The 57,671-nt window shown below is 36.3% G+C and carries 48 protein-coding genes and 1 riboswitch (2 of these 49 cut by a window edge); of the genes, 24 read left to right on the forward strand and 24 right to left on the reverse strand.

All coding sequences use genetic code 11. The features are described from left to right. Window positions 1–3,213 carry the 5' portion of a transcription-repair coupling factor gene (gene mfd / locus KO02_RS01840; protein WP_038695335.1) on the reverse strand. It extends 123 nt beyond the left edge of the window, so 3,213 of the gene's 3,336 nt are visible here — the first part of the coding sequence; the start codon lies at window positions 3,211–3,213; its stop codon lies beyond the left edge, outside the window. Window positions 3,214–3,416: 203 nt separating this feature from the next. After that, window positions 3,417–3,998, reverse strand: coding sequence for a hypothetical protein (locus KO02_RS01845; protein ID WP_038695337.1), 582 nt, complete (start codon window positions 3,996–3,998; stop codon window positions 3,417–3,419). 366 nt (window positions 3,999–4,364) lie between these two features. Here KO02_RS01845 and KO02_RS01850 point away from each other — a divergent pair, with 366 nt between their 5' ends. Continuing rightward, window positions 4,365–5,996 (forward strand): hypothetical protein, encoded by a 1,632-nt coding sequence (locus KO02_RS01850; protein ID WP_051959729.1) that lies wholly within the window; start codon window positions 4,365–4,367, stop codon window positions 5,994–5,996. Between the two features lie 63 nt (window positions 5,997–6,059). Here the strand turns inward: KO02_RS01850 and galE are convergent, their stop codons facing one another. Both galE and KO02_RS01860 read right to left on the reverse strand, forming a co-directional pair. Continuing rightward, window positions 6,060–7,088: a UDP-glucose 4-epimerase GalE gene (galE, locus tag KO02_RS01855; RefSeq protein ID WP_038695340.1), complete on the reverse strand. Its 1,029-nt coding sequence runs from the start codon at window positions 7,086–7,088 to the stop codon at window positions 6,060–6,062. After that, window positions 7,085–8,080 carry a GDP-mannose 4,6-dehydratase gene (locus KO02_RS01860; RefSeq protein WP_038695342.1) on the reverse strand — a complete coding sequence of 332 codons (996 nt, stop codon included), beginning with the start codon at window positions 8,078–8,080 and terminating at the stop codon, window positions 7,085–7,087. Before KO02_RS01860 ends, galE begins: the two co-directional genes overlap by 4 nt. Window positions 8,081–8,141: 61 nt before the next feature. On the opposite strand from KO02_RS01860, the gene KO02_RS01865 reads away from it, so the two are divergent. Continuing rightward, window positions 8,142–9,386, forward strand: a complete 1,245-nt coding sequence (locus tag KO02_RS01865) for a 3-deoxy-D-manno-octulosonic acid transferase (protein WP_038695344.1) — start codon at window positions 8,142–8,144, stop codon at window positions 9,384–9,386. A gap of 75 nt (window positions 9,387–9,461) precedes the next feature. Here KO02_RS01865 and KO02_RS01870 read toward each other — a convergent pair whose 3' ends face one another. Genes KO02_RS01870 through KO02_RS01880 form a run of 3 tightly spaced genes read right to left on the reverse strand, consistent with a single transcriptional unit; the run spans window position 9,462 to window position 12,160 of the window. Further along, window positions 9,462–9,920 (reverse strand): hypothetical protein, encoded by a 459-nt coding sequence (locus KO02_RS01870; protein WP_038695346.1) that lies wholly within the window; start codon window positions 9,918–9,920, stop codon window positions 9,462–9,464. A gap of 37 nt (window positions 9,921–9,957) precedes the next feature. After that, window positions 9,958–11,082, reverse strand: a complete 1,125-nt coding sequence (gene hemW / locus KO02_RS01875; protein ID WP_081918286.1) for a radical SAM family heme chaperone HemW — start codon at window positions 11,080–11,082, stop codon at window positions 9,958–9,960. A 52-nt stretch (window positions 11,083–11,134) separates the two neighbouring features. Next, window positions 11,135–12,160, reverse strand: coding sequence for a helix-turn-helix transcriptional regulator (locus KO02_RS01880; protein ID WP_038695350.1), 1,026 nt, complete (start codon window positions 12,158–12,160; stop codon window positions 11,135–11,137). 907 nt (window positions 12,161–13,067) lie between these two features. Here KO02_RS01880 and KO02_RS01890 point away from each other — a divergent pair. Beyond that, window positions 13,068–14,162: a slipin family protein gene (locus KO02_RS01890; protein ID WP_038695355.1), complete on the forward strand. Its 1,095-nt coding sequence runs from the start codon at window positions 13,068–13,070 to the stop codon at window positions 14,160–14,162. A 145-nt stretch (window positions 14,163–14,307) separates the two neighbouring features. Continuing rightward, on the forward strand, window positions 14,308–15,729 hold the full coding sequence (locus KO02_RS01895; RefSeq protein ID WP_038695357.1) for an RtcB family protein: 1,422 nt from the start codon (window positions 14,308–14,310) through the stop codon (window positions 15,727–15,729). Between the two features lie 46 nt (window positions 15,730–15,775). Here KO02_RS01895 and KO02_RS01900 read toward each other — a convergent pair whose 3' ends face one another. The 7 genes from KO02_RS01900 to KO02_RS01930 all read right to left on the reverse strand — a co-directional run bounded on the left by KO02_RS01900 (window position 15,776) and on the right by KO02_RS01930 (window position 21,947). Then, a complete protein-coding gene (locus KO02_RS01900) occupies window positions 15,776–17,647 on the reverse strand; it encodes a M1 family metallopeptidase (protein ID WP_038695359.1) in 1,872 nt (623 codons plus the stop codon). A 178-nt stretch (window positions 17,648–17,825) separates the two neighbouring features. Beyond that, window positions 17,826–19,223 carry an MBL fold metallo-hydrolase gene (locus KO02_RS01905; RefSeq protein ID WP_038695361.1) on the reverse strand — a complete coding sequence of 466 codons (1,398 nt, stop codon included), beginning with the start codon at window positions 19,221–19,223 and terminating at the stop codon, window positions 17,826–17,828. Window positions 19,224–19,233: 10 nt separating this feature from the next. Continuing rightward, the gene (locus tag KO02_RS01910) at window positions 19,234–19,659 is read right to left on the reverse strand and encodes a sulfite exporter TauE/SafE family protein (protein ID WP_051959730.1); all 426 of its coding nucleotides are present in this window, start codon (window positions 19,657–19,659) and stop codon (window positions 19,234–19,236) included. Between the two features lie 151 nt (window positions 19,660–19,810). Then, window positions 19,811–20,434 carry a Crp/Fnr family transcriptional regulator gene (locus tag KO02_RS01915; RefSeq protein WP_038695363.1) on the reverse strand — a complete coding sequence of 208 codons (624 nt, stop codon included), beginning with the start codon at window positions 20,432–20,434 and terminating at the stop codon, window positions 19,811–19,813. Between the two features lie 11 nt (window positions 20,435–20,445). Next, window positions 20,446–20,859, reverse strand: coding sequence for a DUF6691 family protein (locus KO02_RS01920; RefSeq protein ID WP_038695365.1), 414 nt, complete (start codon window positions 20,857–20,859; stop codon window positions 20,446–20,448). Between the two features lie 7 nt (window positions 20,860–20,866). Next, entirely contained in the window at window positions 20,867–21,358 is a 492-nt protein-coding gene (locus tag KO02_RS01925; protein ID WP_235212326.1) for a YeeE/YedE family protein, read from the reverse strand. A 154-nt stretch (window positions 21,359–21,512) separates the two neighbouring features. Beyond that, window positions 21,513–21,947, reverse strand: coding sequence for a hypothetical protein (locus tag KO02_RS01930; protein WP_051959731.1), 435 nt, complete (start codon window positions 21,945–21,947; stop codon window positions 21,513–21,515). A gap of 281 nt (window positions 21,948–22,228) precedes the next feature. Here KO02_RS01930 and KO02_RS01935 point away from each other — a divergent pair, with 281 nt between their 5' ends. The 17 genes from KO02_RS01935 (at window position 22,229) to groL (ending at window position 39,401) form a co-directional block, all read left to right on the forward strand. Further along, window positions 22,229–23,749, forward strand: a complete 1,521-nt coding sequence (locus tag KO02_RS01935; protein WP_038695366.1) for a sulfatase — start codon at window positions 22,229–22,231, stop codon at window positions 23,747–23,749. Continuing rightward, entirely contained in the window at window positions 23,749–25,266 is a 1,518-nt protein-coding gene (locus KO02_RS01940) for a sulfatase family protein (protein WP_038695369.1), read from the forward strand. Before KO02_RS01935 ends, KO02_RS01940 begins: the two co-directional genes overlap by 1 nt. A gap of 49 nt (window positions 25,267–25,315) precedes the next feature. Next, entirely contained in the window at window positions 25,316–26,365 is a 1,050-nt protein-coding gene (gene mutY, locus KO02_RS01945; RefSeq protein WP_038695370.1) for an A/G-specific adenine glycosylase, read from the forward strand. Window positions 26,366–26,383: 18 nt separating this feature from the next. After that, a complete protein-coding gene (locus KO02_RS01950) occupies window positions 26,384–26,830 on the forward strand; it encodes a single-stranded DNA-binding protein (RefSeq protein WP_038695372.1) in 447 nt (148 codons plus the stop codon). A gap of 145 nt (window positions 26,831–26,975) precedes the next feature. Continuing rightward, a complete protein-coding gene (pheS, locus tag KO02_RS01955; RefSeq protein ID WP_038695374.1) occupies window positions 26,976–28,013 on the forward strand; it encodes a phenylalanine--tRNA ligase subunit alpha in 1,038 nt (345 codons plus the stop codon). Between the two features lie 203 nt (window positions 28,014–28,216). Beyond that, window positions 28,217–28,792, forward strand: coding sequence for a TetR/AcrR family transcriptional regulator (locus tag KO02_RS01960; protein WP_038695376.1), 576 nt, complete (start codon window positions 28,217–28,219; stop codon window positions 28,790–28,792). A gap of 34 nt (window positions 28,793–28,826) precedes the next feature. After that, window positions 28,827–30,236 (forward strand): 23S rRNA (uracil(1939)-C(5))-methyltransferase RlmD, encoded by a 1,410-nt coding sequence (gene rlmD, locus KO02_RS01965; protein ID WP_038695378.1) that lies wholly within the window; start codon window positions 28,827–28,829, stop codon window positions 30,234–30,236. Window positions 30,237–30,239: 3 nt separating this feature from the next. After that, window positions 30,240–30,635 (forward strand): hypothetical protein, encoded by a 396-nt coding sequence (locus KO02_RS01970; protein WP_038695380.1) that lies wholly within the window; start codon window positions 30,240–30,242, stop codon window positions 30,633–30,635. 67 nt (window positions 30,636–30,702) lie between these two features. Next, window positions 30,703–31,467: a hypothetical protein gene (locus tag KO02_RS01975; RefSeq protein ID WP_038695382.1), complete on the forward strand. Its 765-nt coding sequence runs from the start codon at window positions 30,703–30,705 to the stop codon at window positions 31,465–31,467. Window positions 31,468–31,612: 145 nt separating this feature from the next. Then, window positions 31,613–32,299, forward strand: a complete 687-nt coding sequence (locus KO02_RS01980; RefSeq protein ID WP_235212327.1) for an OmpA family protein — start codon at window positions 31,613–31,615, stop codon at window positions 32,297–32,299. A gap of 155 nt (window positions 32,300–32,454) precedes the next feature. After that, window positions 32,455–33,891, forward strand: coding sequence for a tRNA (N6-isopentenyl adenosine(37)-C2)-methylthiotransferase MiaB (gene miaB / locus KO02_RS01985; protein WP_038695384.1), 1,437 nt, complete (start codon window positions 32,455–32,457; stop codon window positions 33,889–33,891). 40 nt (window positions 33,892–33,931) lie between these two features. Further along, entirely contained in the window at window positions 33,932–35,206 is a 1,275-nt protein-coding gene (locus KO02_RS01990) for a sigma-54 interaction domain-containing protein (RefSeq protein ID WP_038695386.1), read from the forward strand. A gap of 10 nt (window positions 35,207–35,216) precedes the next feature. After that, complete coding sequence (locus tag KO02_RS01995) at window positions 35,217–35,738, forward strand: LptE family protein (protein WP_038695388.1); 522 nt, start codon at window positions 35,217–35,219, stop codon at window positions 35,736–35,738. Window positions 35,739–35,748: 10 nt separating this feature from the next. Beyond that, complete coding sequence (locus KO02_RS02000) at window positions 35,749–36,804, forward strand: tetratricopeptide repeat protein (protein WP_038701995.1); 1,056 nt, start codon at window positions 35,749–35,751, stop codon at window positions 36,802–36,804. 13 nt (window positions 36,805–36,817) lie between these two features. Then, window positions 36,818–37,186 (forward strand): preprotein translocase subunit SecG, encoded by a 369-nt coding sequence (gene secG, locus KO02_RS02005; protein WP_038695390.1) that lies wholly within the window; start codon window positions 36,818–36,820, stop codon window positions 37,184–37,186. Window positions 37,187–37,402: 216 nt separating this feature from the next. Further along, window positions 37,403–37,678, forward strand: coding sequence for a co-chaperone GroES (gene groES, locus KO02_RS02010; protein ID WP_021192191.1), 276 nt, complete (start codon window positions 37,403–37,405; stop codon window positions 37,676–37,678). Between the two features lie 85 nt (window positions 37,679–37,763). Next, on the forward strand, window positions 37,764–39,401 hold the full coding sequence (gene groL, locus KO02_RS02015) for a chaperonin GroEL (protein WP_200878648.1): 1,638 nt from the start codon (window positions 37,764–37,766) through the stop codon (window positions 39,399–39,401). A 101-nt stretch (window positions 39,402–39,502) separates the two neighbouring features. Here the strand turns inward: groL and ggt are convergent, their stop codons facing one another. The 5 genes from ggt to KO02_RS02040 all read right to left on the reverse strand — a co-directional run bounded on the left by ggt (window position 39,503) and on the right by KO02_RS02040 (window position 45,789). After that, on the reverse strand, window positions 39,503–41,203 hold the full coding sequence (gene ggt / locus KO02_RS02020) for a gamma-glutamyltransferase (RefSeq protein WP_144243245.1): 1,701 nt from the start codon (window positions 41,201–41,203) through the stop codon (window positions 39,503–39,505). A gap of 2 nt (window positions 41,204–41,205) precedes the next feature. Then, on the reverse strand, window positions 41,206–42,258 hold the full coding sequence (locus KO02_RS02025) for a hypothetical protein (protein ID WP_144243246.1): 1,053 nt from the start codon (window positions 42,256–42,258) through the stop codon (window positions 41,206–41,208). Window positions 42,259–42,429: 171 nt separating this feature from the next. Beyond that, complete coding sequence (locus tag KO02_RS02030) at window positions 42,430–42,756, reverse strand: nucleotide pyrophosphohydrolase (RefSeq protein WP_038695397.1); 327 nt, start codon at window positions 42,754–42,756, stop codon at window positions 42,430–42,432. 4 nt (window positions 42,757–42,760) lie between these two features. Beyond that, window positions 42,761–43,219: a D-aminoacyl-tRNA deacylase gene (gene dtd, locus KO02_RS02035; RefSeq protein WP_038695399.1), complete on the reverse strand. Its 459-nt coding sequence runs from the start codon at window positions 43,217–43,219 to the stop codon at window positions 42,761–42,763. Window positions 43,220–43,368: 149 nt separating this feature from the next. Next, window positions 43,369–45,789, reverse strand: a complete 2,421-nt coding sequence (locus KO02_RS02040) for a TonB-dependent receptor (RefSeq protein WP_038695401.1) — start codon at window positions 45,787–45,789, stop codon at window positions 43,369–43,371. Between the two features lie 59 nt (window positions 45,790–45,848). Beyond that, window positions 45,849–45,973, reverse strand: a riboswitch (TPP riboswitch). 604 nt (window positions 45,974–46,577) lie between these two features. Here KO02_RS02040 and KO02_RS02045 point away from each other — a divergent pair. The 3 genes from KO02_RS02045 to KO02_RS02055 are packed head-to-tail and all read left to right on the forward strand — an operon-like array spanning window position 46,578 to window position 49,598. Further along, window positions 46,578–47,747 (forward strand): amidohydrolase family protein, encoded by a 1,170-nt coding sequence (locus tag KO02_RS02045; RefSeq protein ID WP_235212328.1) that lies wholly within the window; start codon window positions 46,578–46,580, stop codon window positions 47,745–47,747. A 34-nt stretch (window positions 47,748–47,781) separates the two neighbouring features. Then, window positions 47,782–48,063: an acylphosphatase gene (locus KO02_RS02050; RefSeq protein WP_038695403.1), complete on the forward strand. Its 282-nt coding sequence runs from the start codon at window positions 47,782–47,784 to the stop codon at window positions 48,061–48,063. A gap of 11 nt (window positions 48,064–48,074) precedes the next feature. After that, window positions 48,075–49,598 carry an oligosaccharide flippase family protein gene (locus tag KO02_RS02055; RefSeq protein ID WP_081918287.1) on the forward strand — a complete coding sequence of 508 codons (1,524 nt, stop codon included), beginning with the start codon at window positions 48,075–48,077 and terminating at the stop codon, window positions 49,596–49,598. Here KO02_RS02055 and dusB read toward each other — a convergent pair. From dusB to KO02_RS02080, 5 genes are all read right to left on the reverse strand, one after another. Further along, window positions 49,595–50,593 carry a tRNA dihydrouridine synthase DusB gene (gene dusB / locus KO02_RS02060; protein ID WP_038695405.1) on the reverse strand — a complete coding sequence of 333 codons (999 nt, stop codon included), beginning with the start codon at window positions 50,591–50,593 and terminating at the stop codon, window positions 49,595–49,597. The two genes, KO02_RS02055 and dusB, sit on opposite strands and share 4 nt — an antisense overlap. Before the next feature lie 310 nt (window positions 50,594–50,903). Continuing rightward, on the reverse strand, window positions 50,904–53,348 hold the full coding sequence (locus KO02_RS02065) for an outer membrane beta-barrel family protein (protein WP_051959733.1): 2,445 nt from the start codon (window positions 53,346–53,348) through the stop codon (window positions 50,904–50,906). 10 nt (window positions 53,349–53,358) lie between these two features. Next, window positions 53,359–54,492, reverse strand: coding sequence for a PepSY-associated TM helix domain-containing protein (locus KO02_RS02070; RefSeq protein ID WP_038695407.1), 1,134 nt, complete (start codon window positions 54,490–54,492; stop codon window positions 53,359–53,361). A gap of 83 nt (window positions 54,493–54,575) precedes the next feature. Further along, a complete protein-coding gene (locus tag KO02_RS02075; protein WP_158500258.1) occupies window positions 54,576–55,832 on the reverse strand; it encodes a DUF4374 domain-containing protein in 1,257 nt (418 codons plus the stop codon). A 26-nt stretch (window positions 55,833–55,858) separates the two neighbouring features. Further along, on the reverse strand, window positions 55,859–57,671 hold the 3' portion of the coding sequence (locus tag KO02_RS02080) for a TonB-dependent receptor (protein ID WP_038695411.1). Its footprint extends 578 nt past the window's final position; only the last 1,813 of its 2,391 coding nucleotides appear in the window; its start codon lies off the right edge, out of view; it ends in the stop codon at window positions 55,859–55,861.

Consider the following 57,671-nt stretch of genomic DNA (forward strand, 5'->3'; position numbering starts at 1 on the left):
CAGCACCTTTCCAAATTGATCTGACTCAAAGTAAGATGATTTTGGATTGTTGACAAAATAACCTTTTAAGGTGTTCTTCTTGTAGGATATTTTCTCAAATCCAATCTGCTTTCCGAACCATTGTAAGCGTAATGTATTAAATAATTCAAAGACTTCATGTGGTACAGGGCCGAATCGGTCTTCTAATGATACTGCAAAATCAGTCAGTTGTTCTTCATTCTCAAGTTTCGATATTTCTGTGTATAAATTATAACGTTCACTGATATTGGTTACATATTCATCTGGGATCAATACTTCCATATCGGTGTCGATCTGTGTAAATGAAACGTACTTGTGGTCTTTGTCATCGGCAAAAACTTCTGAGAACTCATCTTCTTTTAACTCTTGGATAGCTTCATCAAGAATCTTATGATACATTTCAAAACCAATTTCAGCAATAAATCCAGATTGCTCACCGCCTAATAAGTTACCAGAACCGCGAATATCTAGATCGCGCATAGCGACGTTAAATCCTGCTCCCAATTCTGAAAACTCCTCTATTGCAGAAAGTCGTTTATAGGCTTCAGAAGTAAGTGTGGATAGGGGAGGGCTTAACAGATAACAGAACGATTTTTTATTGGAACGTCCCACACGTCCACGCATTTGGTGAAGATCGCTCAGACCGAACATATGTGCATGATTGATGATGATGGTGTTGGCATTGGGAATATCTAGACCAGCTTCAATGATGGTTGTGGCAACCAATACATCAAAATCATGATTGATAAATTTAAGCATGACATCTTCCAGATCATCACCTTCTAATTGACCGTGAGCGATACCTACTCGTGCGTTAGGGACTAGTTTCTGAATCATAGCGCCTAATTGTTTTAAATCGGCAACACGATTATGGATAAAGAATACTTGACCTGCACGTTCCAGTTCAAATGACACCGCCTCTTGTATCAATGTTTCATTGAATACATGTAATTCTGTTTGTACGGGTTGACGATTGGGTGGCGGCGTGTTTATGAGACTTAAATCTCTTGCTCCCATGAGCGAGAAATGTAAGGTTCTGGGAATTGGTGTAGCGGTCAATGTCAGTGAATCGACATTGGCACGTAATAATTTTAATTTTTCTTTGACAGAGACACCAAATTTTTGTTCTTCATCAATGATCATTAATCCCAGATCTTTGAATTTAACATCCTTACTGACCAAACGATGCGTACCAATGATAATATCGATTTTACCTTCGGCCAATTTGGCTAGTGTTTCTTTAATTTGTTTTGCTGTTTTAAACCTATTGATGTAATCAATGGTACAGGGTAAATCTTTAAGACGTTCGTTAAAAGTTCTAAAATGTTGATGTGCAAGAATGGTTGTGGGGACTAAAATGGCTACTTGTTTACTGTCTGCGACAGCTTTAAATGCTGCGCGAATAGCAATTTCTGTTTTTCCAAATCCGACATCACCACAGATCAACCGATCCATTGGGTGTGGCGATTCCATATCGCGTTTAACATCTGCTGTAGCTTTTTCCTGATCTGGAGTATCTTCATACATAAAGGATGCCTCCAATTCATTTTGAAGATAGCTATCTGGACTAAAAGCTGTACCCGTCTGTGCTTTACGTTTGGCATAGAGCATGATCAAATCTCGGGCAATATCTTTAACTTTCTTTTTTGTTGTTTTCTTCAGCTTGTCCCAAACATCGGTACCCAATTTGTTCATTTTTGGGATAGATCCTTCTTTACCGGAGTATTTAGATATTCGATTTAGCGAGTTGATGTTGACATAAAGGAGGTCGTTGTCGGCATAACTCAATCGAATCATTTCCTGAGATTTTCCGTTGACTTCTATTTTTTCAAGTCCCGCATATTTTCCTACACCATGATCGATATGGGTGATGTAGTCACCAGGTTTGAGATCGCGTAGGTCTTTTAAAGTAATCGCTTGGCTTTTTTCATAGCCTTTTTTTCTTTTGTATTTATAGTATCGATCAAAAATTTGATGATCCGTATAGCATGCTAATTTGACGTCATCGTCGCGAAAACCTTCCCTGAACCCTTTGTGTATCGGGATAAAAGTGACTGTTTTGTCGAGGTCTTCTAAGATTTTGTATATTCTTTCAATCTGTTTGGGAGAATCTGAAAAGATTAAATTTTCAATTTTATTTTTCTCATTCTCTTTGAAATTATGGATTAACAGGTTAAAATCTTTATTGAATGAAGGTTGTGGATGGATATCAAATTTGATTGTGGTATCGGGCTTATAAAAGAATTGTTTCCCGAATTCGATAATTGGAAAATCAAAAAGTAAAGCATTGAAATTCTTTTCATCAGAAAATCCATATGCAGGATTTATCCACTCTGAATTGTCTTTCTTTTCTTTTTCTGTTAAAGCATTCCAAAATTCTGTTGCTTTTCTATTTCCATCTTTTATGGTATCCAATGTAAACTGTACATCCTTTATCCAAACAACAGCATCCCTGTCAATATACTCCAATAGGGAGATGTTTTGTGCGGTTAAAAATTTAGCTTGTACGTTGGGAACAATTGTTACTTTATGGATTTTTGATACAGATAATTGAGATTCAATTTCAAATGTTCGAATACTTTCAATGTCGTCACCAAAAAATTCTATCCGATATGGTAGGTCATTAGAGAAGGAGAATATATCTACAATTCCACCTCTGATGGCATATTGCCCTGGTTCGTAAACAAAATCTACGCGGTCGAATTCGTATTCAAATAAAAACTCATTGATAAAGTCTATACTTAATTTTGTGTTTTCCGTTATCTCTAAGGTGTTTTTTTCGAGATCACTTCTATTAATGACTTTTTCCGCAATCGCTTCCGGATATGTAACGACCATTTTTGGCAACTCGGATGCGTGGTTTAACACGTTTAACGTTTCTGCACGTTGTAAAACGTGGGTTGCATCCAGCTGGGTAAAATCAAAAGGCTTACGGTAGGAGGTCGGGAAAAATAAAACTTGTTTATCAAGGAGGCTTTCGAGATCACTTAGGAAATAGGATGCATCTTCATGTGTTGGTAGGATAAAGAGATAAGGTCGTTCTTGTAAGGTATAACTCGCTACAGCAATGACGGCATCAGATGAACCGATAAGACCTTTTAATTGGACCTTTGGATTTTTAGCTTGTATCGCTTTTGTCAAAGTTTGTGTTAACTCACTTTGACCGTATTTTTCTATAATTTCTTTAATTCCCACGCGTTCACTAATTTGGAATACTGCGAATTTAATGAAAATGATGGGTTGTTACAAAATTAGCTTTACCTATCTGGTACTTTGATAAATAAATGAGATGAATCTTGTCGATTTTAACTCATCTCAACTGGTGTAACTACGTATTCGAGTATTGGTATGTATCGTTATTTAATTTCCTTAATCTTGAGCGGATTCGTAACAAAGCATCATAAGTCCGTATTGATTTGTAAGACCTGTATATAATCCTTCAATGCGCTCTTATTGGCTGTATCTAGAATGTTTTGGAAATTCTCTCTAAAATCAAACTGATGGTCTTCGTGAATCTTTGCATATTTTCCCACGGCATGTTTTATTCTTCCTGCGATGTATTTTTGAAGTTTATGAGCTGCTGATTGATAGGATGAACTTAAAAGAGCTGGGTAATTGATAATAGCTCTTTCTAGGACATAAATCCGAAATTCTACTTCACTAACTTTATCTTTGGTGACTTTCTCATGCTCATTGATCATGCCACTTGCTTGCTTCACCAATTTATTTAATCCCACAAAATTACTCAAGCTTGGGGAGTTGAATACTTGCGATTCTCCTAAGTCAAAAAGTTGTTTAAGCTGGTTCCTTAAGTTTTCGATACGTTGCTCTAAGTCAGATTCATCTTCTAACAGTTGAAAATGAAGTTGCTTGATTAACATTTTATCTTTACTAATCAATCTTAGCAATAACTTATCTTTTTCTTTTACAGGAAGGTTTAGCACTGCTTTTTTTAATTCTGGATCTTGATGGATTGACATGATTTAAAGATAGGAGAAAATTTACAGTTTAAAAAATTTAGTGGGAATTTGGAATTTTTCGTATATATTCAAGATGATAGAAAAACTTTTCTGTACGTTTATCTTCAATATATGGAAAGTTCACTTCTTTTATGATTTTTATAAAATCAGCTATTTTTAGTTACATTTTTTTAATGAAGCTTCTATCTAAACTACATCTAAAATTATTTATATTTGTAGATAAATACCCACAAATTTTAATAAGAACCTATTGATTTGAAATTTCTTAGTTTATTCTTCTTTACGTTAGTTTTTTTTAACACTGCCTTTGCTGAATCAATCAGATTGGAAGATTTATTTTCTAGCAAGAGTAGGATTGAATATTTAATGAAACAAGAGAAGGAGTTTGGGAAAGATACTCTTGCTTTGAAAAATTACTTAAAACCTATTATCACCTTTGCCAAAGTATACAATGATGCTTCGCTATTAATCGCTTACGATAATATGCTGGCAAATGGGATGGCAGAGGCTTATGATGCTATCAATGATAGAAGTACAGGTTTGTATTTATCTGCAATTGAAAAGGCAAAACGTAATCGGGATAAAGAGCTGGAATTTTGGACTAAAGCCAACTATGGTTTTTACCTATATAACTTTCGTGTGCTTACAGAGGCTTTTCAAGTGTTTTTGGAAATTAGAAATATTTTACCTGTAGTGTCATTAAATAAATTACCAAATCCAGATATCTCTTTACGTAATATGGGGTATTTTTTTGGAACTCTGGGTGATAATAGTGCAAGTTTAGAGTATTTGAATCTTGCTCGTCAATATGCTAATCCAAAATCAGAGGTGATGGGCAGTATCCTTGATGCATTAGGTGTCACTTACTTGAATATGGCTGATACAACAACTGCTTTTCGGTTTTTTAAAGAGACTGAGGCATTGTCAAAGTTAAACGGGGATAATATTAGACTGGGTAAAGCGCTCGGCAATCAGGCTCTCATCTATAGAGGAAGAGGTGATTTGGAAATGGCAGCAGCACTTTTGTTAGAAGATATTGTTTATTCAGAGCAGCACGGTAGTGAACAAAATACCATGTATGCCTATACTTTATTGGCCCACGTTTATTTAGATCAAGGGAAATTGACGGAAGCTGAAAATGCAATCAATCGTGCGGCTATTTATGCTTCTAGTAAAGTCTATCTAAAGAAATCGGAGAAAGAAATCACGGAAATTAGATTGGAGCTCGCAGTAAGACGTCATGATGAAAAGAACGAGTTGTTGGCTAGAAGAAGATTAATACAGCTTAATGATAGCCTGCAGCTGTGGAATAGCGATGAGAAGCTTCAAAAATTGAAGTGGTTGGCGGAACAGGAAAGTTATATCCATAAAATAGAACTAGGAAATGAACGTTTGGACAAAGAGTTGTTTAAGAAGAGAGCCTATAGTATCGTTGTTGTATTGTTATTGGCGCTGTCGATTAGTCTTTTTGTCTTATTTAAGCGAAAACTGAAAGTGCGAACTGTGCTCTATGAAAGGCGTGTTTTGAGTCTACAGATGGAAAAGTATTTGTCTGACCAAAAACTAATGGAAGCAAATAATAATCTCAGTTCTTTTACGATCTATTTGAAAGAAAAGAACGAATATATTGCCAACTTAAAGGCAGAAATTGTAAAGGTGGAGCAAACTTCTTTTTCGTCTATTGAGAACGAGAGGGGGCAGCTACAAGCGCTATTGGAATCGCATTTGATGACGGAGGATAAATGGATTTTGTTTAAAGAAGCATTTTTAAAGGAGTATCCACTCTTCTATAATGATTTGCTTCGGAAATTTCCTGAGTTGACAGAGTCAAATCTGAGGTTCATTTTCTTAGGTAAATTGGGTTTGAAAAACACCGAGATATCCAATATTTTGGGGATTACTGAAGATGCTGTGAAAAAAGCAAAACAGCGGCTGAGAAAGAAAATAGGAGAAGAACGTTATTTGGTTCTATCTTCTGATATTAGACCAAACTTTTAGTCGATAGGATTGTGGGATAATGTAAAATAGGCTAACCAATAATACAGCTAGCCTATTTTTTTATTAAACGATTGGATTTTCGTGTAGGTATTTCTCCCATTTCCAAGCGCTGTCCATCATCTCAAAGATGCCTAATTGTGCTTTCCAATTTAATTCATTGGTCGATTTAGTGACATCACCATACACCTTCACGATATCTCCTTCACGACGTGGCCCTACTACATAGTTCAGTTTTTGACCCGATGCTTCTTCAAACGCTTTAATGGCTTCTAAAACAGAATATCCATTTCCTGTACCTACGTTAAAGACATCGTATTTTCCTTTAGGATTTCCTTTTTCTAATAATTTAATCGCTGCAACGTGTGCTTTTGCCAAATCAACAACATGGATAAAGTCACGGACACAGAAACCATCTTTCGTATCGAAATCATTGCCAAATACCGTCAATTTATCACGTTTGCCAATAGCGGTTTGTGTAATAAATGGTAGAAGGTTCTGAGGAACTCCTAATGGTAATTCTCCGATTAATGCAGTTTCGTGGGCTCCAACTGGATTGAAATAACGTAATGCTATGATATTAAAGTTGTCATATGCGTTAGCTGTTTCTTCTAAAATTTCTTCTGCAATCTGTTTGGTATTGCCATAAGGAGAAGTTGCTTTTTTTACTGGTGCAGCTTCATCTACAGGTAAGTAATCGGGCTCTCCATAAACGGTGCAGCTAGAGGAAAATACAAAGTTCACCGGTTTTTCACGATAAGCTTCTAAGAGATTGATTAACGAGAAAAAGTTGTTATGGTAGTATTTTAGTGGATTTTGAACGGATTCTCCAACTGCTTTGGATGCTGCAAAATGGATGATTCCGCTAATATCTGTGTTGTTTTTAACAAATTCTAAAACTTTTGTCTCGTCACATAAATCAAATTGATGAAACTCAGGTTTTATGCCGATAATTTTTTCAATTTGGTCTAACATTTTGATGTTAGAATTAGATAAGTTGTCAACGATAACCGGTGTGTAACCTGCATTATGTAATTCAACAACTGTATGCGAACCAATATATCCTGTTCCGCCTGTTACAAGTATTTTGCTCATTGCTTAAAGTTATAATATGTAAAGTCTTTATGTTCTAAATTTTCTATGGGTAACGATTGATAGTAAGCAATCGTTTTTTCCAATCCTGCTATTCTCGAAGTTTCGGGTTCCCAGTTTAATATTCTCTTTGCTTTCGAAATATCTGGTTTACGCTGCTTTGGGTCCTCTGTGGGGAGTGGTTGATAGACCTTTTTTCCTTTGGCCTGTGTAATTTGTAAGATTTCACTCGCTAACTGGTTGAGTGAAATTTCTTCCGTATTACCAATGTTGATGGGGGTAGTGCAATCTGAATGTAGGACTTTAAAAATGCCCTCTATTTGATCAGTTACATAGCAAAATGATCTTGTTTGTTCACCGTTGCCAAATAGGGTGATATCTTCTCCAAGTAGTGCTTGGGTGATAAAGGTGGGAACTGCTCGGCCGTCATTCATACGCATGCGAGGTCCAAATGTATTGAAGATTCGTACGATTCTTGTTTCTAATTGATGAAAGTTGTGATAGGCCGTGGTAATCGCTTCTTGAAAACGTTTGGCTTCATCATAGACGCCACGTGGTCCTACTGGATTTACATTGCCCCAATAATCTTCAGATTGTGGACTTACAAGTGGATCGCCATAAATTTCGGATGTGGATGCTACCAAGATTCTCGCCTTTTTTTCTAATGCTAAACCTAATAGATTGTGTGTGCCTAATGAGCCAACTTTAAGCGTTTGAATTGGAATCTTTAGGTAGTCTATTGGACTTGCTGGTGATGCGAAGTGTAAGATATAATCGAGGTGCCCTGGTACATGGACGAATTTGGAGACATCATGATTGTAAAACTCGAAATTTGATAGCTTGAATAAGTGTTCGATATTTCTAAGGTCTCCAGTAATGAGATTATCCATACCAATGACGTGGTATTCTTCTTGAATAAAACGATCACAAAGGTGAGAGCCTAGAAATCCAGCGGCTCCTGTTATTAAAATTCGTTTGCGTATCTTGTTTTCCACTTATTCTAACAATTAGAAAAGGTTTAATATCTTTGACGAATATAAGTATTATTTTACGAACATGCGCCTTCTTTATTCTTTAGGAATCTATCTTTATGGCCTTTTATTACGCCTTGTAGCGCCTTTTCATTCTAAAGCAAAGCTTTGGGTGGATGGTAGGAGGGACTGGTATGCATACATGAGTCAAACGGTTGAAACGGGGCAAAAACACATTTGGTTTCACTTTGCTTCGTTGGGTGAATTTGAACAAGGTAGGGCTGTATTAGAAAGTATAAAAAAGGATTTTCCCACTAAAAAAATTGTTATAACTTTTTATTCTCCCTCAGGATATGAAGTTCGTAAAAATACTAATCTGGCAGATTACGTTTTTTATTTACCCGACGATACAGCAAAAAATGCAAAACTGTTTATTGATCTCATAAATCCGGATTTTGTCGTTTTTACAAAATATGAATACTGGTATCATTATTTTTCTGAGCTGCAAAATAGACAAATCCCATTACTGATGATTTCGGCAATCTTTAGACCGGATCAGATTTTCTTTCAGTCCTATGGTGGTTTTTTTCGTAAAATCTTGAGCGCTGTGACTTATTTTTTCATGCAGAATGAAGAGAGCGTTCATCTTTTGAAAGAGCATGGATTTAGAAATGTTGGGTTGACGGGTGACACGCGCTTTGATCGTGTGGTTGAATTGCCAAAGCAGTTGAGGCGTATTACTGAAGTTGTGCAATTTGTTGGCGAATCTCCTGTATTGGTGGCTGGTAGTACTTGGTTGGAAGATGAGCAGATATTAAAAGAGATCATGTTGATATTTCCAAAGTGGAAGTTGATATTGGCACCACATGAAATTCATGATGCTCATATAAAGTCAATTTTAGAGTTATTTCCTGATGCCTTACAGTTCTCAAACTATCCTTCTTATGCTGATCAAAAAATAATAGATTCTCAGGTGCTGATTATTGATAATATCGGAATGCTTTCATCATTGTATGGCTATGGAAAGATAGCTTATATAGGTGGTGGTTTTGGGGTCGGTATTCATAATACGTTAGAGGCCGCGACTTATGGTGTTCCTGTTATATTTGGTCCGAAATATCATAAATTTCAAGAGGCTAAAGACCTTATTGAGCAAGGGGCTGGGTTTTCAATTCATAATCGGGAAGAACTGATTAAGGTGTTTACGTGCCTGCAGGATAATGTTAAACGGGAATATGCGGGGAAACAAGCAAAACAATATGTTCAACAACATGCAGGTGCTACTGCAATTATTATGAAATATCTTTATTCTTCTAAATTATTGAAGTAAGAGTTGTTTTTGTTCGGATTTATAAATGCTCCAAAAGGTGAATGTAGCATTTCTTAATTTGTATGATATTCAGATTTATAGGTCTTTTTTAAAGAACTTAATAATATCTTTTTTACTGAGCATTTTCGTGCTTTTTGTGGAGTACAATGCATTTTTATAGCTATGTATCAGCTGCAATTGGGGATTTCCCCATAGCATTTCGGAATAAAAGAGTGCTAGTCTGCTTGCTCCTAAGTCAACAAAAATGGTCGCATCCTTTTTTGTGTTGAATCCGTTTAAAATGATTTCATATAGATCTTCGAAGTCTTTTTGTGATTTAAGGTAAATTTCACCAAAGTCTATTTTATCGTTAATATCGTTCCTGAAAGTAATCTTAATTTGCTCGTCTTCTAATTCAGAAGCCTTGATTTCGTAAGCACTCCCTTTATTTATAATGCTGATCTCTTTTTTTACAAGGTCGACTTGTCTAATTTGAGAAAAAATGCTGGGTATGCCTATGAATAGAAAAAGAAGAAACATCAACAATTTTGCCATAAGTATGAAGTTACAAAATTTATCGTGAACGTATCCCTTAATCTACGATAAATAGCTCGGACATAATGTGGTCTGCCATTAGCTTTCCACTGTCGGTTAGTGTGATCTTGTTTTCTACTTGCTTTAATTGATTGTTATCGATGAATTCTGCAGCATTGTTCTGCAGTTGCTTTTTTACTTCTGCGCCAAACTTTTCTTCTACAGCGGTTAGATTAATGCCCCACATGGTTCGGAGTGAGGTCATCGTGTATTCATTAATACGGTCAAGTGATGAAAGTTCCTCGGTTTCCAAAGGAAGAGAATTTTGAGCAATATCCTGTATATATTTGGCATTGTTGGCGATATTCCATGAACGTGAGTGGCCATTAAAAGAATGTGCCGATGGACCAATTCCTAAATAGTGTTTCCCTTTCCAATAGTTCGTGTTATGTTTGGCATACATGCCGTTTTTAGCAAAATTGGAGATTTCATATTGTTCAAAATCGGACTCTGTTAGATGCGCAATAAGCATAAGCATTTGATCTGCCGCTTGATCGCTATCTATTGCTGCCGATTTACCTGTTTTGATCATATGATCAAGTGCAGTTTTCTTTTCTACGGTCATGGAGTAGGATGAAATATGTGGAATCTGGAAATCTACCAGCTTTTGCATATTCTTCTTCCATTTTTCATTGGTCAATAGTGGAAACCCGTAGATCAGATCGCAGGTGATATTTTCGAATCCAGCATCTTGAACCCGCATGATACATGATTCAGCCTCTTTTTGGTTGTGCGCCCTGTTCATCCATCTTAGATCTTCTTCAAAGAAGGATTGAATTCCGATACTGAAGCGGTTGATTTCAGTTTGACGAAGTTTCTCGACTTTCTCCCGGTTCAGGTCGTCGGGATTGGCTTCGAGTGTAATCTCTATATTGGAGTCAATCTCAAAGTGCTTGGATACTTTATCAATGAGTCTGGAGATATCCTCTGCTTCGAGTATAGAGGGTGTACCTCCACCAAAGTAGATGGACTGAATCTTTTTGTCTTCCAGATAATCGGCTCTAAGTTCAATTTCCTTGTATAACATGCTGAGCATTTCGTCTTTGTATTTCAGTGAGGTACTGAAATGGAAGTCGCAGTAATGACAGGCTTGCTTACAGAATGGAATGTGAAAATAGATCATGGGTAATTTGTTTTGATGACAAAGGTAAAGGAAAATCCATATTAAAATGGATTTATTCTGTTTCTTTGGTATACTGTTGGAGGTTTTTACTGACTCTTCTTTTTATCCGATCTCGTAGATTTCGGGGTGCAATAACTTCTATGTTTTCTCCAAATCCCAAAATTTCGCGCTCCAGTTCAAAGTTTAAGACGACATCAAGACGAACGAGAATACTACCATCGTTATTTTTATCAATGATCTGCTGGGAGTTATGTAAAGGTTTTGTTTCTACATATGGTGCATTGAAGCTGTCGATTTTTAAGATCACTTTTTGACCACGGTCTTTTTGACTTTTTGTTACCCCGATTGTATCTGCAAAATAGCGTTCGAAATCAATTCCGTCATAAGGTACGAACCCATTTTTTGCCATTTCATCAATATCTACTATACGATCAAGGGCAAGGATAAGTAATAATTTACCTTTTTTTGGTTTACAAACTAAGAACCACCGATTGCGGTATTCTTTTAAGAGATATGGATAATAAACATCCTGTGTTGGTCCAAGTGACTTAAAGGATTTGTAAGTGATGAGTAAAGGTATTTCTTCGAGGATGGCATGATGCAGGGTGCTGATCCAGTTTAAACCTTTCAATAGTTTATTACTTTCCATTTGCACGACAGGCTTTTGAGTTCCTTCCGACTTAATGAGACTATTTTCTAAACGTAAGATCATATCACTCATTTCGTCAAAATAAGAGAATCCATTAAGATGCTTTAGTAAGTCTACCGCTTCTTTCATCTTCTTCATATCTAAGGAGGTAATGGGCGAATTGCTGATGCTATATTGAGGGTCACTGTAGCTATAGAATTTCCTATCTGTAACAATGATAGGAGCGTTGTAACCAAGTTTATTGCTGCGCATAAGTTGGATATCGCCCTGTATTGTTCTTTTGCTGATACCATTATGGATACCCTCCAGCTCATAAAGTGCATTGGATACTTTTTCAATAAGATCTTCTAACGTCCATTTGCGATGACGTTGACATAGGCAACTGTCTATGGTTTTGTAGCGTATTAATGCAAGTTTATTGGTGGACATTTTGTTTTTGATGAAATGTTACGAATTTAAATGTACAAAATTCATTTTTACTGCGCAATGTATTTGCGCATGAAGTTTTTTATTAATGGTTTTTATTGGTTTTAACAAATTAATTCGTTTGATTTTCAGGTTAATGTGTTGTTTTTGTTTTGTTTTTTGAAAATATTTTTTACTACGCAGGAAGGTTGCGTGATGGGGTGCGCACATTTGTAATGTCGATCAAGACAAATAGTTCTTTGAGAAAGTAAGCGAATAGCTTTTTAAGATATATACCTGAAAGGGTGTATGACATAGTGCATGATTTTGAGGTCCTCGTCTCCTGTTTCTGTATAGCAGGGTAGTGTTGTTTCAGTCGAAAATAATATACTGACTTTAAAAAAATCACGATTGTCTCATGTTGGGGTCGTAGGTTCGAATCCTACTTCCGTCTCGAACGGAGTAACTCAGGGGTAGAGTACAACAAAAGGGTGGGTTCGAGTCCCACGCACATTTCAAAAATGTGTCCACCGGTTGGAGGAACGAAAGTTCCATAGTCAAGTTTAAACTTTCTGTAAAAAAGTTTCCACTTAATAAGCGCTTCGTCTCTCGTTTGGTCTTCTCGTTTTTTGAAAAAGGGGAGACAATTGAAAGGGGTCTTTGAAGTATAAATTAGGTGCTAAAGGCAACGATAGGGTTGAGGATAGTGGAATACTTAAAGCAATACACGAATGGGGTGTATTTTCTTTAGGGATAAGCTGTCATCATTTTATTTTTCTTTTAGCCGCTTTTACATTCCGATGCTATTTAATGAACAAGAATCGAGGCGTTTTTAAATAATAGGATCATTTATAGATGATAACATATCCGGATAAAGCACATCGTTTTGTGTTAGCGATGGATATTAGTAGAATAAAAAATAAAATAAGATATGAAAAGAGTAACCATAGATATCAATCAGTTGGGATTAGTTGTTAAAAACAATCGGTATACCCGTGTATTGCCTGCTGGAAAATACTGGCTAGGTTTTGGTGAAAAACTAACATTATATGATTTGTCGAAGCCTTTTCCAGTTAGCTTAGATGTCGATGTATTGATGCAGCTTGCAGGTTTTTCGGAGCATGTGGAATTGGTGGAGGTTACCGATAATGAGATCTGTCTGGTTTTTGTTAACAATAACTATAAGCAGGTACTAGCTGCTGGCAGACATGTCTTCTGGAAGGGTTTATTAACCTATTATTTCCAGAAGGAGGATATCACGGAGATAGAAATTGGATCAACTGTACACAAGCAGTTATTAGAGAAGCAGACGCTAGCTTACTATGTACGACAGTTTAAGTTAGAGCCATCGGAGAAGGGTTTACTATTTCTTGATGGAGCTTTTTCAAAGCTATTGGATGCAGGTACATATTACTGGTGGAAAAATGCGACATCCATCAGTATTTCAAAAGTGGATACACGATTGACAACAATGGATATTGCTGGTCAAGAGATCTTGACTAAAGATAAGGCGCAGATTCGGATTAATTTTTCGATACAGTACCATGTTGTGGATGTACTGAAAGCATTGCTTGAAAATAAAGACTTTGAGAAGCAGTTGTACATGCTGATGCAATTGGCCCTACGTTCTTACATAGGTCGAATGACTTTGGATGAGTTGATGGACAATAAGTCGGCTATCAATGCACATGTGCTAGAGGAGACTGCCTCGCAGGTTGAACTACTTGGGGTAAAGGTATTCCATGCCGGTGTTAAAGACATCATCTTGCCAGGAGATATCCGAGAGATAATGAATCAGGTACTGGTCGCGGAGAAAAAAGCTCAGGCCAATATCATCACGCGGCGTGAAGAAACTGCTTCTACAAGAAGCTTGTTGAATACAGCTAAATTGATGGAAGATAATGCGATGTTGTTTAAATTGAAAGAGATGGAATATGTGGAGAAGATTGCTGAAAAAATAAACAATATATCGGTTTCCGGTAATGGTCAGATTGTGGATCAGCTGAAGCAGCTGTTCGTGAAATAATACAGTTACTGCTTTTTTTTAGACTAAAGCGGTAGATATAAATAAAGAGGTGCTGTTCCTTGTTTAGGGAAAAAGAATAACCAATGTGAAAGATTGACCGGTCTGTAAACGATGGTTTAAACATATGCATTTGAGTACGATCACGATGGAAAATAAACGAATAAATGGCAATGATTTAATTGCTTTGGGATATGAAGAGAATTTTGCTTTAGGTGAAGCATTGAAAATTAATAAAAAGAGATTGGGGTTTACCCGAGAAGAGATGTTGTTGAAATTTGCGGAAGTATTGGCTGCTCCGGATAGCTATTTGGAGGATGAAATATTCAAACCGCTGGCGCAAGTACTTTTAAATGTTGATGAAGTGGCTAAAGCTACGATTTCTTTAAAGGCGGGGAAACAAGACTACAGCATTTACGGTGAGTCACAGATTGAAGAGGGTGCATTGCGCCAAATGGATCTAGCGATGAAACTTCCTGTTGCAGTTGCGGGAGCATTAATGCCCGATGCACATCAAGGATATGGTTTGCCGATTGGTGGGGTATTGGCGACTCATCATGCAGTCATTCCTTATGGCGTGGGTGTTGATATCGGTTGTCGAATGGCGTTGTCCATTTTTGATGTACCTGAGGAGCACCTGTATCTGCATCACGATTTTTATAAGAAAGTGATTATGGATAATACCAAATTTGGTGCTGGATATGGTTACTTGAAACATGAACGTGTTGACCACGCTGTCTTAGCTAATAAGACTTTTGAAGCGAATGATTTTATTCGTCAATTAAAGGATAAGGCTTGGACACAATTAGGTTCTTCTGGCGGGGGAAATCACTTCGTTGAATTCGGGGTCATGGAGTTTAACGAGGCAGATGCGGCCCTTGGTATTGAGAAAGGACGATATGTGGCTTTATTGACGCATTCGGGATCTAGAGGATTGGGAGCAACTATTGCCGATCATTATACTAAATTGGCTAAAAAGATTTGTTCTTTACCTTATGAGGCTCAAAATTTGGCTTATATGAGTTTAGATACAGCGGAAGGACAAGAGTATTGGTTAGCAATGAATCTTGCTGGTGATTATGCTTCGGCCTGTCATGAGGTCATACATGAGAAAATCAGTAGGGCTTTAGGAGCAGAGCGATTGGCGATGGTTGAAAATCATCATAATTTTGCATGGAAAGAATTATGGAAAGGAGAGGAGGTGATCGTGCATCGGAAAGGAGCAACTCCGGCAGCGATAGGGGTGCTGGGGATTATTCCTGGATCGATGGCTACTCCAGGTTTCTTAGTGCGAGGAAAAGGAAAAGAGGAGGCAATTCATTCGGCTTCTCATGGTGCTGGTCGCTTGATGAGTCGTACGAAAGCTATAAAAACCATAGCGCGTAAAGATTTGAAATCCATGTTGTCGGATAATGGTATAACGTTAATCGGGGCTGGTCTGGATGAGGCACCAATGGCTTATAAAAACATTCACGAGGTGATGGCTGCACAAGAAGATCTGGTGGATATTATCGCGAGTTTCTCTCCTAAGATTGTGCGGATGGCTGATGATGGAAGTCGGGAAGATTAACATTAAAACAAGAGACCGGTTTATTAACCGGCCTCTTGTTTTAATGTTATTTCTTTTCCCAGGTATTGTCGCTGGATTCGATATCTGCTAAGCGTAGTGATGGATCTATAATCACTTTTGCTGGTTTTTTTTCTAAATTGATCTGATACAATGGTTGTGTCCAGTTCCAGTCTTCTAGTGTGGTTCTTTTAATACCTTCGTATATCTTGAAGTTTTCTACAGGTTTTTCGCCTCTCATTTCACGTAAAGGGATATAGAAAAGTTCTTTTGTTCCGTCTTCATAGGTTACTAACAAATCGATAGGCATTGCGAAATCTGATTTGTTCTGTAACGTAATTTCTTTATCGGAAACTGTTTTGATCGCGTAATCAATCTTACGTGTTGTATTGATAAACAGGTTGAAGTACCATTTTAGATTGATGCCTGCTATATTTTCCGCAATTCTTTTGAAGTCATTTGGCGTTGGATGTTTAAATTTCCATTGTTTATAGAATTCTAAGAATGTTTTATCCAAATTGTCTTTTCCAATAATGTAGCCTAATTGTACTGCTAGCACCTGTCCTTTATTATACGCTTCATTGCTGTAGGCATAATTGGTATTGTAGTAATCTGCAAGCAGGCTGGCAGGTTCTTCTTTTCCTGATAAGGCAAGTTTGTAGTATGCACGATATGCATCGATCGAAGGGTTGGCTTCAATGGCGCCACGTTTTTCAAATAGATTTTGCATCGCAAGCTCTTCTACATAAGACGTGAAACCTTCGTCAAACCATTCGTCTACGGTCTCATTGATTCCGAATAACTGTTGGTACCAAGAGTGAGCAGCTTCGTGGAAAATGACACCGACTAGGCTTTTTAAATTACGACCACCTGTTACCAATGTTGCGGTTCCATATTCCATGCCGCCATCTCCGCCTTGGATAATGGTATAATTTGGCCACGGGTATGCTCCAAATGTGTTTGAATTAAAATCGAAAAATTCGGTCGCTAACCCCAAGGCTGTTTTCCAATTTGTTTTGACAGAATCGCTTTCTGGAATATACACAATATATACATGCACACCTTGGTTGCTCTTTGCGGAGTCAACAACAAATTTTGGATCTGCAGCCCAAACAAAGTCATGGATGTTTTTAGCAACATAGTGCCACTGGACTTTATTTTCTTTTGCTTTGATCCTTGGTTTTCCAACATAGCCTTTTACTTCTGTAGGGTTTTGTAAAACACCGGATGCTCCTAGAATATAATTTTTGTTGATATTGATGGTGATATCAAAGTTACCAAAAGGGGCGATAAATTCGCGACCTATATATTCATCTAAGTGCCATCCAAATTCATCAAAATGTGCCATTTTAGGATACCATTGCGCCATGGATAGGGCTACTCCTTCTTTAGAATTACGTCCCGACCTTCTGATCTGTTCAGGGACTTGGGCTTCCCAGTTCATATCAAATGTTGCGGTTTCGCCGTCTTCAATAGCATTGGGTAATGTTACTTCCAAAAGTGTACCATCAACTTTGAAGCTGGTATTGTTACCATTCATTGTTAATGATTTTATTTTTTGATAACCAATTTGTTTTGCTGTTAATGTTGCAATACGGCTCTGGTATTTTGGTTTATCTTTTGTCCCAAGATTGGTGGTCATTCTTTTATCTGGATCTGCGATATTGGCAAGCCTATTGTCCATCATCGATCCGGGTTGAAAGGCATTGAAATATAGGTGTAAATACACTTTTTTGAGTGATTGTCCTGAATTATTGCTGTATTTCAACTGCATGTTTCCGTTATATTGATATGTTTTTTCGTTCACATCAATATTCATTTTATAATCTACGGTCTGTTGCCAATAGCCTTTTCGTTGTGCTGTTGCTGTCTGGATGACGAACAGTCCTAAGATTAACGTGTAGAGGTATTTCAAATTCATGCTCCAAACTTACAAAAATGATTAGGAATATGTGGAACTGAAGGGAGTCCTGTTTTGTAATATTTGTTTGATAAAGAAGGGTTTTTTCTACTTTCGGGATGGTATCGAGATCAATTAGAGACAAAAAAACCTCCAGATCTGTTCTACTCCCTGGAGGTATCTAAGAATTTTATTATTGCTATTTTACGGTTTTACCTTTGTGGTCTTTCCAATTTTTCATGGAGCCGCTATAATTTTTAATCTTTTTTATCCCAGCTCGGTATAACAGCGATGTCGCTATTGTAGCACGATCTCCTGATTGACAGTATAAATAAAGTTCTTTATTTGGATCGATTTTATGTAGGTTTTCTGTTAATGTACCCACAAATAGATGTGTGGCATTTGGAATGTGCCCAGCTTTATATTCGCTATCATTGCGAACGTCTAAAATTTGTGCGTTTGGGTTATCTAAAGCGTTATTCATTTCTTCGAAATGAATAATTTCCTGTTTATCCAAAGGTATACCAAGTGTTGTTAATGAATCAGGTGTTATAAAACCAATTGCTTGATCAAGACCTATGCGCATCAGTTTTCGTGTCACCTCTTCTAATTGTTCTTTTGCAACAATGAGTATAAATGGTTGGTTATAATCTAATACCCAGCCAGCCCAATTGCTGAATGCTTTGTTATTTTGAATGTTAATGCTGTTTGGGATAAATCCTTTTGCAAAATCTAATTTATGGCGGGTATCTACTAATGCGACATGAGCGTTGTAATGTGCTCTAAATTCGTTCGCTTCTAATTCTTTGTATTGAGGTACTGCTGTTAATAATGGACGATTGATTTTGTTGAGTTTTTTCATCATCGCAAAATACTTTGGTGGTTCTGGTTGACCGTTTAATAGCTCTTCAACAAACCCTTCTTCATTATTGCCATACTGTAGTGCCCAGTTTCTTATTTTTTCATATCCAACTGTTGTACTTGGGACTGCGCCTAAAGCTTTTCCACATGCAGACCCTGCTCCATGAGCTGGCCATACTTGGACGTACTCGGGTAGGTTAGCAAATATTTTCAAAGACTCAAACATTTGATGTGCTCCAATTTCTTTTGTGCCAATTAGACCTGCCGCATTTTCTAATAGATCTGGACGGCCTACATCACCAACAAAGACAAAGTCGCCCGTGAATAACATGACGGGTTCGTTCGTTGCTGGAGTATCGGTTAATAGGAAGCTGATACTCTCGGGTGTATGGCCAGGCGTATGTAGGACCTTGAAAATAAGATTACCCAGTTTTATTTCATCCTGATGTTTTAAGCCGATATGATCAACAGCATATTGCCAATCTGGTCCTCCTTCCTCAGAAAGATAAAGTTTAGCCCCTGTTAATGCGGCTAATTCTAATGATCCTGAAAGATAATCGGCATGAATATGGGTTTCAGCGATATGGGTTATTTTTAAGTTGTTTTTTTCTGCAAGTGCTATATATGTGTCTACATCTCTTTTAGGATCGATCACGATTGCTACTCCTTTGGCTTGACAGCCGATGAGGTAACTTGCATGTGCTAATGATGATTCGAAAATGTGTTGAAAAAACATAATTATTTCTTTATAAATTTATAAACTGACTGATTTCGGTACCTGCTATGGCAATACCTATTGCACCAAGAAAGTATCCGAATGCTATTTTTAATTTTTCGGGTTTTAACTTTGTTTTCAATTGGAATCCAATCATCAATCCCATCAGTGTGATTCCTGTAAAGATAATTAATATTGTCCAATTGATATGATCCAGATGTTGGAAATTGCTTAATAGGCCGAAGGAGGTATTGATAGCAATGATAAATAAGGAGGCTGCTGTTGCTTGTTTAATGGTAATCCTCAACAATAGTACTAAAGATGGCACGATGATAAAACCTCCGCCAGCACCAACTAATCCGGTTAATATTCCTGTGATAAATCCAAGAACAATCAAAATGATTGTGCTATAGGAAGGACTTTCAACATTATTATTATCATTTCTTTTTTTGATCATCGCAATGCTGAAGCAATAATGATCAATGAAAAGAGACTCATGATAATCTGATCTTTATGTATTGATACTTGGTCTATGAAGAAGCGGTCGGGTATACTCGGTAGGATATACTATATGTTACCTTCGATTTTTTATTTTAAGTCTCCATTGACTAGAGTAGACGGATATTATTTCTTTGTAATAGGATCTTCCCTTGATTTTCTAAAGATTTTAAGATGCGAGATACCACTACACGAGATGTATTAAGGTCAGTGGCAATGATCTGATGGGTGACATCAATGCTTTGCGATTGACTTATTGTTGCTTTTTCCTTCAAGTAATTCATGATGCGTACATCCATCTGTGAGAAAGCGATATTATCAACTGTTGTTAGCATTTCATTAAGTCGATTGGAATAGCTTTCTAAAATAAAGTTACGCCAAGATTTATACTTTCCCATCCAACCGTCTAGGTATTGGTTTGGGATCATAGCTACGGTAGTATCGACATCTGCAATCGCTCTTATTTCACTTTTTTTTGCACCGACGCAACAGGCAATGGACATGGCGCAAGTATCTCCTTTTTCTAAAAAGTATAATAACAATTCACCTTCATTTTTATCTTCGCGAATAATCTTGATTACGCCATCTAAAAGTAGGGGCATAAACTTAATATATTGACCAATGTCTATGATGACTTCGCCTGCCATGAATTTTTTGATGACTGCGACTTGTTCCATCTCAGTAACCAATTCTTTTTCGAAAATCCCAAAAAATTCTTGCTGAATTGTTATCATAAATTTTGATTTTAATGAGGTAATTTATTTCGTAAAAGGCCATAAATCCATGTTCCTATTAATGCAAATATAAGTACCACGCCCAAAGTCCAGTATCCTGCACCTAGCAGTGTAAACATGGGGCCAGGGCAGGCACCAGTCAAAGCCCAACCTAATCCGAAGATGGTACCACCAAGTAGATAACGTGTGATACTTTTATTTTTGTCTACGAATTGTATGGTTTGTCCTTCACTGTCTTTTACATTCTTTCTTTTAATGATCTGTACAATAATGATGGCAGTTGTTAATGCGGTACCTATAATTCCATACATATGGAAGGATCTAAACTGAAACATTTCGTAGATGCGATACCATGAAGCGGCCTCTGACTTATACATGATGATTCCAAAGAATATGCCGATTAATATGAATTTTAATTGTTTCATTTTGTAATTAGAAGATAAGTGGAAAAATAAAGTGGACCATAATGATTCCGCCGATAAAAAATCCGATAACAGCAATCAATGAAGGTAATTGAAAGTTGCTAAGTCCGGAGATGGCATGTCCTGATGAACATCCACCGGCATATCGTGTACCGAAGCCAATCAATAATCCGCCTATGCTTAAGAGTGAAAATTGGAAAAGTGAACCGTTATACTTGAAGAGACTGTCGGGCATATACCCTTTCAGGTTATCGATGATCCCTAAAGATTGAAGGTCGGCGATGCTCTTACTATTGATGTCAGGAGGATTTCCGTCGTTTAAATAGAAGTGTGCTATGAAACCACCGATTATAGTTCCTAATACTACCAACAGGTTCCAAATTTGAGATTTCCAGTCAAATCTAAAAAAAGCACTTGTTTTACCAGCTCCGGCTATCGAACACATCGTTCTCAGATTATTGGACATCCCAAAATCTTTACCTTGCTTAAGTAGTAAATACATAATAAGGGCAATTAGGGGCCCTGAGATATACCAAGGCCATGGTTTTTGAATAATTTCCAACATAATGATTAGTCTAATTTGAATACAAAGTAAAGCAACAAAAAAGAGAAAGATTGTAACTTTAGTTACAATCTTTCTCTTTTTTAATAGCATGTTACATATCGTAATATTCTGTTTTAATGTTTTTTAAGTATTGACAAAAACTTTTTAGGTCATCTTCAGATTCGAATAATTTGTTTCGCCACGCCCTAATATTAGCACCTGTTTTCAATTTGATAATAATCAGATTGCCGCCGGATCTTCTGAGGTTGCGTACATAATCGATATTGGCCAAGGGTATTGTTTTACTTGAAATGCTATCTTCCATTGTTAACTCATCGTTGCTTATCGTCCAAGTGGATGTTTTTTTTGAACATTTTACAGCGATGAAGAGTACTAGTGGTAATGAGAATAGGGATCCCATTATTTTTACAACTTCAGATATGGGAAGTCTTGAAACGATATAGACAAGAGCCAAAACAAATAACATCATGAGCAACATATATCTACCGCGGTGTAATGTTGCAATTTTAAAGCTCAATTTTTCCATGATTTAATTTTGTACAAAGAAACATAAACCTAGGCTAAAACAAAAATGAGACTTATTATATTATTTTCATCCTATTGGTTATGAAGTGATGATTGTTGGATTTCTTATTACCATTAACATCGATTAAGTAGCCGTGCTTTTTCAATGGTAATAGCTTGGCTATTATTTATTTTGATTGGCATAACGAAAAATTTGCAGTTATATTTAATAAGAATTTAATTGCATAGAAACTCAAATTTATCTAAGTTTGAAGCTCAACCAAACTAATTCTCTTATAATTTATGAAGAAAACAGCATTATTTATAGCTCTCTGTGTAGCTAATGTGATTGCTTTCGCGCAGCAAAAACCGAATATTGTTATTATCATTTCTGATGATCACTCATACCAGACTATTGGAGCCTATGGTTCTAAATTGGGGCATACACCAAATATTGATAGAATTGCGTCTGAAGGCGTTCGCTTTAATAAAGCTTATGTGACCAATTCAATTTGTGGTCCAAGTAGAGCAACTTTATTAACAGGAAAATATAGTCACAAAAACGGATTTAAGGATAATGAAACGTCCAATTTTGATCACGGTCAGGATCTTTTTGTAAAAGACTTACAAAAAGTGGGTTATAAAACTGCTTGGATTGGAAAACAACACTTAGGAAATGAACCTCAAGGTTTCGATTACTTCAGTGTTTTAGTTGGACAAGGGCATTATTTCAATCCAACTTTTATAAATGCAAATAACCAAAAAGAGACTGTCAATGGTTATGTGTCTGATATTGTCACGGATAAAGCAACGCATTGGTTGGATTCTTTAGATAAAAATAATCCCTTTTGCCTCGTTATTGGCCATAAAGCAACGCATCGCACTTGGATGCCTGATCCTCAGGATTTTGGAAAAAATGATAGTAAGGAATTTCCCCTTCCGGAAAATTTTTATGATGGTTATGAAGGCCGATTATCTGCTGCTGGACAGGAAATGTCCATTGATAAGGATATGCAGATGGGTTATGATCTAAAAATGTATAACTCAGTTGCCGAAATGAAAAAAGATGGGAATTTCTCTCGCATGAGTGAAGATCAGATGAGGAAGTATTTGGCTTATTATAAACCAATAAAAGAACAATTGGACATGCAGAAACTTTCCGGTAAAGCTTTGGCTGAGTGGAAGTACCGTCGTTATATGATTGATTATTTGAATACTGCGGAATCTATGGATCGCAATATCGGGCGAGTATTAGATTATTTGAAGGAACATGATTTAGAGCAGAATACGATTGTTATTTATTTGTCTGATCAAGGCTTTTATATGGGTGAACATGGTTGGTTTGATAAGCGTTTCATGTATGAGGAGTCTTTTAGGACGCCAATGGTTGCCAGGTTTCCAGAAATGATTGCTAAGGGATCGGTATCTGATGCTCAAGTTATGAATGTTGATATTGCCCCGACTTTGTTAGCGTTAGCTGGAGTGAAGAAACCAAGCCAAATGCAGGGAGAGTCATTTGTTAATGTATTGAAAGGGAAAGACAATAAAGGACGTCAGAGTTTGTATTATCATTATTATGAAAATGGTGAACATGCTGTATCTCCACATTTTGGAGTGAGTGATGGTCGATACAAATTAATTCGTTTTTATAAACGTGTTAATAGTTGGGAGTTGTATGATCTTACCCAAGATCCTTCCGAAATGAAAAATATATATGATTCAACATCTTCAAAGATTGTAAATAAATTGAAAAAGAAATTGAAGCGAGAAATTATAAAGGTGGAAGATAACGATGCACTAAGCATTTTTAATCAAAAATTGTAATGAAACTAGGCAACTCTTATCTGATTGGTCTATTGACCTTGATTGTTCCCTTTACTTCGGTATTTGGACAGCAACAAAAACCAAATGTTGTATTGATATATGTGGATGACCTGGGCTATGGCGACCTGGGGAGCTATGGTGCAGCTAAAATAAAGACGCCAAATTTGGATGCTTTGGCTTCCGATGGAATTAGGTTCACAAATGGACATGCAACTGCAGCGACTTGTACTCCTTCCCGCTACTCTTTAATGACTGGAAATTACCCTTTCCGTCAGACGGGAACAGGTATTTTGCCGGGTGATGCGAAATTGATTATTCCTCAAGATAAGGTGACTTTACCTAAAGTGTTTAAGCAGGCCGGTTACCAAACTGCTGTGATTGGAAAATGGCATTTAGGCTTAGGGGATCAAGTTGATAAGGATTGGAACGGAAGTATTAAGCCGGGTCCTTTAGAAGTTGGGTTTGATTATTCTTTTATTTTTCCTGCAACTGCTGACCGAGTGCCAACGGTGTTTTTAGAAAACCATGATGTACTTGGTGTGGATCATAATGATAAGATTGTAGTATCATATACCCAAAAGGTAGGAAATGAGCCTACAGGTAAAGAGAATCCTGATTTATTGAAGATGAAAAACTCACCAAATCATGGTCATGATAATACGATAGTGAATGGTATAGGTAGAATTGGATGGATGTCGGGGGGTAAAGAAGCTAAATGGGTAGATGAGGAGCTAACTTTAACATTTGCTGACAAAGCAATTCATTTCATTCAAGATCATCGTCAAATCCCGTTTTTCTTAAGTTATAATGCAACCGAGCCACATGTGCCTCGTATGCCTGCTACGATGTTTAAGGGTAAAAGTGGATTGGGTTATCGTGGAGATGCAATTTTACAACTTGATTATACTGTTGGGCAATTGGTGAAGACTTTAAAGGACAATCAAATTTATGAAAATACGATAATTATCTTTTCTAGTGATAATGGGCCAGTGTTGGATGACGGTTATGATGATGGTGCGGTTACACAATTGAACGGGCATAATCCATTTGGACCATTTAGCGGAGGTAAATATTCGGCATTTGAAGCGGGTACTCGTGTTCCTTTTTTTATCACTTGGCCAAAAATGATTAAGAAGGGTACTACATCTGATGCTTTAGTTTGTCAGGTTGATTTGCTTAGTAGCTTTGCTTCATTTTTTAATGTTAAATATAATGCTGATGAGGCTGTTGATAGTCAGAATTTATGGAAGAGCTTTACTGGTAAGGATTTGGTAGGGAGAGCTCATTTAATAAAATCATCAGGCACATTAAGTGTATTGGAAGGTAATTTTAAATATATTAAAGCCGGTAAGGGGGCTAAAAGAAACAGTCTTGTCAATATTGAACTTGGAAATGATGAGGTCGACCAATTATACGATTTGAGTATTGACAAAGGTGAAAGAAATAATATTGCAGAAAGTAATCCTCAAAAAGTGATGGAGTTGAAAGCGATTCTTGAAAAGGAATTACGGAAATAATAGTAGGGCATTTGTTTGATAGCTACGATAAAAAGCGCATTTTTGTAGGATGTCATTTGCGAAGAAAATAATAGAATGGTATCATGAGCATCAACGTGATTTACCTTGGCGAAATACAAGAGATCCTTATAAAATTTGGTTATCTGAGATTATTTTACAGCAAACTCGGGTAGAGCAGGGAATGCCCTACTACTTGAGGTTTGTAGAAAGGTACCCTGATGTATTGTCATTTGCAAATGCTTCAGAGGATGATATTTTGCATCTATGGCAGGGTCTGGGTTATTATTCGCGAGGACGAAATATGCATAAGGCTGCGGGTATTGTACAGAATGAGTATCAAGGTGAATTTCCTAAAACATATGTCGAATTAATTAAATTGCCTGGTGTCGGTGAATACACCGCTGCTGCAATTTCTTCTTTTTCTAATGACGAGGCTCAAGCAGTCTTGGATGGTAATGTTTTTCGTGTACTCGCGCGGTATTATGGCATTGATACGCCAATAAATACTCCTGCAGGAAAAAAAATTTTTACACAATTGGCAAAAGAGAATCTTGATCTAGCGTATCCTGCGATATACAATCAAGCAATAATGGATTTTGGTGCATTGCATTGTAAACCTAAATCTCCATTATGTCAGGAATGTGAACTTCAATTGGATTGCTTTGCAAATGTCAATGGCCTAGTAGCGGATCTACCGGTTAAGATTAAGGCTAAGAAGAGTAGGAATCGTTATTTTCATTACTTTATTATTGAACAAGATGATGCTATTTTGATGTCTAAGCGGGGTGCTTCGGATGTTTGGGAAAATTTATATGAATTTCCAATGATTGAAACAGCTGAGGCTTTGGACGGTTTAGCGATTCTTGCTAGTCCAGAATTTATAGATTTATTCGGTTCAGAAGTCGGATTAAGCCTATTGAGAACAAATAAAAAACATATTTTGAGTCATCAGAATATCTATGCGACCTTTTATAGGATGTTAAGTTTTAAGGGATTGGAGCGAAAAAAAACAAATTGGAATTATGTTTTGTTAAAAGATTTGGATAAATTAGCTAAACATAAGCTCATTTTTTCTTTTTTAGAAACAGCTAAATTATAACCAAACACCTTTAATATTATGTCAGGAGTCAACAAAGTTATTCTAGTAGGTCATTTAGGCAAAGATCCAGAAATTAGATATTTAGATAATAATGTCTCTGTTGCTAGTTTTCCGTTAGCAACATCAGAAACTTTTAATCGAGATGGTAAACGGGTAGAGCAAACGGAGTGGCATACAGTTGTGCTATGGCGCGGGTTGGCAGATGTCGCTGCCAAGTATTTGACAAAAGGGAAGTTAGTGTATATTGAGGGACGATTAAGAACACGTTCGTATGAAGATAAAGAAGGAGTTAGACGCTATTCGACAGAAATTGTAGCGGAGAACTTTACCTTATTGGGTCGTAAATCAGATTTTGAACCTACAACTGCTTCTCCTGCACAAACGCAGGCGGAAAAAGTTGAAAATAAAGAAGTCGACGTTGATTTTACAGAAAATGAGAATGATAGTAATCCATTGCCGTTCTAAAGATTTCTTATAAACTATAAAAAAGAGCATCATCAAACATGATGCTCTTTTTTATGATTCTTTTTTACGAATGTGGAATGAATTTGTACCTCTTGAATGAAAACACTTTATCTTTTATAATATTTTCCTGTATCTTTGAATAATTATGTTGCAAGATAAAATAACGCAGTATACTGAAGAAATTAAGCAATTTGCTCCAACTTCTTCAGCTGATGTAGAAAATTTCAGGCTGAAATTTTTAGTTTCAAAAGGTATTGTTAAGAATTTGTTTGATGAATTTAAAACCGTTTCTGTAGAAGAGAAACGTGTTTTGGGTATGGTATTGAATGAATTTAAGCAGTTGGCTGAAAAAGCTTATCAAGAAGCTCACGAAAAATTTGGCACGAATAAATCACAAGCTCAGAAGAGCGAAGGTGATCTTACGCTACCTGGTCAAGGGTTTAGATTAGGATCTCGTCATCCACTTTCTTTAGTTCGTAAGGAGATTGTTGAAATCTTTAAGAAATTAGGATTCATCGTTTCTGAAGGGCCAGAAATTGAGGATGATTGGCATAATTTTTCTGCTTTGAACTTTCCTCCAGAACATCCGGCACGCGATATGCAAGATACCTTCTTTATTAAGAAACAAGAAGGTAATGATATCACGTTACGTACACATACGTCATCTGTCCAAGTTCGTTTAATGGAAGCTGGTAAGCCACCTTTCCGCGCAATTATGCCAGGACGTGTTTATCGTAATGAAGCTATTTCTTCACGTGCACATTGCTTTTTCCACCAAGTGGAAGGACTTTACGTTGATGAAAATGTTTCTTTTGCAGATTTGAAACAGACTTTGTTTCACTTTGTACAAGAGTTATACGGCGAGGGAACTGAAGTGCGTTTCCGTCCTTCTTACTTCCCATTTACTGAGCCTTCTGCTGAAATGGATATTTCATGTACGATTTGTAAGGGTGCGGGTTGTCAGCTGTGTAAATATTCAGGTTGGGTGGAAATCTTAGGTTGTGGTATGGTTGATCCAAACGTCTTAGATAATTGCGGCATCGATAGTAAGAAATATTCTGGTTTTGCGTTTGGTATGGGTATTGAACGTGTAACCAATTTGAAATATGAGATTAAGGATTTACGTTTATTTTCGGAGAATGATATGAGATTCTTATCTCAATTTGAAAGCGAAATTATTTAATGTTAAGACGAATCGATTGTGCCATCACATTGTCTATATCTTTTGTAAATCATTTGTTTGCAAGTGACATAGATAATGTGATTGTCTTTTTTAACTTTAAAAGTAACCCTATTCTGTATATTCACTCCCTTATAGCTGGATGTGCTATTAATGTATGTGTCCCCCATCATTCGGTTAAAATACTTAAGATATCAAGCTAAATTATGGAAGCAGACAAAATTATTGAATCTATCAAAAGATCTGCTCGAGAGTTATTTCGAAAGTATGGTTATAATAAGACTAGTGTCAACGAATTAGCGAAACGTGCTAATATCGCAAAAGCTACTTTTTATAAATATTTTGAGAGTAAGGAGCTTATTCTTCACGCTATTTTGATGGAATATATTCAGGAGAATGTTAAGGATATTTTGAAAAAAAATGTGGGAGAAGAAGATTTAGCTGTTTTCTTGGGTAACACAATCCTTAAGGTCAGTCGTTTGACTTATACGGTCTGTAATGAATTTGTGGGTTGGGAGTTTATTCGTGAATCTGCGAATGCCCAAGAATATTTAAAAACATTGTCGGACGATTTGGAGTTTTTACTACTTAGTTCGTTCATACAAAATGATACAATTGCAGCTTCCATCCCCGAAAAGAAGTTGACATTCCTTATCAAGACGAGTAAAAATATCGTTTTTTCATTTGCGTTTACAGCAGTTACTGAAGCAGACGTTCGTAAAAATTTCATTTCTTTTCAAAAGGAAATTCTTCCATATTTAGTTCACGCAACTATTCATTAAAATTCTGATCAAAAAAGCGTAATTTTGCGCCAATATGAGAAGAAGAAGTTCACAAGAAAGATTAGTTTTCAGTGATATCGAGATTGTTGATATTGCAGAAGAGGGCAAAGGTGTTGGTAAAACAGATGATTTGGTATTGTTTGTTGAAAGAGCGATTCCAGGTGATGTGGTTGATGTGGAATTGATACGCAAAAAGAAAAGTTTTGGCGAAGGTCGTATTCAGACTTTGAAGAAAGCTTCGGAACACCGTGTTGAGCCTTTCTGTGAGCATTTTGGAGTCTGTGGTGGTTGTAAATGGCAACACATGACTTATGATGCGCAACTATTGTTCAAACAACAGTCTGTAGAAAATGCACTTACACGTATTGGTAAGGTGGATACATCTTCTATGGAACCAATCTTGCCTTCTGTTCAGACAAAGTATTATCGTAATAAATTGGAATACACTTTTTCGAATAAAAAGTGGTTAACTTCTATTGATGATAATGTCGAAGATATGAATATGGATGCTTTAGGTTTCCATGTACCTGGCCGATTTGATAAAATTTTAAATGTTAATCATTGCTATTTACAGGAAGATCCTTCTAATATCTTGCGTAATAGTGTTCGTGAGTTTGCTGTTGAAAATGATATTTCCTTTTATGATTTACGAGGACATAGTGGAGTTTTACGCAATCTGATCATTCGCATTTCATCTACGGGAGAATTGATGGTAATTGTGGTATTTGCGTACCCAGAGGATGGCCAAGTAGAATTATTGATGTCCTTTATCAAAGAAAAATTCCCGACCATTACTTCTCTTCTTTATATCATCAACCAGAAAAAGAATGATACTATTTTCGATCAAGATATAATCGTTTATAATGGACGTGATTTTATTTATGAGGAAATGGAAGGTCTTAAATTTAAAGTTGGTCCGAAATCATTCTATCAAACGAATTCAGCTCAAGCATATGAATTGTATAAGATAACGAGAGATTTTGCTGGTTTGTCTGGCGAAGAGTTGGTGTATGATTTATATACTGGAGCGGGTACGATTGCCAATTTTGTTGCTAAATACGCGAAGGAAGTTATAGGGGTAGAGTATGTGCCTTCGGCGATTGAAGATGCGAAAATAAACTCTGAAATAAACGGCGTAAAAAACACAAAGTTCTATGCCGGTGATATGAAGGATGTATTAACAGCTAATTTCATTGCAGAACATGGTAAGCCTGATGTGGTGATTACAGACCCTCCTCGTGCAGGAATGCATACTGATGTTGTTGCTCGACTTTTAGAAATGGAAGCTCCGAAAATTGTTTATGTAAGTTGTAATGCAGCAACTCAGGCACGCGATTTGACACTGTTGGCTGAGAAATACGATGTTGTTCGTATTAAGCCAGTTGATATGTTTCCACATACACAACACGTTGAGAATGTTGTTTTATTAAAATTGAAGGGATAATTTATGGAAATGGAAGAATGGTTTGGAGCTTCGCAAAATAAGGAAGATGAAACCCAAAAATCAAGTCCTTTAAAAAGTTTGAAAATCGATTTAGATTATTATAACGATTCGATTAAAGAAATATCTTTAGAAATTATGGGTGAGGGCTTGTCTGCTTATCCTATTTTTATTGCACATCAGCATGTCGTAAATGTCGGTGAAATGATTCTTGATCATGTAGAACTGAAAACAAATTGGAGTATCAACGCTTCTACTTTCGAAGAATTTGTTGAGGCCAATATTATTAAAGAGGATAGAAAAGAGGCCTTTCTCAAAAAATACAAACGTGCACAGGATTTTATGTGTTTGTTTGTTGTTGTTCCTGAAGGCGCAAATTTCGTTTTCTATCCTTATAAATAAGGGTCTATAAAATATTTAAACTTTTTTAACATATGATATGTCAAACTATTATTACTTTTATTTTAATATGTATAGAAAAATAATTAGTCATATCATCGGTGTTCTTTGCTTGTTGTTCTTGTGTTTTTCAGGTACAAATATTTATGCACAACAGATTCAAAGAATTTCAGGGATGGTTTTTGAAAAAGGAACTTCGCTGCGTCTTTCTGAAGTCAATATTAGTAATTTAAGAACTAATAAATCTGTTATTTCAAATTCATTTGGCGTTTTCTTGATCGAGGCATCAATAGGGGATAGTTTATCTTTTTCAAAGGTCGGCTATTCTGAAGTGAAAACCGTGATCACAGATTTAAAAGATTTTTATATTGAGCTGCAACCTGGTATTACCTTGGAAACTGTTGTTGTAGAAAGGAAAACAAAAGAAGCGGAGCTTAATGAAGCTATGCGTGATTACGGAAAAAAAGGAGTCTATAATGGGGGTAATAATAAATTTGGGACTTATTTAGCTAGCCCTGCAACAGCTCTTTATAATCTTTTTGGTCGTGAGGCAAAGAATGCAAAGCGCTTTAGTCATTTTTTAGATTCGGAAAAAAGAGAACTAGAGGTTGATAAAGCTTTTTCAAAGGAAGCTGTTCGTGAGATAACAAAATTGGAGGATAAAGATTTAGAATCTTTTATGCGTATATATAGGCCTTCTTTCGAGGCGGTTGAACACTGGCAACACTATGATTTTTTGGAATATGTGCAGCGATCATTGGATGATTTTAACAAAAATGGTCGTCCAGCGGGATTTACTCTTCCTGATATTGAAGTAAAAACACAGGAGAAATAATCCATGTATTTTATTATCTCGTACTCTCTGTCTATATTTTTGTTACTAAAATAGGCTTAATCGGCTATTATTTGTTTTTTGGCATTTGGTTTGTTTAATATTGCTGTGGAATCACACTAGAAATATTATTAAAGATATTATAATTATGAAAATGAATAAGAAGTTAGCTGTTTTTGGTCTTACTGTGGCTACATCAGCAATGTTATTTGGGAGCTGTTCAACAATTCAAAATGCAAATAATACCACAAAAGGTGGGGTAATCGGTGGGGTTGCGGGAGGTGCGTTAGGTGCACTTATTGGTAACAAGGCAGGTAGTACTGCTATTGGTACGATTGCAGGAGCTGCTATTGGTGGTGCTGCAGGTGTATTGATTGGTAAGAAGATGGATAAGCAAGCTGCTGAGATTGCTAAAACGGTAGAAGGTGCTGAAGTTACCCAGGCTGGTGAAGGTATTGTTGTAAAATTTGATTCAGGTATTTTATTTGATTTTAACAAGTCAGCTTTAAAAGCTTCAGCAAGAGAGAACATCAAAAATTTAGTAGCAACTTTAAATAAAGAGCAAGGTACAGATATCTTAGTTATTGGTCATACAGATAATGTGGGTTCACTTGATGCAAATCAAAAAGTTTCTGAAAATCGTGCTAATGCTGTTCGTGCTTTTGCTGTTTCTCAAGGGTTGGCTTCATCACGTATCCGTACAGAGGGAAGGAATTTTTCTGAGCCACTAGAGAGTAATGATACTGAAGCAGGTCGTGCAGCAAATCGTCGTGTAGAGATTGTTATCGTTGCAGGAAGCCAAATGAAACAAGAAGCTCAGAATCAAGCAAAATAAGTATAAGAATCATTCATTATAGTTCTGAAAAAGCGCTGATTATTCATCAGCGCTTTTTTATTGGAATCTATATTCATATACGTGCAATATTAATATGACAAACTGTCATCAATCCAATATTTATTTTTAACTTTGTGGTCTTTGAATTTTGAGCTATGTTAGATTTAACGCATACAACTAAGGAACACGACGAAACACGTCAAGGTGAAGCATTATTGATTAAAAATGATGTTGAAAAACGTAATGGACGTAAATTATATATTGAGAGCTATGGTTGTCAAATGAATTTTTCAGATAGTGAGATCGTTGCCTCTATTTTACTGGAAACTGGATTTGAGACAACTAAAAACTATCAAGAAGCAGATGTTATTTTTATCAATACCTGCTCTATTCGTGAGAATGCAGAGCAGCGTGTGCGGAATCGTCTGAAAGAGTTTGAATTTGCCAAGAAAAGCAATCCTGGGATGATTGTGGGCGTTTTAGGCTGTATGGCTGAACGGCTTAAAGCTAAGTTTTTGGAAGAAGAAAAGTTAGTGGATGTTGTTGTAGGACCTGATGCTTATCGTGATTTGCCAAACTTAATTGCGCAAGTTGATGAGGGGAATCGTTCTGTTAACGTATTGCTTTCTCGTGAGGAAACTTATGCTGATATCAGCCCTGTTCGTTTAAATTCGAATGGCATTACGGCTTTTATTTCAATCATGCGTGGTTGTGATAATATGTGTTCTTTTTGTGTTGTCCCATTTACGAGAGGAAGAGAGCGTAGTCGCGACTCTGAATCTATTGTGAAGGAAGCACAAGACCTTTTTAATGCGGGATACCGCGAAGTGACCTTATTGGGGCAAAACGTCGATTCATATAAATATACAGCTCCGACAGTTGAGGGGCAGGAAGCAAGTGCTCCAATTAATTTTGCTAATTTATTGGCATTGGTTGCTGCTGTTGATCCTTTACTACGTGTTCGCTTCTCGACTTCTCATCCGAAGGATATTACGGATGAAGTATTGCATACAATGGCGAGTCATGATAATATTTGTAACTATATTCACCTACCGGTTCAGTCAGGGAATTCTAGAGTATTAGAATTGATGAATCGTACCTACGATAGGGATTGGTATATCAATCGTATTGATGCGATTAATCGTATTATTCCGGGATGTGGTATTTCAACGGATATTATTACGGGTTTCTGTACGGAAACGGATGATGACCACCAAGAAACTTTAAGTATGATGGATTACGTAAAGTATGATTATGCTTTTATGTTTGCTTATTCGGAACGCCCCGGCACTTTGGCTGCAAAACGCTATGCCGATGATATACCAGAGGAAGTTAAGAAAAGTCGTTTAACAGAGGTTGTTGCCAAACAAAGAGCACATAGCTTTGATCGTTTGCAACAATTTGTTGGTAAAAATCAACGTGTTTTAATCGAAGGTTTTTCAAAACGCTCGGACAAGGATTTTGCAGGACGTAATGACCAAAATGCAATGGCTATTTTTCCTGTAGATGAACGCTATCAGGCGGGAGATTATGTAACTGTTTTGATTGAATCATGTACTTCAGCTACTTTGTTAGGTAAAATTGTTGATTAATTAGGATTTAATATAGGTCTTTTATTATTAAATTTAGAAGATGGATAATCAAGATATTAAGAATCGATTTGGGATTATAGGTAATTCGCCCTTACTCAATAGAGCTATAGATATTGCTCGCCAAGTGGCTCCTACTGATATTTCAGTATTGATTCAGGGTGAAAGTGGTAGTGGTAAAGAAGTATTCTCGCATATTATTCATCAAATGAGTGCACGCAAACATGGTGCTTTTATCGCTGTGAACTGTGGTGCTATTCCTGAAGGAACGATTGATTCTGAATTGTTTGGGCATGAAAAGGGTTCCTTTACAGGAGCTCATGAAGCTAGAAAGGGATATTTTGAAGTCGTTGATGGCGGAACTATATTTTTAGATGAGGTAGGGGAACTGCCCCTTGGTACTCAAGCGCGTTTATTACGTGTCTTGGAATCAGGGGAGTATATCCGTGTAGGTTCTTCTAAAGTGCAGAAAACGAATGTTCGTGTTGTTGCGGCAACAAACGTTGATGTTTTTAATGCGGTACAAAATGGGAGGTTTCGTGAAGATTTGTATTATAGATTGAATACAGTTCCATTACGTATTCCTTCTCTACGCGAACGTGCTGAAGATATCTATTTATTATTTAGAAAATTTGTCGTTGATTTCTCTGACAAGTACCGTTCTCCAAGTATACAATTGACAGAAGATGCGCAGCAGTTATTGAAAACTTATGCTTGGCCAGGTAATGTACGTCAACTGAAAAATATTGCTGAACAAATTGCGGTATTAGAAAAGGAACGTGTTGTGGATGCTCAGATATTGAAAAATTATCTTCCGTCTGAAACGCGCTCAACATTGCCTGCTATAATGGCTAATAAAAGTGGTAAGGAGGATTTTTCAGAACGCGATCTTTTATATAAAGTGCTATTTGATATGAAGAAGGATATGGTCGATTTGAAAAAATTGGTCGTTGAATTGATTCAGAATGGGGTTAATCCTGCCACTTATGATGAAAATTCACCTTATATAAACCGTTTATATCAAGAAATTGAGCCTAGTGCTGAACGTCTGCAGGACCAACTTTCTGCTTCACAGACATTAACGATCCACCAACCCAATGTTTTAAAAGGTAATCCTGGACAAGACGGTTATTTAAATTATGATACTCAGGATGCAGAAGAGGTGGAGGAATCGCTTTCTTTAACAGAGAAGGAATCTGATTTAATCAAAAAGGCATTAAAGAAACACCGTGGTAAGCGCAAGGCAGCTGCACAGGAATTGGGTATTTCGGAAAGAACTTTGTATAGAAAAATTAAAGACTTAAATTTAGATTTATAAATCGTCGTTTATGAAGAAACTTAAATCAAGATTGTTACCTGTTTTTATGATGATGGCGCTGCTGTTTTCAGCAACAAGTTGTGGTGTGAAGTATGGTTTTACTGGTGGGTCAATTCCCGAAGGAATGAAGACGGTGAGCGTAATCTACTTTGAGAATATTGCACCCATGGTTTATCCGACTTTAAGTCAGAATTTTACAGAGAAACTTAAAGAGCAGATTCGTAATCAATCTAGCCTGAGTCAGGTAAATGATAATGCAGATGCAACATTTGAAGGCTTTATTACCGATTATACCATTAGTCCTGCGGCTGTAGAAGCAGGGACCGATCGAGCAGCCTTAAATCGTCTTTCAATAACGATTAAAGTAAATTATCATAATAAAATTGTTGAGAAGGATAATTTTGAACAGTCATTTACCAGATATAAGGATTTTTCAGGACAATTACAGGCGGCTCAAGAAGAGACATTGAATAAGGAAATTATTCAAATGTTGGTCGAAGATGTTTATAATAGAGCATTTGCTAATTGGTAATCATGCAATAATGGAAAATAAACGAATTTCAGAAGATATCAACTTGTTTCATCAAGCGATCAATAATCCGTTAACGCTTTCGGAATCCGATTTGTTGTCCTTGATTGCTAAGTTTCCTTACGCACAATCGCTTCGTTTCGCTTACGAGCGCCATCTTTATTTGTTAAATAAGGAAGTGCATAATATTTCATCTACTTTGCTTTATGCAGCCAATCCCAATTGGTTATATGAATACCTGCATAAGGCTACTCCGGTAGAACCTACGGCTGAAGTAGCGTTTGAAGACGATGAGTATATAGATTTTGAGGATACTACTGATGAGGAAGTAGAGTTGGTTGATAGTGGTGTTGATGCTGAGGATGGAAAAAAGGAATTGAACGCCTTGATTCAGTCAGGTGTTGCGCATGATTTTTTTCGGTTGGAAAAGGTTGAACCTGTTTTGGAACAGGAGTCGGAGGATGTATATCCTATTACCGAAACCATATTGCCTGTGGAAACTATTATAGAAAAAGGAGAAGAAGAACGTGTTAGTGTTTATGATGATGATTTGCTGCCTTATAGTTTTTTATGGTGGTTACATAAAACGCGTTTAGAACATGCGGAAACGTATCAACCGTTTTTGAAAGCTCCAATTTTTCGTCCTGAACCTGTTGAACAGGATATAACACGTTTTAAACAGACAATTGATTCACAGCTTTTGGATCAACAGATTAGGGAGAATATTTTTCATTTGCAATCTCCAGAGGTTAAGCTGAGTGAAGAGTTTAAAAATACTGTTCCTTTTCAAGTTGAGAAAAAAAATACAGATCATTTAATCGAAAGGTTTATTAAAGAGGATCCTCAGATAAAGCCGCCGCCTGCTGATAAAATCAATCTCGAAAATAAAGCAAGGAAAAGTTCCGAAGATCAGTATTCTCTGGTGACGGAAACTTTAGCCCGAATTTATATTGAACAGGGATTATATCCTAAGGCTATAGAGGTTTACAAAAAATTAGTTTTGAAATATCCAGAAAAAAATGCGTACTTTGCATCGGAAATTTTAAATTTAGAAAAGAAATTAACTTAATACATATAAAGAAATGCAAGGAATATTAATTGCTCTTATAATTTTGGCGAGTATTTTATTATCATTTTTAGTTTTAATACAAAATCCAAAAGGAGGAGGTTTATCATCAGGATTTGCTGGTGGAACAAATATTATGGGTGTTAAACGTACAGGTGACCTTTTAGAAAAAGGTTCTTGGGGATTAGTGATTGCGATCATGGTTTTCTGTTTAGCATTTAATATTGTAGCTCCATCATCAACAGCTACTGTAGGTGGCGGTTTGGGTAATCAAATTGAAGCTCCTGCACAGACAAGTCCATTGAACTTAAATAATACACAACAACCTGCTGGGACTGGTCAACAAGCACCTGTACAGAATACAGTTACAGACTCAACTAAATAGGTTCTTGAATAGAAAATTTAAAGCCTCCGAGATATCGGAGGCTTTTTTTATGCTGTCAGTTTTGGAGAGTGACAGCCTGACAGCGAATCTCAAATAAATCTGCCAGTCCATTGCTTTTCGATGCAAATTTGTCTCAAAAGTCTGTTCTTGGGGCTTTGGCATAATTGCTGATGAAGTTTAAGTATAATTGAAATAGAACTAAAAATAAAATATATTATGGCATTAAACATTAAACCTATCGGTGACAGAGTAGTAGTTGAAGCTGCTCAGGCAGAAGAAAAAACAGCTTCAGGATTGTACATCCCTGATACAGCAAAAGAAAAACCATCTCAAGGAATCGTTGTAGCAGTTGGAACAGGTAAAGTTGACGAACCTTTAACTGTTAAAGTTGGTGATAAAGTTTTATATGGTAAATATGCTGGAACTGAAATTACTGTTGAAGGTAAAGAGTATTTGATTATGCGTGAAGCTGATATTTACGCGGTTATTTAATATTTTTAATATAAATTCAAAAGTAAATAGATTTGATTTCTTACTATCACTTTAAGAGTTAAATGAAAATTTCAAAAATTTAAAGATAATGGCAAAACAAGTAAAATATAACGTTGAAGCACGTGAAGCACTTAAAAAAGGTGTTGACACATTAGCAAATGCAGTAAAGGTAACTTTAGGTCCTAAAGGACGTAATGTAATCATCGAGAAAAAATTTGGTTCTCCAGTAATCACGAAAGATGGTGTTACTGTAGCTAAAGAAATCGAATTGAAAGATGCTTTGGAAAATATGGGTGCTCAGATGGTTAAAGAAGTTGCTTCTAAAACCGCTGATCAAGCTGGTGATGGTACTACTACTGCAACAGTTTTGGCTCAAGCTATTGTTGCTCCAGGTATTAAATCTGTAGCTGCAGGTGCTAATCCGATGGACTTGAAACGTGGTATTGATAAAGCAGTAGCTGCTGTTGTAGCAAACTTAAAAGCACAATCGCAAACTGTTGGTCAGGACAATAATAAAATTAAACAAGTAGCATCAATTTCTGCTAATAATGACGATGTTATCGGTGCTTTAATTGCGCAAGCAATGGAGAAAGTTGGTAATGATGGTGTTATTACTGTAGAAGAGGCAAAAGGTACTGAAACTGAAGTTAAAACAGTTGAAGGTATGCAATTTGACCGCGGTTACTTATCTCCATATTTTGTTACGAACTCTGATAAAATGGAAGCGGAATTAGAAAACCCTTACATTTTAATCTATGATAAAAAAATCAGTAACATGAAAGAATTGTTACCGATTTTGGAAAAACAAGTACAAACTGGTAAACCATTAATTATCATTGCTGAAGATTTAGACGGCGAAGCATTAGCGACTTTAGTTGTTAATAAAATCCGTGGTTCTCTGAAAGTTGCAGCTGTTAAAGCTCCAGGTTTTGGTGACCGTCGTAAAGCAATGTTAGAAGACATCGCAATCTTAACTGGTGGTACAGTAATTTCTGAAGAAAGAGGTTTCAAATTAGAGAATGCTGAATTATCGTATTTAGGTCAAGCTGAGAAAGTGGTTGTTGATAAAGATAATACAACAATCATTAATGGTGCTGGTAACGCTGAAGATATTAAATCTCGTGTTGCTCAAATCCGTTCTCAAATCGAAACGACTACTTCTGATTACGACCGTGAGAAATTACAAGAGCGTTTAGCTAAGTTATCTGGCGGTGTTGCAGTTCTTTATGTAGGTGCTACGACTGAAGTAGAGATGAAAGAGAAGAAAGACCGTGTTGATGATGCTTTACATGCTACTCGTGCAGCTGTAGAAGAAGGTATTGTTGCTGGTGGTGGTGTTGCTTTCATTCGTGCAACTGATGCTTTAAAAGGATTAAAAGGTGCTAACGAAGATGAGACTATTGGTATCGATATCATTAGACGCGCAATCGAAGAGCCTTTACGTCAAATCTGTTTCAATGCTGGTATCGAAGGTGCTGTTATTGTTCAGAAAGTGAAAGAAGGTACAGGTGATTTCGGTTATAATGCACGTACTGACGTTTTCGAAAACTTGATTGGTGCAGGTGTAATCGATCCAACTAAAGTTTCTCGTGTAGCTTTGGAAAACGCAGCTTCTATCGCTTCTATGTTGTTAACAACTGAATGTGTATTGGCTGATGAACCAGAAGAAAACTCTGGCGCTGGTGCTCCTCCAATGGGTGGTGGCATGGGTGGAATGATGTAATATCATTCTTCTTAAGAATATAATAAAGCCCTGTTACAACTTTGTAACAGGGCTTTATTTTTTTAGTAAGGCGTTATTTGTAATAGCCTTGTTATTGATAATTAAAAACCAGCTGCAGTATCGTCACCCCTGGGGTCTGCACCTGTCTGTAATTTTCCGTTCGGTAAACGGATGATATTCTCAACTCGTCCAATATTACCGCGTGGAGAAATTTTGTATCCAGCGTTTTCCAATGATTTCCTTACTTTAGATGCTATTGCTTTTTTCTCTACGTCAATATGATCTGGTAGCCATTGATGATGAAAACGTGGGGCAGTAACCGATTGTTGCGCGTTTTGATGGAAGTCAATGACATTAATAATGGTCTGGAAGACTGAGGTCATTATGGTGGAGCCTCCTGGTGTTCCAACAACCATATAGAGTTCCTTATCTTTTTCTACAATTGTTGGTGTCATGGAGCTTAACATTCTTTTATTGGGTTCAATCGCATTTGCTTTTCCGCCAACAAGACCATAGATATTAGGAACTCCTGGTTTAACGGAGAAGTCATCCATCTCATCATTTAATATAAAACCAGCTCCTGTTACAAAAACACGGGAGCCATATGAGTTGTTAAGTGTAGTGGTGATGGAAACTGCATTTCCTTCGGGGTCTACGATGCTAAAATGTGTGGTTTCTTCTGATTCATATCCAGGAAATTTAGCGGCTTTTACATCTGTGCTTGGTGTCGCCTTTGCTAAACTTATCGCTTTTAATCTGTTGTTGTTGAAAATAGAATCTGTAAGTTCTTTTACGGGTACGCGAATGAAGTCGGGGTCGCCTAGGTATGCTGCTCTGTCGGCGTAAATACGACGTTCTGCTTCAACCATTACCCGAATGGTAGAATCACTTTGGAACCCCCATTTTGTTAGCGGGAACTGTGCTACAGATTGTAAGAGCGCAACTAAAGCGGGGCCGCCACTTGAAGGGGGCGCCATGCATATGATTTTATGTCCCCGATAGTACCCTGTAACTGGTTCTCGCCAAACGGCATGGTAATTTTCCAAGTCATTATGGTTGATAATGCCATTGGCACTCTTCATTTCTTTAACAATCAGGTCGGCTGTAATACCTTTATAAAAGCCATCGCGACCTTGTTCCGCGATTCTTTTAATGGTATTGGCTAGTTCTTGTTGCTGAAATACATCATTTGTTTTCCAGTTTGTTGTTTTAAGTATGGGTGCACCATCAGGATTGTATTTTTCAAAACTTTCTTTAAAATGGTTAAATTCTTCCGCTTGTTGTTTGGTGATTTGAAAACCATTTTGAGCTAATGCAATTGCTGGAGCTAGCAATGTTTTCCAATCTAGTTTTCCGTATTTATTATGGGCTTCAACCATCCCTGCAACAGAGCCAGGTACTCCAGCGGACAAATGTCCATAAACACTTAAATTTTCAATGACATTCCCCTGCTTATCCAAATACATATCTGCATATCCTTTTTCGGGCGATTTTTCTCTAAAGTCCAAGGCATTGACCTCGCCTTTATTACTTCGATAGACCATAAAGCCGCCGCCGCCAATATTTCCCGCATTTGGGTATACAACGGCTAATGCAAATTGTACTGCAACAGCAGCATCAATAGCATTTCCTCCCATTTTTAAGATGTCTACACCTACTTTTGACGCGAGGGGATGAGCGGTAACAACTGCTGCTTTGTCAAATGTTTCTGGATTTTTACTGAGTCTATGTGATACACTGCAAGATTGAGCAAATAAAGCTGCGCCTGTTATCCATATATAAAACCTGTATTTTTTTATCATCTTTAGTCGGTTACGGGGTGTATTTTTTCAAAATTCCCATCTAAATGGTCAATTTTAATTTTATATTTTTTGACATGATTAGGAGCCGATCCCATACCAATTCCGACCATACCACCACCAAATCCTGAACCTATGGAAGCGGAGACAAAGATATTAGTGCTGTTCTCATCTACTAGTCCATAAAAATAATATTCATCATTTTGCATAACGAGTGGATAGTAACCGTAATTTGTGGAGATATAGGTCTCATCATTATCGACAATAGCATATATCTGGGAGTCTTTTAATTTGACAATCTTTCCCTTATCATTCGTGTAATAATAATACTTGATTCTTCCTTTGGAATCTCTCTTATCTGCAAGAGGGTGATTGGGTTTCTGGAATTTAAGGCTCTCGTAATCCAAGTAAATACCATCTACTAGATGCTCGGCTGAATATAAGGGCAATTGCTCTTTTTCTTTATAATCGATATTTTTGATATCATGGATTGATAGTGATTCAGGTGATGATATCTGGGCAGCGAGGTTTGTACGAATAAAGGAATCAATAATATAACTTCCCTTTTTTAATAATTTGTTGGAAACGTCTAATCCAGAAACTTGAAAGCTACTATCGATGTGGTTAATCGAGAAGTAATAGTTTCCCTTTTTTTGATAGAGGTTAGCTCGAAAATCGAAAAATCCTTTTTCTTTTATTCCACCGCCTATTTCGGAGAAGGAGAGTCTTCTGATCTGCAGTAAGAGCGTGTCACTGTTTTGGCTAGTTTGCGTAACCGTTTCCAAATATCTCTGTAATTGCTCTTCAAGAGCCGGGTTAGCAATAACTTTTGCAGATTTCCCTAGAAAACCTTTTTGTATGATACCATAATGAGTGGTGTCATTCCTGGAATCAAGTACATATATTTTTCTAAAATTACTTTCTAGTACGACATCATTCGAGTCATATTGAAGTTTAAATTCTTTATCTCGGTCTTGAGCTGCAGCTTGCAATCCAATCATTAAGATTGTAAATAGCAAATGGTATTTTAATGTATGGAGGTAATTTGTGAAATTCATTTCCAAAGGGAATTAATGATCTGCATTAAAGATAAAGAAATTAAAAGGCTGTATCAAGTTTCTTGATACAGCCTTTCAACAGTTCTCGATGGAACTGTATTAAAATTAATTTGGTACTAATATAAACGATTAATGCTGCCAAATTGTTGTGTGTTGTGAAGGATTAAAATATTATTTTAATTTATCATTGTTCTTATGGCGATCGGCATCCCGTATTGATTTCTTTTCTAAATTTTTTTCTAAAGCATCTGTCAAATCGATTCCAGTTTGGTTTGCCAAACACATCAATACAAACAGAACATCGGCCATTTCATCTGCGAGATTTACTTCCTTATCCGACTTCTTAAATGATTGTTCCCCATATTGTCGAGCCATTATTCTAGCGACTTCTCCAACCTCCTCCATGAGCATTGCAGTATTGGTTAACTCATTGAAATAACGAACTCCTGTCGTGTTAATCCACTTGTCAATGGTTTCTTGTGCTTCTTTTATTGTCATTGTATTAGAAATTATCTTTATCTTCTGTGTTCATTATAATTGTAACGGGGCCATCATTTAACAAATCAATTTTCATATCAGCTCCAAAGATGCCCTGTTGTACTTCTTTCCCCAATAAAATAGTGAGATAATCTGCCAATTGATCATACATTGGTTGTGCTTTATCTGGTTTGGCGGCACGTGTAAAGGAGGGACGATTTCCTTTTTTGGTTTGTGCAAATAAAGTGAATTGTGAAATGAGTAAGATGTTGCCAGAAATATCAAGAACCGATTTGTTCATCAGGCCTTTATCATCATTGAATATACGGAGATTGACAAATTTTTGAGCCATCCACTTCATGCTTTCGGTGGTATCTTCATCTGCAATTCCGATTAGGATTAATAGACCATCTTTAATTTGCCCTGTGATCGTGTTATCGACCGAACAGCTGGCCCTAGAAACTCGTTGTATTACTGCACGCATATAGCAATATTAAGAAAAATATTATTAAATACGATTCTCTCGCTTCTATTGCGGAAAGGTGTTGGACTGCGATGAACAATCGGAAAGAATATGGTTTGTACGTATTAACCACTGAGGTCTATATCAATATATAGACCTCAGTGGTTGGACTAAAATTTGACATTTACACTTAACATATAATTTGTTGTAGCTTGAGGATAATAGAAATTAAAGGATTTGCGTGTGTCGCCATCCATGTATCCCCATGTGTAGCCATTTGTCTCGTACTTTTCATTCAAGATATTATTGATCATTAGTCCAATGCCTATATTTTTCACTCCTAAAATTGAGAAGCTGTAATTCATTCTTATATTGTTGACAAAAGATGGATTAATACTTCTCTCTTTAGCTGAGGTATTATCTAGATATTGTCTTGAAATATATTTAGATATTAATGCAAGTTCTAATGAATGAAATGGGCTATATGAAAATTCACTCGATATTATGGTAGCTGGGGAGAGTGCAATATCTGTTCGTTTTAGTATTTCACCGCTTGTTTCATCTGAAAAGTTTTTTATTTTATTTTCGCTAAATGCTGCTGTTGCTTTCCATCCAAATCTATTCGAAATTTTCCATGCAGCGTCTAGTTCTATACCTAAACGGTAACTATTAGGAATGTTTATTCTTAGTGTTGAACCTACATCATTTAGGGCACCTGTAGGGATGAGCTGGTCTTTGTAGAACATCCCGTAAAAGTTAGTTCCCAAGTTGAATTTATCATTTTTGAGTCGATAGCCAAGCTCCAAATCTTGCATTTTCTCGGGCTTTGGGTTGTGTCCTAATAGATCGATAAAATCATTACGAACAGGTTCCTTACTGGCATAGGCATAAGAAGCGTATAAATTTGAATGCTCATTTAATAGGTAAGTGAAACCCAACTTTGGATTTAAAAAGTTGAATTTTCTATGAAAATCCATTGCTTTGATTTTATCATCATCACCTTTAATGGTGTAACTAATATTTCGATACTGTATATCCGCAAATAATAGCCAGTTATTTAACGTAAGGTCTGCTTTTAAAAATGTGCTGGCATCGTTTTTTTTGGCATTATTTAAATAATATTTATCTCCTAAATTACTGGTCGAAGCATATTCGGCCCAGATGACTTCACCATAATGATCACCTTTGTACTGATTTATAGCACCTCCCCATGTAAATTTTAAATATTCAGATGGATTGTAGTTGAATGAAAAGGTTGTCCCATAAAAATGATTATCTAACCATCTTCTCCTTATTAAATCTGTTTTGGATATGGTATCTGCACCTATAATGACAGGAGGCAGATTGTATTTGGATAATTTTTCCTCGGGGCGAAACTCTTCATAATAACCGGCTCCTCTGGTGTAATGCAAAGCAGCATTGAATGTCAACTTCTCATTAATAAAGTTACTGTAATGTAGTTGATGGTGTGTTTGTGTGTAATTGTCGGTTTGATTTTTGTATAAATACTTGTTATAAGTTCGGCCCGAGTTTAATAGATTTTCTGTTTCCTCGGCAGTATAGCCATCATTACTGGCATAGTCTTTCATTCCTTCTACATCATTTTTAAGTCTTGGTTCGGGAGTTCCATACCAAGATTGATAGGTTTGTTCTTTACCTGAGAACACGATTGCCTTTAAAATATGCTTATCGCTATAATAGCCACCATCGACATAGAATGATTTTAGGTTAGACGATGCACGGTCAATATACCCATCACTTAATATACGGGAAAGTCGAACATTGAATGCAAATTTATCGTTCAAAAGCCCTGAACCAATTTTTAACGTATTTTTCCAGGAGTTATAAGAACCAAAGGAGTTGTTGAATTCTACGCTTGGCTCTTTATCCAATATATTGGACTGTATATTCAGTGAAGCTCCAAATGAACCGGCTCCATTTGTAGAGGTACCTATACCTCTTTGTATTTGGATACTTTCGGTGGAAGAAGCAAAATCTGGAAGGTTGACGAAGAATGAACCCATACTTTCTGCATCATTGAGCGGTATACCATTTAGCGTAACGTTTATGCGCGCATTGTCAGAACCACGAATTCGCATACTGGTATAGCCGATACCAGCTCCGGCATCGGATCCAATCACTACAGAGGGTGTCTGATCTAACAGGTAAGGAATGTCTTGTCCGACATTGTTTTTAGCAATGTCTTCTTTGGTCAGATTTTTATAGGTTGTAGAAGAATTGCTTTTGGCACGTGTTGCTTGTACAATAATTTCCTCGGTCTTTATCATATGAGGATTAAGGTAAATTTCTAATATTTTATTGCCGAGTAAATTGAATTGTTTTTTTTCGGGGCTGTAACCCATATAGGATATAGCAACGTCATATTTTCCATTGGATAGCTCAGAAAATTTTGATATTCCATTTCGATCCGATATCGAAGTTCTAATCTGACTATTTATCAGGTTGATACTAGCACCCTGCAAAGTCTTTTTCGTTACATTGTCTAATACTTTGATAGTAAGATTGTTCTGCGCATAAGAGGATAGCGCTATACCTAAAAATACTACTGTGTTGATTAAATTTTTAATCATGTTTTTTTAATTGAATTTTGAGTTAAACAACTATTGCAAGGGGTTACAACAGTTTTTACTTATTTAACTAACCTTTTCCCTCCGCCAGCATTATCTGGATCAGGTGCACAATACAAACCGTATTGTTGGGTATATTCTCAGCCTTTATTCGTGTTCTTAGAACAAGGCACCCCTTATTGATATGCGAAGTTATCAAATAATATCAGTACTAAAAAGATTAAGTGTAATTTCCTGAATTAGTGAGAGGGAGCGAGTTTTTAGGTATTCGTATATAAATAAGAAATTATGATATAGATTTAGTATCGTCTTATTAAGTCATTTGGGATTAAGCTTAAAAAGAATGTTTAATTTCTAATGTGAAAGTTCTGAATTGTTAAATCAAAATTCATCTATTGGAGTAGTTTACTGTCATTGCGTCAGTGAATAGCTACAAATTTTACATTCTATCTGTAGAAAGTGTTTTTTTTGATAATTAATTGGCCGTAATTAAACTTATTTCATATCTTCAATAAATATGCTAAAATTTAATTATTTAGCTGTTTGTGATTATTTTTAGCAATTAAAGAATTTATATTAAACCTGAAATTCATTTGAAATTCGTTTAGGTTAATGTAAGTAAGTTGTTTTTTAACTTTTATCATGATTAAATAATTAAACTATTTATGTAAGTTTGATTTTTTTAATGGTAATAATTTTTTTACTAAACTTTGGCACGAATTTTAACGTTATTAATCACAATTGCTTTACATTAACCTGAATGTAAAGTGATTCTTAAAGTTTTTATGATAATGAAATATTTTAGCGCTAACTATATCTTACCAATTACATCTTTGCCAATTAAAGATGGAGTGGTGAAAGTAAATGATGATGGAGAAATTCTAGGTATTTATGAGAGTAAGTCGATGGAATTGAAGGGCCAGCATATTGAAAAATTTGATGGAGTTATTGTTCCGGGATTTATCAATGCGCATTGTCATTTAGAATTGTCCCACATGAAGGGTGCGATTCCGCAAAAAACTGGATTACCAGCTTTTCTTACTAGTGTTATGACCAGTCGAACTTCTTCACTGAAAGTGATTGATAAGGCCATGGCTGCTGCAGATGAACAAATGTATAACAATGGTATCGTAGCGGTAGCTGACCATGCAAATACGGATAATACTTCTAAGATTAAGGAATCTAGTAAAATCCTATACCACACTTTTGTTGAATTTTTTGGTGTAGAACCAGACGAGGCTGACGGCAAATTGCAAGAGGCAAAAGATTTGATACACGAATTTGACCCTGCGCATTCGTCAATTACTCCTCATGCGCCATACTCTTGTTCTAAGATTCTACTTAAAAAATTTAAGAAAGCTGTTCCTGATGTCAATATTATTAGTATTCATAACCAAGAAAGTGATGAAGAGAATAAATTATTTAGATATAAAACGGGTGAGTTTTTAGATTTTTTTAAAAAAATAGGTAAGAATCCTGATTTATTCAAGGCTCAGGCACGTAATTCAATACAATCTTATTTACCGTATTTGCCTCATCCTAATAAGTTGATTCTAGTGCATAATACTTACACTTCGTTAAAGGATTTGGATTTTGTAGATAGAATGGGACGTGATATTGTTTGGTGTTTTTGCCCGAAAGCTAATCTATATATTGAGGGGCAATTACCTAAAGTGCTCAATTTTGTGAATGATAATCAGAAAATTGTAATAGGTACAGATAGTTTAGCATCTAATGATTCGCTATCAATTTTAGATGAGCTTAAAGTCTTGCATAAACATTTTGAAAGTTTAGATTTTCAGCAGACGATTCAATGGGCCACGATTAACGGAGCGCAAGCTTTGAATATCGATGATCAATTTGGATCAATTGAAATAGGTAAAAAACCAGGTTTGGTGTTATTGAAAAATATGGAACACTTTAGGTTAACGGATAAAGTTTCTGTACAACGATTAGCATAATAAAATACTCAAAATCTTCTGTACTTTTGTTGATATGAAACATTTCAATATTTCTATCAAGGGAAAAGTACAGGGGGTTTACTTTAGACTCTCTACAAAAGCTGTAGCGGACCAATTGGGAGTTAAGGGGTTTGTGAAAAACGTGGCCGATGGTTCTGTTTATGTAGAGGCTGAAGGTGATGATTTTGCATTGACTTCCTTAGTTGAATTCTGTGAAGAGGGACCTGAACGTGCAGAGGTAGAAGAGGTGACATGTGAAGAGGGAGATTGGAAGGGATTTAAGAATTTTGAAGTGCTTAAATTATCATCTAAATAAATTCTACCATCTTGTCTGTTTTTAAGAAATTTGCGGGTCAAACTCTGATTTATGGTTTAAGTACCATTATTTCCAGATTGCTGAATTTTGTTCTAACGCCTATATTTGTTCGTAAATTTGAAGCTTCCACCTATGGAATCTTTACGAATATGTATTCTTGGGCTGCGATGATCAATGCCTTCCTTGCCTTTGGCATGGAGACAACCTATTTTAGATATTTACAGAAAGTAAAAGATGAAGATAAATCAAAAGTTTTCAATAATAGTTTTGTTGTTACTATTTTTACTTCTCTAATTTTTCTGATAACGATTCTTCTCTTTTCTCATGATATTGCCATTTGGTTTGCCAAAGAAAATATTGACTCTATACGCGAATATAAGAGCTATGTTTATTTTGTAGGTTTAACGTTAGTGGTGGATGCATTGGCGGTAGTTCCTTTTGCAAAGGTTCGCGCTAATGGACGACCAATGCGCTATGGTGTATTGAAGCTTGTAAATATCATCACTTTTGTCGTGTTAAATCTAACCTTCATTGTATTCATTCCTTATTTACTTAAACATTTTCCGGCTATTTCCTCTTACTTTTCATCTTGGTATGTTGATTCGTGGTTGGGATATGTTTTTATATCAAATTTTGTTGCCAGTACATTGACCTTATTGATGTTATTACCGGAGATAAGAACCTTCAGTTTTAAGGTTGATAAAGTCTTGCTAGGGGATATGTTTCGGTATAGTTTTCCGATTTTAATTGCAAATATATCTTATATCATCAATGAGAATTTGGATAAGATAATGATGCCTGAGCTTTTGCCTAAAGATATTGCTGATCGAGATGTTGGAATATATGGGGCTATTGCTAAAATCGCTGTTTTTTTAAGCATTTTCGTCCAAGCATTTCGCTTAGGAGCTGAACCTTTCTTCTTTTCCTATTCAAAAAATGAAAATTCGAGACAGGTTTATGCAGTAATTATGGAGTATTTTGTGATAGCTATGATGATTGTTATGATTGGGCTATCAGTCAATATCGACTGGTTGAAGTATTTTATCCAAGGAGGTTCGCCTAAGGAAAGTGCGGAATATTGGTCGGGCTTGTTCATTATTCCTGTTATACTTTTCAACTATGTTATGCTTGGGATTTATATGAATCTCTCTGTTTGGTACAAATTATCCGATCAAACTCGTTACGGTTTATATATATCTGGAATAGGTGCTTTATTGACAGTTTTTCTTTGCTATATATTTATACCTCAATATAGTTATGTTGGTGCAATATTCGTCACTTCTGTCACGTATATAGTGATGGTATTTTTATCTTATTTTTGGGGGCAAAGAAATTACCCTATTCCTTATAAGCTATTTAAAATAGCGGCTTACATGTTGGTTGGTGTTGCTATAGTGTATATTCATTATACAGCTTTTGATCGTAATTTTTGGATAGGGAATGGGCTGTTGTTAGGATATATATTGGGAGCTGCTTTTGTGGAGAAAAAAACGGTTATGAAAATGTTGGGGCAAAAAGATAGAAGCGATTTTTAAAAAATCGCTTCTTCTACAAAATTATGTTGGATTTCGTCCAAAACTTCCTGAATTTCTTCAAACGTCTGTAGACTAACAAGGCGCATTCTATATTCTTTAAAATTTGGAATACCCTTGAAATAATTCGAGTAATGGCGACGCATTTCGAAAATACCTGTTTTTGGTCCTTTCCATTCAATTGATTTGACCAAATGCGTTCTGCATACATCAACACGCTCGGTTATTGTGGGACCTTCCAATCGTTCACCGGTTTTGAAAAAGTGCTTAATCTCTCTAAATATCCATGGATAGCCAATAGAAGCGCGTCCAATCATAATGCCATCAATTTCATATTCTTGACGCCATGCTACTGCTTTTTCTAAAGAATCTACATCTCCATTTCCGAAAATAGGGATTTTAATTCGAGGATTACGTTTGATATCACGAATCATAGACCAATCAGCTTGTCCTTTGTACATTTGAGCGCGTGTACGGCCATGAATGGATAATGCCTTGATTCCTATATCCTGTAAGCGTTCAGCAACCTCATATACGTTCTTTGTATCATCATCCCAACCCAGTCTAGTTTTTACAGTAACGGGTAGGTGAGTAGAATCGACAACTGCTTTTGTCATCGCTACCATGCGGTCTATATCTTGTAGTAGACTTGCACCTGCTCCACGACAGGCAACGTTTTTAACTGGACAACCGTAATTAATATCTATTAAGTCTGGATTTGCTAAAGTGCAAATTTCAGAAGATTGCCTCATATGTTCGATTTCGGAACCAAAGATTTGTATTCCTATTGGTCTTTCGTATTCGAAGATGTCTAACTTTTTACGTGATTTTGCGGCATCGCGAATTAATCCCTCAGAAGAAATAAATTCAGTATACATCATATCTACCCCATTTTGCTTACAAACAAAACGGAAGGGTGGATCACTCACATCCTCCATCGGTGCTAGTAACAAAGGGAATTCTCCTAAATCTATATTTTCGCCAATCTTAACAGACATATTATATTTTTTTACAAAGATAGTAAATTTGAAATTGTTCTATTTATGCTGTTTTTGATATGAATGTCATATGATGATAGATTAAGGGAAGTACTACTTTATTATTTGAGATTATAACGTAACAGTTTATAGGTAAAGGGATGCTCTACATGTACAGATTAATTAATGTAAGTATAAATAATGAAATTTGTGAAGGTATGACGTTTTTGCGCTCTTTTAATAATTAGAAATAAAAACAGTTATCAACTTGTCTTGATAGCTGTTTTTATTTAAAAATGATATGGGAAGCCCAGTTGGATTGTCTTGACTTTTATAATCTATTTTTTATATCTTCAGAACCTGTCGACCGTTCTTTTGCTTTGTTATTAGAGCCTCCAAATCGATAGTTGAATGATAAAATTGCTGTTCTACTATCTGGATTAGATTTTCCTACTAATCTTACCGCATTTGAAATGGTTTCATATCTACGGGTATTGGTATGGAATATATCATTGACAACTAGCTTGATCGTTGCTTTTTTATTTAAGATATTCTTCTGTATCCCGGTATAAACTAGTCCGTAGCTTTTGATCTTGCTTAAACCAATGGTCAATCCGGAGTTATAATTACCGCCGATTTCTAAAGACCAATCTTTTGTTAGTTTGAAACTATTTTGTGTGTTTAATGATAACGTATTGCCTGATCTTTTAATTAATTCATCTTCTTGTGGAATCTCATATTCGTTTCTGTAATAGTTCGCAAAATGTGTAGCTGTCCACCAGGAAAAGAATTGTGTGGGGGCCATGAATGATATTCCATAATTTTTGAATGAACCAATATTTTCGGGTCTTTCAAAAGTGATCTGTTGATTCGTCGGGTCTAATCCTATGATATCATTTACGACATTAGATCGGTCGGCATAATTTAACGTAAATATATATTTGCTAGCTAGCGTATAGTTGGCTTCATAAGCGTGCTCGTATGCTGGGTCTAGTTTTGAGTTGCCTTCTGAATAGGAGAAGGGATCTGTATAGACACGGAATGGATTTAGACTCCAGAATGATGGACGCTCAACACGATAACTGTAGCTTAATTGTACTTTATGATTAGTACTGATATTGTAAGATATAAATGCTGATGGGAAAAATTTTAAATAATCTTTTGAGAACCGATCATTTAGAGTAATCTGATTGCCATTCGTAGAGGTGTGTTCTGCACGTACACCTACTTGTGTTGACAGTTTATTCCATGTTTTCGAAAGATTAACATATCCAGCCTGTATCGTTTCTTTATAAATGAAATGGTTGCTTGTGGAATGATCGGGAACACGATTACCATTTTCTTGTAGCGTATCATACTGTAGATCATTTTCTGTTCGAATGTGACTTGCTTTCCAACCTGTTTCTAATTTAAAGTGTTCATTAAAGGGAAGAGTATAATCAATTTTTGCTACGTAAACTCTACTATCCGAAGGAATATCACCAATACGCGATGATTTATGAGGTATCGGTTCTAGTTTTTCATTCTTGTATTCGGTTGTTAGTGTTTGATCCATTTTGGAATGATGGTCAATCATATCAAAATCGACTTTCAATTCATGACCTGTCTCATTAAACTTCAGGTTATAATTGATGTTATACAACATGTCTTCCCATCTTTCCTTTCCTTCGGTTATGGTAGTGGCGGACCAGATGAGGTCTTTTGTTTCATAATTTCTAAACTGATTGGTGGTTGGTTCGTATTTTGGATATTTACCAAATCCTCCGTTTATTAAGAATCCTAAGGTTTGCTTTGGACTAATGTAAAAGTCCATTCCTACCCTGAAATTATTAGATCGTAGTTTCGGTTGGATTTTATTTTCTTGTTGAGAGAAGGTTTCTGGTTCTGTTTGTGAATTTCTATAGAAATAGCGTGTTAATGAATTGTAATATTCTAGATTTTGAAAATATTGATTGTAATTTCCGAATATGTTTACTTTGTCCGTTCTGTAGTTCAAGTCTAAACTTCCTCCTAGGTGTAAACTGCGACCTGCTCCCATATTACCGGAGGCAGTGCCATTCCATCCTTGTTTCAATCCTTTTTTCAATACGATATTGATTATGCCTGATGTTCCTGCAGCATCTTGTTTGGCATTTGGATTGGTCATAACTTCAATTTTTGTAATGTCGTTTGACGATGTGCTTCTTAACAAATTGGCGAGTTGATCAGCAGAAAGGTAGGTGAGTTTTCCATTGATCATTATAGAAGCACCTGATTTTCCTTTTAAACTGAAGGTTCCATTATCACCTAGACTTATGCCTGGAATTTTGGTCAGTAATTCTAATCCACTATTACCGTCTGCCAGTATAGAGTTTTCTATATTAAAAACGGTTTTGTCTTGATGTTGTTCTATAAATTGTTTGCGTTTACTGATGACTACTTCAGCAAGGTAAGCCGTATTTTGAAGGATTATTATTTTTCCAAAATTGTATTCGTTGATACTTTCACTTAATTTGAAATGTGAAGTTGTGAAGTCTTGGTGTGTCATGTTTTTTATATGCACGTAGTAATTTCCAAATGAAGTGCTTTGAAAAATGAAATTTCCAGTGCTATCTGCGATTATAATTTTTGCGACAGTTCCATCATGAACATGATGTAAGCTTACTTGTGCGTGGGGTACAGGTGCTGTTTGTTCATCCAGGATGCGACCATAGATTTTAGTGGTTTTTTGTGCGTGTGCAAAAAATAAGGTGAAAACTAAAAATAGAGTGAGAAGGTATCTGTAATGATGAAACATGTCTGCAAGATTAAGATGTTATGGAATGAACTGGTTTTGATTTTTTCACTGTTTTTTTCTTTTTCCCCCACCAGATATAAAAACCAGTAACAGGTAATGTTGCGCAGATGAGTGATGCTAAAAAGTAGATAATTTTAGTTGTCATCCCGCCTATGAAGCCTGTATGCAAAGCATAATTTGCTCGCATGAGCCATTCAGTGGTATTGGCATGATCAATTGGGCCTTGTCTTCTACCTGTTAGTTCTAAAGTATTGCGGTCGAAATTTAAATCTCGCCATATTCCGTTTTCCATATCTGTGCACGCATATACTGCTTTATCTTCTTCTTCGGGATAGTGTATAATAACAGCTTCTTTATTATGGCGTGCGTATTCATGACGTACTTTATACCAGATTTTATCGGCAACTATTAGCGCATCGTTTAATGGTTGATCTACAGGTGTTTTTTTTTCGACTTTTTCTGTTTTTGGCTTGTTTGGATAGCCACCACTAAGCCAAACTACTGATTGACGCATCCATGGAAAGCTCATGATTAAACCTGTAAGGGACATGATTAATGCGATAGTGAGGGCATAAAAGCCTAATACATTGTGAAGGTCGTAATTAACCCGTTTGAATCGTGCCTTCCATTTTATAGAAAAACTTTGTTCTCTAGATTTTTTGTTCCATTTTTTTGGCCACCATAGAATAAAGCCTGTTATTAATAGTGAAAAGAATATAAGCGTACTCCATCCTACGACTTGACGACCTATTTTGTTTGGCATCCATAGATGACGGTGCCCTTCATCCATAAAATGAAAGAAATCTTCATGGTTGACTATGGCCATTATCTCGGCAGTATAAGGGTTGACATAGACTAAGCTATCGGAGTGGTCTAAACTTACTTTTACTGATTTATCTAAACCGTAATACCAGGAACTAGTTATTTCTTTGTCTGGAATAGCTGCCTTTACGGCTTTATAGATTTCAGAGGGCGGAAGCTGATTTTCAGATTTTTGTGCTTCTACGCGGATATAATTTGTGGTGAGTTCTTTGATGTCATGTTCAAAGACAAGTACACAGCCGGTTATACTTAGGATAACAACAGGTATGCCTGCAGCTAATCCTAACCAAAGATGTAGCCATGCATTAATTTTGCTGAGCATAATGATTTAAAGTGCTATTTATTAAAGTGATGACATTTATTCTGTCAAAGTATTTCTTTGACAGAATAAATGGATTTTAAATTTTAATAATTGATTTTACTCATGGAAGAAATACCTGATACTCCAACAAATTTTAAACCTCTGTTCGCTGTCGCATTATTAATGTCAATTGAGTAAGTGTAGTATTGTTTGTCTTCAAGATTTTGACAGGTATAGTAAGCCTTGCTACCGTCTTTTTCAACAAATACGACATCTTTATATCCTTGTTGTTCATGAGCAGGAACTTCTTTTATTTCTGTCATTTTTTTCGTTTGGATATCTACAATATATAATTTTACTAATCCACCACCTATACCTTCAGCCTGCTCACCTTTATTATAGACAGTCATTAAAAATTTGTTGTCTTTAAGATAGCTTCCTCTTGCAATTTTTCCATTGCCTAATGATTCAATATCAAAATAGTAGTCTTTATCAAACTCATCTGTTCCTTTCTTAATTCTTAGGAATCCAGATTTGTTTTTAGAAGCTAAAGATGCTTCATTTGCAGAGAACCAAACGTAAGCATCACCTTTGTCGTCTACAGCTAGACCTTGTTGTGCCCACCAGTTCCCAATATGTGAACCACGACCGTCTTTTATGGTTTTTTCGAATTCTAGCTCAGGATAAGAGAAGATACCGATGTAAGTGGTGTCGGTGGTGGTGAAATTACCACCCCAATTGTTTGACCCGTCGCCAGATTGAAAAGGAATATATATTTTATTTCCTACCTGAAATACGCCAGTCCAGATGGCCATCCTTTTTTCGCCTAAGACTTTAGATAGATCTACCGTATTTTTATTTGCTATAGAAAAATTTTGCGCATCATAATTTCTTAAAGTCGCAACAGGATTGACAATACTTCTATTGGTTGTGCCCAAAATAATATTTTTATCTCCAAAATGGCCATAAATACCTGCAGTTTCTGCATTTACCTGTTCGTCTTTAAGTCTCTGTAGCTCTCCTTTACTGTCAATGTTATAGGGTGTTATCGGACCTTGTCCGCCATATGTTAATCCGAAGATATGGTTGTTCTGGTTGATAAATGAGAGCTCTGTTGCAGGCATACCATTGCCTACAATGCTAATAGAACCATCGTTTACATTATCTGTTGCTAAGATGTAATTGCCTGTAGTTCCAGCCTCGCCGCTACCTTGTCCATTTACTATAAATACAAATTTCTCTCTTTTTCCAGAATTTCCAGTATCGCCTCCTCCATCAGAAGGATTGTCTTTTGAACATCCAGTAATGGCTAAAACGCCACATGCTAGTGTTAGCATTTTTAAAGTGTTGAACTTTTTCATTGTCATTTATTTTTGAATTGTGATTGTTATTTTGTGCGTATAAAGTATCTCAACTTAAGATTGAACGATCTACTTGGTTTTTGCATTTCAAAATTGTCAAATCGTGTTGCATCGGTCAGGTTATTACATTCTATAGCGATGTTGTATTTACCAGAAGCTAGAGAGTAAATGATATTGACATCATGTGATACCTGTGTTGGGATTCTATATCTTTGAGATGGGGTGGCCAAACTTGGCCAATCTAAAAAGAACTCATGTATATACTGGAGGTTATAGCCTACCGTTAAAGTATTATTCTGTTTGCCTAAATGGTGAAAATAGTAGGCCGCGTCAGCATTACCATATAGATAGGGCATATTGGGCATTCTATCCTTGTAGATACTACTTTGTATGATTTGCGATGGTTCAACTTTAGTTGTGTTAATCAGGTTTTGGTAGGTCATGTTACCTCCGACTGAAAACTGGTTCTTGAAATAATATTTTAAATTAATATCAACGCTATTATTTTTTACACTTCTTAGATTGGCACTTTTAAGCTCTCTTTTATTATTGCTACTTAGTGGTCCTACATGCTGACGTATAAAATCTTTGGCGTTGCGGTATATGTAATTGGCATCTATAACAAGTTGATGGTTCTTCTGTAATTTTATAGCGTAGGATAAACCTAAATTGATATTGTCACTACTCTCAGGTCTTAGCGTAGGATTGCCGCTGATATTTATAGCGTCACCAAATAATTCGGTATTATCTGGAAGTCTGTACGCTTTCTCATAGGAAGCTTTTAGTTGAATGTCTGGATTCAAGAAATAGGAAGTTGCTAAACCATATCCGATTTTATTGATTGCTATTTCCACGTTCTCATATACTTCTTTCTCTAATTCATTGAAGTATTTTCCGTTTTGATTGTAGTTTTTTAGAAAAATATTGGTATCCCAACGATTACTCATCGAAGTTCTGTATCCGATTCCGGTAATGTTTTTAGTTGTCTTGCGAGGGAGCTTATTTACTTCTAAATCTGGATAGTAATGATCTTTTCCTTTTCTGTCAAATGTTGTCAGCAAATGATTGATCATAATGCTATTGTTATCGTTGAGAGCATAAGATATATTCGCAGAAAGGTTACCATTATTGTTTTTGTAGCGGTAATCTGTTAAGTCATTCTCTCCTCCAGGAGCATTTGGGTCTTTGGGGTTTTTGGGCGTGCTTTCTCCTGTCCAAGTGAATCTTCTTGGAACAGTGTCCAAGCTTCTTTCTTTACCAAAATTGTATCGAGCGTTTATGGTGACATCTAAACCTGCTATCAATAAATTTCTTTTGATGTATTTAAAAGTTGGCTGTACAATGTTTCCAAGGCTTTCTCGACCTCCATATACATCTTCCATATTATTACCCGTCTGGATTTCTTTCTTATTTTGACCGAGGGTAATACCAACAAGGAGCTGATCGGCGTGTTTTTTATTTGAAACGCCCATGTTATAAACGAAGGTTTCATTTCTGTACGCATCGTGGAAACGTTTTGTTCTTTCGGCAGGATAAAATTTTCCAGTGTCAAAATCGTATGATCTTACATTTACCAAGTAACTGTTGTCTGAATAATTTTGAAAAGCGGAAAGCATCATTGTAAAGCCATTGTCTGCAATGTATCCGGCATTTACTGAGGTTTTGTGGGTATTGAATGAGCCATATGAGTATGAAGCATCTAAGTATTTCCCTGGTTGATTTTTCGTGACAATGTTTACGGCACCACCTAATGCATCACCTCCTAACCATACGGGAACGACTCCTTTGTAGACTTCTACTCGTTCAGCAAAGTTGATAGGTATGTTGTTTAGCTGAAAG

It is taken from the genome of Sphingobacterium sp. ML3W (assembly GCF_000747525.1).
Lineage (GTDB): Bacteria > Bacteroidota > Bacteroidia > Sphingobacteriales > Sphingobacteriaceae > Sphingobacterium.

What these genes read in the sequence shown, in the direction of transcription:
- KO02_RS01845 (WP_038695337.1), bottom strand. Translation starts at nt 3,998, where the DNA reads ATGTCAATCCATCAAGATCCAGAATTAAAAAAAGCAGTGCTAAACCTT.
- KO02_RS01850 (WP_051959729.1), top strand. Translation starts at nt 4,365, where the DNA reads ATGAAACAAGAGAAGGAGTTTGGGAAAGATACTCTTGCTTTGAAAAAT.
- galE (WP_038695340.1), bottom strand. Translation starts at nt 7,088, where the DNA reads ATGAGCAAAATACTTGTAACAGGCGGAACAGGATATATTGGTTCGCAT.
- KO02_RS01865 (WP_038695344.1), top strand. Translation starts at nt 8,142, where the DNA reads ATGCGCCTTCTTTATTCTTTAGGAATCTATCTTTATGGCCTTTTATTA.
- KO02_RS01870 (WP_038695346.1), bottom strand. Translation starts at nt 9,920, where the DNA reads ATGGCAAAATTGTTGATGTTTCTTCTTTTTCTATTCATAGGCATACCC.
- hemW (WP_081918286.1), bottom strand. Translation starts at nt 11,082, where the DNA reads ATGATCTATTTTCACATTCCATTCTGTAAGCAAGCCTGTCATTACTGC.
- KO02_RS01880 (WP_038695350.1), bottom strand. Translation starts at nt 12,160, where the DNA reads ATGTCCACCAATAAACTTGCATTAATACGCTACAAAACCATAGACAGT.
- KO02_RS01890 (WP_038695355.1), top strand. Translation starts at nt 13,068, where the DNA reads ATGAAAAGAGTAACCATAGATATCAATCAGTTGGGATTAGTTGTTAAA.
- KO02_RS01895 (WP_038695357.1), top strand. Translation starts at nt 14,308, where the DNA reads ATGGAAAATAAACGAATAAATGGCAATGATTTAATTGCTTTGGGATAT.
- KO02_RS01900 (WP_038695359.1), bottom strand. Translation starts at nt 17,647, where the DNA reads ATGAATTTGAAATACCTCTACACGTTAATCTTAGGACTGTTCGTCATC.
- KO02_RS01905 (WP_038695361.1), bottom strand. Translation starts at nt 19,223, where the DNA reads ATGTTTTTTCAACACATTTTCGAATCATCATTAGCACATGCAAGTTAC.
- KO02_RS01910 (WP_051959730.1), bottom strand. Translation starts at nt 19,659, where the DNA reads ATGATCAAAAAAAGAAATGATAATAATAATGTTGAAAGTCCTTCCTAT.
- KO02_RS01915 (WP_038695363.1), bottom strand. Translation starts at nt 20,434, where the DNA reads ATGATAACAATTCAGCAAGAATTTTTTGGGATTTTCGAAAAAGAATTG.
- KO02_RS01920 (WP_038695365.1), bottom strand. Translation starts at nt 20,859, where the DNA reads ATGAAACAATTAAAATTCATATTAATCGGCATATTCTTTGGAATCATC.
- KO02_RS01925 (WP_235212326.1), bottom strand. Translation starts at nt 21,358, where the DNA reads ATGTATTTACTACTTAAGCAAGGTAAAGATTTTGGGATGTCCAATAAT.
- KO02_RS01930 (WP_051959731.1), bottom strand. Translation starts at nt 21,947, where the DNA reads ATGGAAAAATTGAGCTTTAAAATTGCAACATTACACCGCGGTAGATAT.
- KO02_RS01935 (WP_038695366.1), top strand. Translation starts at nt 22,229, where the DNA reads ATGAAGAAAACAGCATTATTTATAGCTCTCTGTGTAGCTAATGTGATT.
- KO02_RS01940 (WP_038695369.1), top strand. Translation starts at nt 23,749, where the DNA reads ATGAAACTAGGCAACTCTTATCTGATTGGTCTATTGACCTTGATTGTT.
- mutY (WP_038695370.1), top strand. Translation starts at nt 25,316, where the DNA reads ATGTCATTTGCGAAGAAAATAATAGAATGGTATCATGAGCATCAACGT.
- KO02_RS01950 (WP_038695372.1), top strand. Translation starts at nt 26,384, where the DNA reads ATGTCAGGAGTCAACAAAGTTATTCTAGTAGGTCATTTAGGCAAAGAT.
- pheS (WP_038695374.1), top strand. Translation starts at nt 26,976, where the DNA reads ATGTTGCAAGATAAAATAACGCAGTATACTGAAGAAATTAAGCAATTT.
- KO02_RS01960 (WP_038695376.1), top strand. Translation starts at nt 28,217, where the DNA reads ATGGAAGCAGACAAAATTATTGAATCTATCAAAAGATCTGCTCGAGAG.
- rlmD (WP_038695378.1), top strand. Translation starts at nt 28,827, where the DNA reads ATGAGAAGAAGAAGTTCACAAGAAAGATTAGTTTTCAGTGATATCGAG.
- KO02_RS01970 (WP_038695380.1), top strand. Translation starts at nt 30,240, where the DNA reads ATGGAAATGGAAGAATGGTTTGGAGCTTCGCAAAATAAGGAAGATGAA.
- KO02_RS01975 (WP_038695382.1), top strand. Translation starts at nt 30,703, where the DNA reads ATGTATAGAAAAATAATTAGTCATATCATCGGTGTTCTTTGCTTGTTG.
- KO02_RS01980 (WP_235212327.1), top strand. Translation starts at nt 31,613, where the DNA reads ATGAAAATGAATAAGAAGTTAGCTGTTTTTGGTCTTACTGTGGCTACA.
- miaB (WP_038695384.1), top strand. Translation starts at nt 32,455, where the DNA reads ATGTTAGATTTAACGCATACAACTAAGGAACACGACGAAACACGTCAA.
- KO02_RS01990 (WP_038695386.1), top strand. Translation starts at nt 33,932, where the DNA reads ATGGATAATCAAGATATTAAGAATCGATTTGGGATTATAGGTAATTCG.
- KO02_RS01995 (WP_038695388.1), top strand. Translation starts at nt 35,217, where the DNA reads ATGAAGAAACTTAAATCAAGATTGTTACCTGTTTTTATGATGATGGCG.
- KO02_RS02000 (WP_038701995.1), top strand. Translation starts at nt 35,749, where the DNA reads ATGGAAAATAAACGAATTTCAGAAGATATCAACTTGTTTCATCAAGCG.
- secG (WP_038695390.1), top strand. Translation starts at nt 36,818, where the DNA reads ATGCAAGGAATATTAATTGCTCTTATAATTTTGGCGAGTATTTTATTA.
- groES (WP_021192191.1), top strand. Translation starts at nt 37,403, where the DNA reads ATGGCATTAAACATTAAACCTATCGGTGACAGAGTAGTAGTTGAAGCT.
- ggt (WP_144243245.1), bottom strand. Translation starts at nt 41,203, where the DNA reads ATGATAAAAAAATACAGGTTTTATATATGGATAACAGGCGCAGCTTTA.
- KO02_RS02025 (WP_144243246.1), bottom strand. Translation starts at nt 42,258, where the DNA reads ATGAATTTCACAAATTACCTCCATACATTAAAATACCATTTGCTATTT.
- KO02_RS02030 (WP_038695397.1), bottom strand. Translation starts at nt 42,756, where the DNA reads ATGACAATAAAAGAAGCACAAGAAACCATTGACAAGTGGATTAACACG.
- dtd (WP_038695399.1), bottom strand. Translation starts at nt 43,219, where the DNA reads ATGCGTGCAGTAATACAACGAGTTTCTAGGGCCAGCTGTTCGGTCGAT.
- KO02_RS02040 (WP_038695401.1), bottom strand. Translation starts at nt 45,789, where the DNA reads ATGATTAAAAATTTAATCAACACAGTAGTATTTTTAGGTATAGCGCTA.
- KO02_RS02045 (WP_235212328.1), top strand. Translation starts at nt 46,578, where the DNA reads ATGAAATATTTTAGCGCTAACTATATCTTACCAATTACATCTTTGCCA.
- KO02_RS02050 (WP_038695403.1), top strand. Translation starts at nt 47,782, where the DNA reads ATGAAACATTTCAATATTTCTATCAAGGGAAAAGTACAGGGGGTTTAC.
- dusB (WP_038695405.1), bottom strand. Translation starts at nt 50,593, where the DNA reads ATGTCTGTTAAGATTGGCGAAAATATAGATTTAGGAGAATTCCCTTTG.
- KO02_RS02065 (WP_051959733.1), bottom strand. Translation starts at nt 53,348, where the DNA reads ATGTTTCATCATTACAGATACCTTCTCACTCTATTTTTAGTTTTCACC.
- KO02_RS02070 (WP_038695407.1), bottom strand. Translation starts at nt 54,492, where the DNA reads ATGCTCAGCAAAATTAATGCATGGCTACATCTTTGGTTAGGATTAGCT.
- KO02_RS02075 (WP_158500258.1), bottom strand. Translation starts at nt 55,832, where the DNA reads ATGAAAAAGTTCAACACTTTAAAAATGCTAACACTAGCATGTGGCGTT.